61 protein-coding genes (1 of these 61 cut by a window edge) are annotated in these 57,040 nt (G+C 40.5%); 32 read left to right on the top strand and 29 right to left on the bottom strand.

The genetic code is table 11. From position 1 onward, the window contains the following. Window positions 1-564: the 5' portion of a flagellin gene (locus SAR02S_RS07850; protein ID WP_041958577.1), read on the bottom strand. It extends 156 nt beyond the left edge of the window; 564 of the gene's 720 nt are visible here — the first part of the coding sequence; the start codon lies at window positions 562-564; its stop codon lies off the left edge, out of view. A 117-nt stretch (window positions 565-681) separates the two neighbouring features. On the opposite strand from SAR02S_RS07850, the gene pseB reads away from it, so the two are divergent. Genes pseB through SAR02S_RS07775 form a run of 15 tightly spaced genes read left to right on the top strand, consistent with a single transcriptional unit; the run spans window position 682 to window position 15,127 of the window. After that, window positions 682-1,671 carry a UDP-N-acetylglucosamine 4,6-dehydratase (inverting) gene (gene pseB, locus SAR02S_RS07845; protein ID WP_041958575.1) on the top strand — a complete coding sequence of 330 codons (990 nt, stop codon included), beginning with the start codon at window positions 682-684 and terminating at the stop codon, window positions 1,669-1,671. Continuing rightward, entirely contained in the window at window positions 1,668-2,789 is a 1,122-nt protein-coding gene (pseC, locus tag SAR02S_RS07840; protein WP_041958573.1) for a UDP-4-amino-4,6-dideoxy-N-acetyl-beta-L-altrosamine transaminase, read from the top strand. The genes pseB and pseC overlap by 4 nt, the downstream gene beginning before the upstream one ends. Beyond that, the gene (gene pseF / locus SAR02S_RS07835; protein ID WP_041958571.1) at window positions 2,786-3,475 is read left to right on the top strand and encodes a pseudaminic acid cytidylyltransferase; all 690 of its coding nucleotides are present in this window, start codon (window positions 2,786-2,788) and stop codon (window positions 3,473-3,475) included. The genes pseC and pseF overlap by 4 nt, the downstream gene beginning before the upstream one ends. Further along, on the top strand, window positions 3,472-4,335 hold the full coding sequence (pseG, locus tag SAR02S_RS07830) for a UDP-2,4-diacetamido-2,4,6-trideoxy-beta-L-altropyranose hydrolase (protein ID WP_041958569.1): 864 nt from the start codon (window positions 3,472-3,474) through the stop codon (window positions 4,333-4,335). Before pseF ends, pseG begins: the two co-directional genes overlap by 4 nt. Further along, on the top strand, window positions 4,298-4,780 hold the full coding sequence (pseH, locus tag SAR02S_RS07825) for a UDP-4-amino-4,6-dideoxy-N-acetyl-beta-L-altrosamine N-acetyltransferase (protein ID WP_041958566.1): 483 nt from the start codon (window positions 4,298-4,300) through the stop codon (window positions 4,778-4,780). Before pseG ends, pseH begins: the two co-directional genes overlap by 38 nt. Further along, window positions 4,767-5,804 (top strand): pseudaminic acid synthase, encoded by a 1,038-nt coding sequence (pseI, locus tag SAR02S_RS07820; protein WP_041958563.1) that lies wholly within the window; start codon window positions 4,767-4,769, stop codon window positions 5,802-5,804. The genes pseH and pseI overlap by 14 nt, the downstream gene beginning before the upstream one ends. Then, window positions 5,801-6,790 carry a hypothetical protein gene (locus tag SAR02S_RS07815; RefSeq protein ID WP_041958561.1) on the top strand — a complete coding sequence of 330 codons (990 nt, stop codon included), beginning with the start codon at window positions 5,801-5,803 and terminating at the stop codon, window positions 6,788-6,790. The genes pseI and SAR02S_RS07815 overlap by 4 nt, the downstream gene beginning before the upstream one ends. A 13-nt stretch (window positions 6,791-6,803) precedes the next feature. Continuing rightward, window positions 6,804-7,766, top strand: coding sequence for a Gfo/Idh/MocA family protein (locus tag SAR02S_RS07810; protein ID WP_041958559.1), 963 nt, complete (start codon window positions 6,804-6,806; stop codon window positions 7,764-7,766). Further along, window positions 7,763-9,064, top strand: coding sequence for a DegT/DnrJ/EryC1/StrS family aminotransferase (locus SAR02S_RS07805; RefSeq protein WP_041958557.1), 1,302 nt, complete (start codon window positions 7,763-7,765; stop codon window positions 9,062-9,064). Before SAR02S_RS07810 ends, SAR02S_RS07805 begins: the two co-directional genes overlap by 4 nt. Before the next feature lie 32 nt (window positions 9,065-9,096). After that, window positions 9,097-9,666: a GNAT family N-acetyltransferase gene (locus SAR02S_RS07800; protein WP_052433569.1), complete on the top strand. Its 570-nt coding sequence runs from the start codon at window positions 9,097-9,099 to the stop codon at window positions 9,664-9,666. Further along, window positions 9,663-10,622 (top strand): class I SAM-dependent methyltransferase, encoded by a 960-nt coding sequence (locus SAR02S_RS07795; RefSeq protein WP_041958553.1) that lies wholly within the window; start codon window positions 9,663-9,665, stop codon window positions 10,620-10,622. The genes SAR02S_RS07800 and SAR02S_RS07795 overlap by 4 nt, the downstream gene beginning before the upstream one ends. Further along, window positions 10,619-11,755, top strand: coding sequence for a pseudaminic acid biosynthesis protein PseA (pseA, locus tag SAR02S_RS07790; RefSeq protein ID WP_041958551.1), 1,137 nt, complete (start codon window positions 10,619-10,621; stop codon window positions 11,753-11,755). The genes SAR02S_RS07795 and pseA overlap by 4 nt, the downstream gene beginning before the upstream one ends. Next, window positions 11,745-12,377: an imidazole glycerol phosphate synthase subunit HisH gene (hisH, locus tag SAR02S_RS07785; protein WP_269746294.1), complete on the top strand. Its 633-nt coding sequence runs from the start codon at window positions 11,745-11,747 to the stop codon at window positions 12,375-12,377. Before pseA ends, hisH begins: the two co-directional genes overlap by 11 nt. Beyond that, complete coding sequence (locus SAR02S_RS07780; protein ID WP_041958549.1) at window positions 12,371-13,123, top strand: imidazole glycerol phosphate synthase cyclase subunit; 753 nt, start codon at window positions 12,371-12,373, stop codon at window positions 13,121-13,123. The genes hisH and SAR02S_RS07780 overlap by 7 nt, the downstream gene beginning before the upstream one ends. Before the next feature lie 9 nt (window positions 13,124-13,132). Continuing rightward, window positions 13,133-15,127: a motility associated factor glycosyltransferase family protein gene (locus SAR02S_RS07775; protein WP_041958547.1), complete on the top strand. Its 1,995-nt coding sequence runs from the start codon at window positions 13,133-13,135 to the stop codon at window positions 15,125-15,127. 111 nt (window positions 15,128-15,238) lie between these two features. Here SAR02S_RS07775 and SAR02S_RS07770 read toward each other — a convergent pair whose 3' ends face one another. Next, the gene (locus SAR02S_RS07770; RefSeq protein WP_041958545.1) at window positions 15,239-17,665 is read right to left on the bottom strand and encodes a flagellin N-terminal helical domain-containing protein; all 2,427 of its coding nucleotides are present in this window, start codon (window positions 17,663-17,665) and stop codon (window positions 15,239-15,241) included. 159 nt (window positions 17,666-17,824) lie between these two features. Between SAR02S_RS07770 and topA the strand changes: the two genes are divergently transcribed. The 3 genes from topA to SAR02S_RS07755 all read left to right on the top strand — a co-directional run bounded on the left by topA (window position 17,825) and on the right by SAR02S_RS07755 (window position 22,272). Next, the gene (gene topA / locus SAR02S_RS07765) at window positions 17,825-19,897 is read left to right on the top strand and encodes a type I DNA topoisomerase (RefSeq protein WP_041958543.1); all 2,073 of its coding nucleotides are present in this window, start codon (window positions 17,825-17,827) and stop codon (window positions 19,895-19,897) included. A 104-nt stretch (window positions 19,898-20,001) separates the two neighbouring features. Next, on the top strand, window positions 20,002-20,847 hold the full coding sequence (locus SAR02S_RS07760) for a biotin synthase (protein WP_041958541.1): 846 nt from the start codon (window positions 20,002-20,004) through the stop codon (window positions 20,845-20,847). A gap of 141 nt (window positions 20,848-20,988) precedes the next feature. After that, window positions 20,989-22,272 (top strand): citrate synthase, encoded by a 1,284-nt coding sequence (locus SAR02S_RS07755; RefSeq protein WP_041958539.1) that lies wholly within the window; start codon window positions 20,989-20,991, stop codon window positions 22,270-22,272. A gap of 45 nt (window positions 22,273-22,317) precedes the next feature. Here SAR02S_RS07755 and SAR02S_RS13230 read toward each other — a convergent pair whose 3' ends face one another. The 4 genes from SAR02S_RS13230 to recA are packed head-to-tail and all read right to left on the bottom strand — an operon-like array spanning window position 22,318 to window position 25,621. Then, window positions 22,318-23,034, bottom strand: a complete 717-nt coding sequence (locus SAR02S_RS13230; protein WP_052433568.1) for an AMIN domain-containing protein — start codon at window positions 23,032-23,034, stop codon at window positions 22,318-22,320. 12 nt (window positions 23,035-23,046) lie between these two features. Beyond that, entirely contained in the window at window positions 23,047-23,319 is a 273-nt protein-coding gene (locus tag SAR02S_RS07745; RefSeq protein ID WP_041958537.1) for a septum formation initiator, read from the bottom strand. Next, entirely contained in the window at window positions 23,316-24,587 is a 1,272-nt protein-coding gene (eno, locus tag SAR02S_RS07740) for a phosphopyruvate hydratase (protein ID WP_041958535.1), read from the bottom strand. The genes SAR02S_RS07745 and eno overlap by 4 nt, the downstream gene beginning before the upstream one ends. After that, on the bottom strand, window positions 24,584-25,621 hold the full coding sequence (gene recA / locus SAR02S_RS07735) for a recombinase RecA (RefSeq protein WP_198133102.1): 1,038 nt from the start codon (window positions 25,619-25,621) through the stop codon (window positions 24,584-24,586). The genes eno and recA overlap by 4 nt, the downstream gene beginning before the upstream one ends. A 157-nt stretch (window positions 25,622-25,778) precedes the next feature. Here recA and SAR02S_RS07730 point away from each other — a divergent pair, with 157 nt between their 5' ends. From SAR02S_RS07730 to SAR02S_RS07720, 3 genes are read left to right on the top strand one after another with little or no spacing between them, the layout of a single operon-like run. Then, window positions 25,779-26,642 (top strand): menaquinone biosynthesis family protein, encoded by an 864-nt coding sequence (locus tag SAR02S_RS07730; protein ID WP_041958531.1) that lies wholly within the window; start codon window positions 25,779-25,781, stop codon window positions 26,640-26,642. Further along, window positions 26,642-26,908: a flagellar biosynthesis protein FliQ gene (gene fliQ / locus SAR02S_RS07725; RefSeq protein ID WP_041958529.1), complete on the top strand. Its 267-nt coding sequence runs from the start codon at window positions 26,642-26,644 to the stop codon at window positions 26,906-26,908. The genes SAR02S_RS07730 and fliQ overlap by 1 nt, the downstream gene beginning before the upstream one ends. Continuing rightward, window positions 26,909-27,682, top strand: a complete 774-nt coding sequence (locus SAR02S_RS07720) for a UDP-N-acetylmuramate dehydrogenase (RefSeq protein ID WP_041958527.1) — start codon at window positions 26,909-26,911, stop codon at window positions 27,680-27,682. A gap of 24 nt (window positions 27,683-27,706) precedes the next feature. Here SAR02S_RS07720 and tsaD read toward each other — a convergent pair whose 3' ends face one another. From tsaD to SAR02S_RS07700, 4 genes are read right to left on the bottom strand one after another with little or no spacing between them, the layout of a single operon-like run. Further along, complete coding sequence (tsaD, locus tag SAR02S_RS07715) at window positions 27,707-28,708, bottom strand: tRNA (adenosine(37)-N6)-threonylcarbamoyltransferase complex transferase subunit TsaD (protein WP_041958525.1); 1,002 nt, start codon at window positions 28,706-28,708, stop codon at window positions 27,707-27,709. Beyond that, entirely contained in the window at window positions 28,709-29,455 is a 747-nt protein-coding gene (locus SAR02S_RS07710; protein WP_041958523.1) for a M15 family metallopeptidase, read from the bottom strand. Window positions 29,456-29,486: 31 nt separating this feature from the next. Continuing rightward, the gene (locus SAR02S_RS07705) at window positions 29,487-32,372 is read right to left on the bottom strand and encodes a bifunctional diguanylate cyclase/phosphodiesterase (protein ID WP_041958521.1); all 2,886 of its coding nucleotides are present in this window, start codon (window positions 32,370-32,372) and stop codon (window positions 29,487-29,489) included. Window positions 32,373-32,395: 23 nt separating this feature from the next. After that, window positions 32,396-32,989, bottom strand: coding sequence for a hypothetical protein (locus SAR02S_RS07700; RefSeq protein ID WP_041958519.1), 594 nt, complete (start codon window positions 32,987-32,989; stop codon window positions 32,396-32,398). Between the two features lie 104 nt (window positions 32,990-33,093). On the opposite strand from SAR02S_RS07700, the gene SAR02S_RS07695 reads away from it, so the two are divergent. Then, a complete protein-coding gene (locus tag SAR02S_RS07695; protein ID WP_041958517.1) occupies window positions 33,094-33,708 on the top strand; it encodes a class I SAM-dependent methyltransferase in 615 nt (204 codons plus the stop codon). 28 nt (window positions 33,709-33,736) lie between these two features. On the opposite strand, the gene SAR02S_RS07690 is transcribed toward SAR02S_RS07695, so the two are convergent. Genes SAR02S_RS07690 through SAR02S_RS07640 form a run of 11 tightly spaced genes read right to left on the bottom strand, consistent with a single transcriptional unit; the run spans window position 33,737 to window position 43,727 of the window. Continuing rightward, entirely contained in the window at window positions 33,737-34,279 is a 543-nt protein-coding gene (locus SAR02S_RS07690; protein ID WP_041958515.1) for a hypothetical protein, read from the bottom strand. After that, window positions 34,276-35,403, bottom strand: a complete 1,128-nt coding sequence (locus SAR02S_RS07685; RefSeq protein WP_041958513.1) for a metallophosphoesterase — start codon at window positions 35,401-35,403, stop codon at window positions 34,276-34,278. Before SAR02S_RS07685 ends, SAR02S_RS07690 begins: the two co-directional genes overlap by 4 nt. A 14-nt stretch (window positions 35,404-35,417) precedes the next feature. Continuing rightward, window positions 35,418-36,749: an alanine/glycine:cation symporter family protein gene (locus SAR02S_RS07680; RefSeq protein WP_041958511.1), complete on the bottom strand. Its 1,332-nt coding sequence runs from the start codon at window positions 36,747-36,749 to the stop codon at window positions 35,418-35,420. 13 nt (window positions 36,750-36,762) lie between these two features. After that, entirely contained in the window at window positions 36,763-38,013 is a 1,251-nt protein-coding gene (locus tag SAR02S_RS07675; protein WP_041958509.1) for a uracil-xanthine permease family protein, read from the bottom strand. Window positions 38,014-38,062: 49 nt separating this feature from the next. Next, on the bottom strand, window positions 38,063-39,133 hold the full coding sequence (dxr, locus tag SAR02S_RS07670; RefSeq protein WP_041958507.1) for a 1-deoxy-D-xylulose-5-phosphate reductoisomerase: 1,071 nt from the start codon (window positions 39,131-39,133) through the stop codon (window positions 38,063-38,065). After that, window positions 39,134-39,898 carry a phosphatidate cytidylyltransferase gene (locus SAR02S_RS07665; RefSeq protein WP_041958505.1) on the bottom strand — a complete coding sequence of 255 codons (765 nt, stop codon included), beginning with the start codon at window positions 39,896-39,898 and terminating at the stop codon, window positions 39,134-39,136. A 59-nt stretch (window positions 39,899-39,957) separates the two neighbouring features. Then, a complete protein-coding gene (locus tag SAR02S_RS07660) occupies window positions 39,958-40,296 on the bottom strand; it encodes a hypothetical protein (protein WP_041958503.1) in 339 nt (112 codons plus the stop codon). A gap of 51 nt (window positions 40,297-40,347) precedes the next feature. Next, a complete protein-coding gene (locus SAR02S_RS07655; protein WP_041958501.1) occupies window positions 40,348-41,682 on the bottom strand; it encodes an NFACT RNA binding domain-containing protein in 1,335 nt (444 codons plus the stop codon). Then, window positions 41,679-42,821 (bottom strand): glycerate kinase family protein, encoded by a 1,143-nt coding sequence (locus SAR02S_RS07650; protein ID WP_041958499.1) that lies wholly within the window; start codon window positions 42,819-42,821, stop codon window positions 41,679-41,681. The genes SAR02S_RS07655 and SAR02S_RS07650 overlap by 4 nt, the downstream gene beginning before the upstream one ends. After that, window positions 42,818-43,273 carry a methylated-DNA--[protein]-cysteine S-methyltransferase gene (locus SAR02S_RS07645; RefSeq protein ID WP_041958497.1) on the bottom strand — a complete coding sequence of 152 codons (456 nt, stop codon included), beginning with the start codon at window positions 43,271-43,273 and terminating at the stop codon, window positions 42,818-42,820. Before SAR02S_RS07645 ends, SAR02S_RS07650 begins: the two co-directional genes overlap by 4 nt. 1 nt (window position 43,274) lies before the next feature. Continuing rightward, window positions 43,275-43,727 (bottom strand): GNAT family N-acetyltransferase, encoded by a 453-nt coding sequence (locus tag SAR02S_RS07640; protein WP_041958495.1) that lies wholly within the window; start codon window positions 43,725-43,727, stop codon window positions 43,275-43,277. A 104-nt stretch (window positions 43,728-43,831) separates the two neighbouring features. Between SAR02S_RS07640 and SAR02S_RS07635 the strand changes: the two genes are divergently transcribed. The 5 genes from SAR02S_RS07635 to mobA all read left to right on the top strand — a co-directional run bounded on the left by SAR02S_RS07635 (window position 43,832) and on the right by mobA (window position 47,221). Continuing rightward, the gene (locus tag SAR02S_RS07635; RefSeq protein ID WP_041958493.1) at window positions 43,832-44,233 is read left to right on the top strand and encodes a gamma-glutamylcyclotransferase family protein; all 402 of its coding nucleotides are present in this window, start codon (window positions 43,832-43,834) and stop codon (window positions 44,231-44,233) included. A gap of 90 nt (window positions 44,234-44,323) precedes the next feature. Then, a complete protein-coding gene (locus SAR02S_RS07630) occupies window positions 44,324-44,938 on the top strand; it encodes a Crp/Fnr family transcriptional regulator (RefSeq protein WP_041958491.1) in 615 nt (204 codons plus the stop codon). 76 nt (window positions 44,939-45,014) lie between these two features. After that, a complete protein-coding gene (locus SAR02S_RS07625; protein ID WP_041958489.1) occupies window positions 45,015-45,242 on the top strand; it encodes a YgaP family membrane protein in 228 nt (75 codons plus the stop codon). 126 nt (window positions 45,243-45,368) lie between these two features. Then, window positions 45,369-46,634 carry a 3-isopropylmalate dehydratase large subunit gene (gene leuC, locus SAR02S_RS07620; protein ID WP_041958488.1) on the top strand — a complete coding sequence of 422 codons (1,266 nt, stop codon included), beginning with the start codon at window positions 45,369-45,371 and terminating at the stop codon, window positions 46,632-46,634. After that, window positions 46,634-47,221: a molybdenum cofactor guanylyltransferase gene (mobA, locus tag SAR02S_RS07615; RefSeq protein ID WP_041958486.1), complete on the top strand. Its 588-nt coding sequence runs from the start codon at window positions 46,634-46,636 to the stop codon at window positions 47,219-47,221. Before leuC ends, mobA begins: the two co-directional genes overlap by 1 nt. A 71-nt stretch (window positions 47,222-47,292) precedes the next feature. Here the strand turns inward: mobA and SAR02S_RS07610 are convergent, their stop codons facing one another. Next, window positions 47,293-48,426 (bottom strand): nitrous oxide reductase accessory protein NosL, encoded by a 1,134-nt coding sequence (locus SAR02S_RS07610; RefSeq protein ID WP_041958484.1) that lies wholly within the window; start codon window positions 48,424-48,426, stop codon window positions 47,293-47,295. Window positions 48,427-48,559: 133 nt separating this feature from the next. On the opposite strand from SAR02S_RS07610, the gene SAR02S_RS07605 reads away from it, so the two are divergent. Then, window positions 48,560-48,847, top strand: a complete 288-nt coding sequence (locus SAR02S_RS07605) for a Dabb family protein (RefSeq protein WP_041958482.1) — start codon at window positions 48,560-48,562, stop codon at window positions 48,845-48,847. On the opposite strand, the gene yddG is transcribed toward SAR02S_RS07605, so the two are convergent. Further along, complete coding sequence (yddG, locus tag SAR02S_RS07600) at window positions 48,822-49,727, bottom strand: aromatic amino acid exporter YddG (protein WP_041958481.1); 906 nt, start codon at window positions 49,725-49,727, stop codon at window positions 48,822-48,824. The two genes, SAR02S_RS07605 and yddG, sit on opposite strands and share 26 nt — an antisense overlap. A 51-nt stretch (window positions 49,728-49,778) precedes the next feature. Between yddG and SAR02S_RS07595 the strand changes: the two genes are divergently transcribed. Continuing rightward, entirely contained in the window at window positions 49,779-50,825 is a 1,047-nt protein-coding gene (locus tag SAR02S_RS07595) for a phospholipase A (protein WP_052433567.1), read from the top strand. Window positions 50,826-50,877: 52 nt separating this feature from the next. On the opposite strand, the gene rbp is transcribed toward SAR02S_RS07595, so the two are convergent. Further along, window positions 50,878-51,156 (bottom strand): RNA-binding regulator, encoded by a 279-nt coding sequence (rbp, locus tag SAR02S_RS07590; RefSeq protein WP_041958479.1) that lies wholly within the window; start codon window positions 51,154-51,156, stop codon window positions 50,878-50,880. Window positions 51,157-51,384: 228 nt separating this feature from the next. Here rbp and moaC point away from each other — a divergent pair, with 228 nt between their 5' ends. Genes moaC through SAR02S_RS07575 form a run of 3 tightly spaced genes read left to right on the top strand, consistent with a single transcriptional unit; the run spans window position 51,385 to window position 53,359 of the window. Next, a complete protein-coding gene (gene moaC, locus SAR02S_RS07585) occupies window positions 51,385-51,864 on the top strand; it encodes a cyclic pyranopterin monophosphate synthase MoaC (protein ID WP_041958477.1) in 480 nt (159 codons plus the stop codon). Continuing rightward, complete coding sequence (locus SAR02S_RS07580; protein ID WP_052433566.1) at window positions 51,836-52,093, top strand: HP0495 family protein; 258 nt, start codon at window positions 51,836-51,838, stop codon at window positions 52,091-52,093. Before moaC ends, SAR02S_RS07580 begins: the two co-directional genes overlap by 29 nt. Window positions 52,094-52,105: 12 nt before the next feature. After that, entirely contained in the window at window positions 52,106-53,359 is a 1,254-nt protein-coding gene (locus SAR02S_RS07575) for a DUF6781 family protein (protein WP_041958473.1), read from the top strand. Window positions 53,360-53,412: 53 nt separating this feature from the next. Here SAR02S_RS07575 and SAR02S_RS07570 read toward each other — a convergent pair whose 3' ends face one another. The 5 genes from SAR02S_RS07570 to SAR02S_RS07550 form a co-directional block, all read right to left on the bottom strand. Further along, the gene (locus SAR02S_RS07570; protein WP_041958471.1) at window positions 53,413-53,922 is read right to left on the bottom strand and encodes a DUF4405 domain-containing protein; all 510 of its coding nucleotides are present in this window, start codon (window positions 53,920-53,922) and stop codon (window positions 53,413-53,415) included. Between the two features lie 58 nt (window positions 53,923-53,980). Then, window positions 53,981-54,229 (bottom strand): lipoprotein, encoded by a 249-nt coding sequence (locus tag SAR02S_RS07565; protein WP_041958469.1) that lies wholly within the window; start codon window positions 54,227-54,229, stop codon window positions 53,981-53,983. A gap of 184 nt (window positions 54,230-54,413) precedes the next feature. Then, on the bottom strand, window positions 54,414-55,931 hold the full coding sequence (locus SAR02S_RS07560; protein ID WP_041958467.1) for a DUF3373 family protein: 1,518 nt from the start codon (window positions 55,929-55,931) through the stop codon (window positions 54,414-54,416). Between the two features lie 40 nt (window positions 55,932-55,971). Further along, entirely contained in the window at window positions 55,972-56,310 is a 339-nt protein-coding gene (locus SAR02S_RS07555; protein WP_052433565.1) for a hypothetical protein, read from the bottom strand. 246 nt (window positions 56,311-56,556) lie between these two features. Continuing rightward, window positions 56,557-56,895, bottom strand: coding sequence for a hypothetical protein (locus SAR02S_RS07550; RefSeq protein ID WP_041958463.1), 339 nt, complete (start codon window positions 56,893-56,895; stop codon window positions 56,557-56,559). Window positions 56,896-57,040: the final 145 nt, after the last annotated feature.

Here is a 57,040-nt window from a genome sequence, read left to right as displayed (position 1 = left end):
TGTCATAGCCGTCAATGAACTGGTAATGCTACTGCTAGCACTGTTCATTTGTGAGCTAATAGTCGAAGAGAGTGAGCTGAGATTTTCTCTAAAATTGGCGATGCCTTCTTGATCGTTAATGCTCAAATCGCTGAGCCCTGAAACATCAAGCCCAGTGTTGCCACTGAGAAGATTTTGACCGTTGTAGGTGGTTTGTGCAACGATATCTTGCATCGAATTACTAATGTCTTCGAACTGTTTTTGTAACATCGCTTTTTGATCCGTTCCTAAAGCCGCATTATTGAAACGAACGGAAAGGTCATTGAGCTTATCGGCTCCTGATTGGATGGCTTGCACGGAAGCGTCTGCAATTTGGTACATACCAATGCTCTCATTGGCGTTTTGCACACCTTGACTAAGCGTTGCAATTTGAGAAGCTAAAGAGTCTGAAACAACTAAGTTAGCGCCATCTTTACCACTGAGCTCTCTGGTAGCATTGATTTTTTCTAACATAACATCTGTTTGGGATTTATTTTGAGTAATTAAATTGAGTACTTGCGTATTGGAACTACTGGAAACTTTCATCAGATGCTCCTCGTTTAAAGATACATTCATTATACTACTCCTATCATACGAATGTCAAATAGTATAAGCGGAATTAAAATTGCTTTATACAGGCAAATTCTACTACAAAGGTCTATTGTGTTTAATGGAAAAAATATTTTTATTACCGGTGGCACAGGCAGTTTTGGCAAAAAATATACTGAAATTCTTTTAAAAAATTACAAACCCAATAAAATCATTATTTACTCCAGAGATGAGCTCAAACAGTATGAAATGGCACAGCAATTCACCGACCCAGCTATGCGTTTTTTTATCGGTGATGTCAGAGACGTCGATCGTCTTAAAAATGCGATGTATGGTGTGGACTATGTTATTCACGCCGCAGCACTCAAACACGTCCCCATAGCAGAATACAACCCGATGGAGTGCATTAAAACCAACATTTACGGTGCGCAAAATGTCATCGATGCAGCCCTTGAATGCGGTGTTAGCAAAGTCATTGCGCTTTCTACCGACAAAGCAGCTAATCCTATCAATCTTTACGGTGCAACCAAACTCGCGAGCGATAAACTTTTTGTCGCCGCCAATAACATCAGAGGTGCGCGTAGAACAGAGTTTGCCGTCGTGCGTTATGGCAATGTTGTAGGAAGTCGTGGTTCTGTCGTACCTTTGTTTAAAAAACTCATTGCGGAAGGTGTTAAAGAACTGCCTATTACCGAAGCGGAGATGACACGTTTTTGGATTACGCTTGAGCAAGGGGTCAATTTTGTCCTTAAAAACTTTGAACGTATGAAGGGTGGAGAGATATTCATCCCTAAAATTGCTTCGATGAAAATGGTCGATTTAGCTAAAAGTATGGCACCGCATTTGGGAGTGAAAATCATCGGTATTCGCCCTGGTGAGAAGATGCACGAAGTGATGGTTCCAAAAGATGACAGCCACTTAACACTTGAATTTCATGACCATTATGTCATCCAACCGAGCATTCTGTTTACGCAACAAAACGACTTTACATGTAATGCACTTGGAGAGAAGGGAACGCCTGTTCAATACGGCTTTGAGTACAGCTCCGAAACCAATACCCAATGGCTTGATGCCAAAGGCTTGATGGAGATGATAAACGCATGATTCCCTATAGCAGACAAAGTATCGATCAAAGCGATATAGACGCGGTTGTTGAGACGCTTAAAGGCGATTTTCTCACGGGTGGTAAAAAAGTGAGCGACTTTGAAGAAGCACTCGCACACTACTTGGGCGTCAAACACGTTTGTGTGATGAACTCCGCCACTTCGGCTTTACATGTAGCCTATCAGATCATTGGACTTCAAGAGGGTGATGAAGTCATCACAACACCTCTGACATTTGCTGCAACCTCGAACACTGCCATCCAATGCGGGGCGACCCCTGTATTTTGCGATATTCGTTATGATGGCAATATTGACGAACGCAAACTAGAGGCGTTAATCACCCCTCAAACGAAAGCAATAGCGCCTGTGGATTTTGGCGGAAATCCACTGCCTATTGATACCATTAAAGCGCTGTGCGACAAACATAAACTTTTTCTCATTGAAGATGCAAGCCATGCGCTTGGCAGTGAAACAGATGGCATAAAAGTAGGCAATATTGCCGATATGACCATCTTTAGTTTTCACGCCATCAAGCCTATCACGACCTTTGAAGGTGGGGCAATAGCGACCAATAACAGCGCATTTTATGAACAAGCAAAACTGTTACGCTCTCATGGCATCGTCAAAAAAGAGCTGTGGAATTCTGACATGGTCACCCTTGGCGAAAACTACCGTCTGAGTGATGTAGCGTGTGCTCTTGGGCTTTCACAGCTAAAACGATTGGAAAGTTTTATTGCCAAGCGCAACGAGATCGCTCACTACTATGATGAACGCTTTGCGAACAATCCATATTTTACAACCATTACGATTGATAAACCAAAAAGAAGCACCTACCATCTCTACCCTATTTTGCTTGATCGTTCTTTGTGGTGTTCCAAAGAAGAGATCTTCCAAGCTTTACATGTAAAAGGTTTTGGGGTGCAAGTTCACTACAAACCTGTGTACCAATTTAGCTATTACAAAGAGCGTTTTGGCGAACAACGCTTGGAAACGACGGAAGATTTTTACAGAGCTGAGCTTTCCATTCCTTGTCATCAAGGTATGAGCATGGAAGATGCACGCATGGTAGCAGACGCCCTACTTGAGACACTCGCTTCAATCAAAGGATGCCACCTATGAGACTCGCCATCATCCCAGCACGCGGAGGCAGTAAACGCATTCCTCGTAAAAATATCAAAGCATTTTGTGGCAAACCGATGATCGCTTATAGTATTGAAGCCGCTCAAAAAAGTGGCTGTTTTGACAAAATTGTTGTCAGTACAGACGATGAAGAGATTGCGGCATTGGCACGCACATTGGGTGCGGAAGTTCCTTTTATGCGACCCAAAGAGCTGAGTGATGACCACACGGCAACAATCCCCGTCATCGCCCATGCAATTACCGCTTCGGTTCGTGATCTGAGCGAGGTTGAAGCAGTGTGTTGCATCTATGCTACAGCCCCTTTTGTGCAAGCCCAGTACATCCAAGAAGCGTATGAAAAACTCTCTTCCACAAAAGCTTCTTACGCTTTTAGTGCGACCAGTTTTGCTTACCCTATTCAGCGTGCGATTCGCCTCACGAAAGAAGATCGTGTCGAGATGTTTTCACCTGAAAATTTTGCAGTGCGTAGCCAAGATTTAGAGGAAGCGTACCACGATGCAGGGCAATTTTACTGGGGAACGCCTGAAGCATGGTTAGAAGGTCAAGTGATTTTTGCACCTCACTCCACAGCCGTTCTTTTACCTCGCCATTTGGTGCAAGACATTGACACGCCAGAAGACTGGATACGCGCAGAATTTATGTATAAAGCTCTTTTGCTTTCATGAGAACTTTGATTCGGAGTGATAGTTCAAGCAACATTGGGCTTGGACATGTCATGCGAGATCTTGTCTTTGCCAAAAGCTTAGAAGGCGAAGTCATTTTTGCGTGTCAAAACCTACAGGGGAACATCATTTCCTCCATTCCTTACGAGGTCAAAATCTTAAAATCAAACGATGTGGATGAGCTGGAAGAGCTGATTAAAGCTTTACATGTAAAGCTTTTAGTGATCGATCACTACGGTATTGATGCGCAGTTTGAGCAAAAAATCAAAGAAGCCACCAAAGTAAAAATCCTAAGCTTCGATGATACGTATGAACCTCATCACTGCGATATTCTTTTAAACCACAATCTCTGTGCCGATGTTTCGCGATATAAAAACCTTGTACCCAAAAAGTGCAAACTGCGTTGCGGTAGTCTTTATACACTCATTCGCAATGAATTTAAAGAAGAAAAGAAACAGACGTGTGAGAAAATATATGACGTGTTTATCGCAATGGGTGGGACAGATGCGACCAACATCACGCTCGACATTTTGAAAACACTTCCAAAAGAGTTACAGATAAGCGTTCTTACAACCACGGCAAACGCTCATCTTCACGAGCTTCAAAACTACGTTCAGGGCAAACCTAACATTGTTTTACATGTAAACTCCAACGAAGTCGCCAAACTGCTACACCAAAGTCGCTTAGCCATCGTAACACCGAGTGTTATGGTGCATGAGGTACTGTTTATGGAAGTACCCTTCATCGCGATTAAAGTGGCAAGCAATCAAGACGATATGTTTGCATATCTTCAAAAACAGGAGTACCCTGTTTTAAAGGAGTGGGATGCGTCTTTATTTATGCAACTTTACAACGCTCAGTGAGTCTCAAAAAAAGATGATTTTAATGTGGCGAAATCACGAAAATGTCAAAGCTTACATGTACAATGCAAATGAGATCAGCGAAGCAGAGCATTTTGATTTTATCGAGGCTTTGAAAACACGCGAAGATAGACGCTACTTTTTAGTACAACATGAAGGTATTGATATAGGCGTTATTGACTTTAATGACATTTCAACCTCTTCTGCAACACTGGGACTTTACGCAAATCCAAAGCTCGATCAAAAAGGGATTGGTTCACTTTTGATGCAAAGCATTGTAGAGTATGCGTTTAAAAGATTAAAGGTGAACATACTCAAAGCGGAAGTTTTTGAGGACAACGCAAAAGCCAAAGCATTGTATGAAAAATTTGGATTTTGCGAAAAAGAGCGTATAAGCGTCAATGAAAAAGAGGTTATTTGCATGGAGCTAACCAATGAACATCGGTAATTTTGACTTAGATGGCACACGTACACTTATCATAGCGGAGCTTTCCGCAAACCATGGGAACAGCATCGAAACTGCTAAAGAGACCATAAGAGCGGCTAAAAAAGCGGGTGCAGATGCCATTAAGCTTCAAACCTATACCGCTGACACGTTAACACTCAACTGTGACAAAGAGGACTTCGTCGTCAAAGGTGGCACATTGTGGGATAATAAAACGCTTTATGAACTCTATAAAGAGGCGTTCACCCCTTGGGAGTGGCACGCAGAGCTTTTTGCATGTGCTAAAGAAGAAGGACTCCTCTGTTTCTCAACCCCGTTTGACAAAAGCGCGGTGGATTTTTTAGAGCAATTTGACCCTCCAGCTTATAAAGTAGCGAGTTTTGAAATCACAGACTATGAACTCGTGCGCTACATGGCTTCCAAACAAAGGCCTATGATTATCTCCACGGGTATTGCTACGCTGAATGAAATTGAAGATGTGGTGCGCATTTGTCAAAGGGAAGATAATTCTGAGATTATTTTATTGCAATGTACCTCATCTTACCCTGCCCCGCTTGAGGGCGCAAACCTTCTTACCATACCCGATCTTGCCAAACGTTTTGGTGTCATTGCAGGTTTTTCAGACCACACATTAGGCATCACCGCACCGATTACTGCGGTCGCACTGGGTGCTAAAGTCATCGAAAAGCATTTCATTTTAGACAAAGCCATTGGCGGTGCAGATGCGAGTTTTTCACTCGATGTTGAAGCCTTTACGTTGATGGTTCAAGCGGTACGTGAGGCTGAAAAATTACTGGGTCAACCAACCTATAACAGTGATACGAAAACGATAAAAGGCAGACAATTCTCACGTAGCCTTTATATCGCCAAAGATATTGCAAAAGGTGAAGTATTAAGCGAAGAAAATATCCGCTCCATTCGCCCAGGATACGGGCTCCATCCTCGCTACATCAAAGATGTTTTAGGCAAATGTGCCAAAGAGAATTTAAGCTTTGGAGAGAGACTTCACAAAGAAGATTTCGAGTGAGAAAAATCGCTCTCTTTGCCCACGATGCAGGAGGGGCTGAAATACTTTTAGAGCTTTTGAAAGCCTCTTTACCTGTAGGAAAATTTTGCATCTTTGCTTTAGCAGATTCACCGTGTTACACGCTTATCAAAGCGAAAAAATTAGAGCATTTTTGGTGCAAAATAGCACCAGAAAAAAGCGATATTGAAGCTAAACTTTCTTTGTTTCAACCCTCCATCGTCCTCTATGGCACAGGCTGGCAAAACCATTTGGAGTACCACTTTTTAAACTATGCAAAAATGCACAACCTTCCAAGCATCGCTTTTTTAGACCACTGGACAAACTACCGCGAACGCTTTGGATACCCCGAAAAAAATTGGGAGAACAACCTGCCCTCTTTCATCGCAGCACACGATCAAACAAGCTTCGATAAAGCTAAAGACTTGGGGCTTCCCAACGTTATCGCCATCAAAAACTATACCTTGATAGCTCAACTCAAAGAAGCGCAAAGTGTTTTGGCAAATACGCAAGAGATCAACACCCTGCTCTTTTTAAGTGAACCTACCGCCAAAGTGGCAGAACGCTCTTTTGGAAATGCCTACGGCTGGGGTTTTACCGAAAAAGAGGTCTTTGAAGATATTCTTGTCAACCAAGAAAAATTTGGCTGTAAAAACATTTTGATTCGTCTACACCCTTCCGATACGCCTGAATACTACCAAGCGATTGACCCAAGTGCTACGTTTAGCCACGCCACACTTTTAGAAGATATCGCCCATGCCAAAGTGGTCATTGGCATCGACACTATAGCACTTTACACCGCTTATCTGCTCGGAAAATACGCCATCTCTTACATCCCCTCAACCCAAAGGGAGTGCTGTGTTCCTCTGCCTAAAGCAAACCAACTCACCACTTTTGAGCATTTTCATCTCAATCAGTTGGAAAAAATTTCTCAAAACCCCGAAGATTTCGGTATGGATTTTGCTTTATTCTTAGAAAAACAGTTATAAGAAGGCATGTTTAATGCAAAAAACTCTCTCATGTGCCATTGTTGGAGCAGGCAGTATTGGCGGGCTTATCGACTCGCCTAACAGTGCCAATATCGCTTCACATGCTCACGCCATAAGTAAACATCCCCATTGTAAATTAACGGCTATTTGTGAGCCTGACAGTACAAACCAAGGTGCGTTTATCGGACGTTGGGGCGAGATGGGCGTTTACCATTCGCTCGACTCTCTTTTGCAGTATGAAACTATCGACTTGCTCGCCATTGCGTCACCGACACAGTTTCATGCAGCAACACTGGAAGAGGCTTTACATGTAAAAAGTTTGAGCGCCATTATCTGCGAAAAACCTTTGGTTGCAACCGCTCAAGAATTAGCCCACTTAAAGCCTTTACTACTTTCTAGCGAGAAAAAAATCCTTATTCACCTGATGCGTAGGTATGACCCCTCTTTTATCAAACTTGCCAATGCTATTGCCGCACAAAAATGGGGCAAAGCCGTGCGTTTTCAAGGTGCTTTCACCAAAGGTTTGCTTCACAATGGCGTACACATGCTAGCCGTTTTGAGCCATTTTTTTGGTGAAATAGAAAGTATCAAAGGTTTACATGTAAAACGTTTAAACGAAGATATCGGTGGTGATTTTGACGTTACATGTAAAAATGCACAGGGCTTGCTCAGTTGTATGGAAGAGCTTCCTTACTCGGCATTTGAGCTTAGTATCTGGTTTGAAAATGGCAAAATAGAGATCAAAGAGGGAGGCTCTCGTATTGATACATTTGTCAAAAAACCCTCACCTTTATATGAGGGCTATTTTAGTTTGGAACACGAAGAAACCCTCCCCAATACATTGAAAGACTATGCCCTGCATTCCCTTGAATTTTTACTCCAAAACGACGATATAACCTGCAAGCAGATCTTGCAAGAACAGTTGAATGTTCACGCAAAAATTTTTGAAACCATTGCAAAAGAGAAACAAAAATGAAAAAATTAGCCATCAACGGCGGAGAAAAAGTAAGATCCAACCCTTTTCCAGCTTACAACACCATAGGAGCAGAGGAAGAAGAAGCCGTCCTACGTGTGCTTCGTAGTGGAAAGCTTTCCACGTATCTTGGGGCTTGGCATGATGATTTTTACGGTGGAAGTGAAGTGCGTGCCTTTGAGAAAGAGTGGGCGCAGTTTTTTGGCGTCAAACATGCTATCAGTGTTAACTCTGCTACTTCTGGACTTATTTGCGCCGTAGGAGCGGCTGGGATCGAAGCGGGCGATGAAGTTATCGTCAGTCCCTACACCATGTCAGCCTCAGCCGTTGCACCGCTTTTTTACGGTGGTATTCCTGTATTTGCCGATGTTGAGAAAGACACTTACTGTTTAGACCCTAAAAGCGTTGAGCAAAAGATTACTCCCAAAACGAAAGCCATCATCGTGGTGGACATCTTTGGACAACCGTACAATGTTGAAGCCATCAATGCAATCGCGAAAAAGCACAACCTCATCGTCATCGAAGATGCAGCGCAAGCTCCCGGGGCAAAGTATAAAGAAATTTTTGCGGGAACTTTGGGCGATATGGGTGTTTTTTCACTTAACTACCACAAGCATATCCATTCAGGCGAAGGCGGAGTCATCGTTACCAATGATGACGCGCTTGCCAATAAACTGCAACTCATCCGCAACCATGCCGAGTCGGTCATCGCCAATAAAGGCTTTAAAGCTCCAAATGAGCTTATCAACATGGTCGGATTTAACTTTCGTATGACAGAGATGGAGTGTGCGGTGGCGCGTGAACAGCTCAAAAAACTTCCCTCTTTGCTTAAAACACGTCAAGACAATGTCGCCTACATCAACGAAGCACTTAAAAGCATTCCTTGCCTTAAAACAACCACCATTCGCGAACATGTCAAACACGCTTTTTACGTGCATCCCTTAGAGTTTGACGCAAGCCTTGCAGGTGTCCACCGTGACGTTTTCATCAAAGCAGTGAAAGCAGAACTACCTCGAACCATCATGCGCGATGATTCCGATGTTTTGATGGGATGCGGTTATGTGAAACCCATTTACCTGCAACCCATGTTTGTCCATAAAATTGCGTTTGGAAGCAAAGGCTATCCGTTTAATCTCTCAACTGTAACCTACCAAAAAGGCGACTGCCCCGTATGTGAGAGTCTGCATTTTGAACGTCTTTTCACCCATGAACTCATGCGCCCAGGAATGAGCAGAGAAGATATGGACGATGTGGTTAAAGCATTTGCGAAAGTATGGGAAAACAAAGAGGAATTAAAGTAAAATGAAAAAAGTAAATTTTGCGGAGGTTGCGTGTGAATAATCCTTTTTTAATTGGTAAAAACATCTATCTTCGTGGTTTGAATGTTGAAGATGCACAAGGTGATTATCCGAGTTGGTTAAACGATGAAAAAGTGTGCCAATACAGTGAACATCATGTATTCCCTTATACTCAAGCCCAAGCCATTCAATACATCGAACAACTCCCTTCTCAAAAAGACCGCATTATGCTTGCGATTGTGGACAAGCAAAGTAACACACATATCGGGAACATTACCCTGCTCGCCATCTCATCGTTGCACCGAAGTGCAGAGTTTTCCATTCTTATCGGCAATAAAAATTTCCACGGCAAAGGCATTTCCAAAGAAGCATCTATGCTACTTCTCGACCACGGGTTCAATACAATGAACTTGCACCGCATCTGTTGTGGAACGATGGTTTCCAACACAGCCATGCAACGCCTTGCACTCTCCGTGGGTATGCAACAAGAGGGCATTTTTAGAGATGAAGTTTACAAAGAGGGAAGCTACCATAACACAATTCGTTTTAGTATCCTCAAAGATGAATTTAACGCAAAAAAACACCAATCGGAGAAACACTCATGAGTTCAAGAGCACCTAAAGAAATACACGAAGAACGCCTCAAAATGCACAATGCCAATGTCGCAAACCGTGTGCAATACTTTGACCCAAAAACAGGCTCTTTTTATGAAAACCTTTTGGAAGAACGACCCTGCCCTACATGTAAAACCAACCATGAGCAATTTTTATTTTTTAAAGACGGTGGGCGCTATGTGAAATGTACGCAGTGCGATATCGTCTATCTCAACCCCGTATTTAAAGATGAAAATTTAGAGAAGTACTACCGCACCAACCACGACTTACAAAGTGAAATTGTTGCCAATGATGGGGATTTTTATACCAACATCTACAGCAAAGGGCTACGCGCCATAGAGCGTGTTGCACCTAAAGGGAATATCCTTGATATTGGCTGTTCCGCTGGTATCTTTTTAGACCTAGCCAAGAGTGCGGGTTGGAAAACATTTGGCGTGGAACTGAACGAGCGAGAAGCGTCGTATGCAACCGCTAAAGGTCATACCATTTACAATAAATTCCTTAATGAAGTCACTTTTGAAGCACCCTTAGAAGCTATTTGCCTATGGGATGTCTTTGAGCATCTTAAAGATGGCGAAGTCTATCTCAAAGACATGAAAGCACTTTTAAGTGAAAAGGGTGTTGTCTTTTTACAAATCCCAAGTGCGGATTCACTGGCTGCGAAAATGCTTCGAGAAAAATGCAACATGTACGATGGAATAGAACATGTCAACTTGTACTCTTACAAATCCATTGAAAAATTGGCGCTTAAGTGTGGTTTTGAAATTGAAAGTTGTGAGACAGTCATCGGAGAAATTGGCGTCATGAATAACTATCTAAATTACGATGACCCTTATTTTGGCAATAGCACCAACACTAAAACGTTCCTTGGTGGCCTTGATGAAAAATGGCTACATGACCAAAAAATGGGCTATAAAATGCAACTGGTTCTAAGGAAAAAAGGATGAGATTTTGTACCAAATGTGTGATGCCTGACACAAAACCTGATTTGCATTTTGATGAGCATGGTGTCTGTGATGCGTGTCGGTCACAAAAGGCTAAAGATTTTGATATTGACTGGGAAGCACGCAAGCAAGAGTTTTTAGAGGTTGTCAAAAAACATAAAAAAAACAAATACTACGACTGCATCATCGGCGTCAGCGGTGGCAAAGACTCTACGTATCAAGTGATGAGTGTCCTTGAGATGGGACTTAACCCGCTGTGTGTCTGTTTTGAGCCGACCATTCCTACCGAAGTGGGTCGTCAAAATCTTGCAAACCTCAACCAATTAGGCGTCGATTTGATTCATATCAAACGCAATCCTAAAGTCTATAAATCGATGATCAAAGAGGCGGTTAAACGTGTAGGGGATTGTGAATGGCCAAACCATTTGGGCATTTTTACAACACCTGCGCACATTGCGGTTAACTTCAACATTCCTCTTCTCATCTGGGGCGAAAACTCCGAACTCGAATACGGCGGACCTGCGGCGAGTAAAGACAATGCCTGCTTAGATAGAAAATGGCTTGAAGAGTTTGGTGGACTTTTGGGGAACCGTGCGACGGATATGCTTGGCGTGGACGGTATTAGCGAGAAAGATTTGGCACTCTACTTCTACCCAGAAGATAAAGATGTTCAAAGAGTGGGCGTTACAGGACTCTTCTTGGGCTACTACATCAAGTGGGATTTACGAAAGATTTTAAGTGCTGCCCAAAAAAGCGGTTTTAGTACCTCTGATAGACGCGTTGAGACTACCTATGAAAATTTTGAAAACCTAGACTGCTACAGTAACCATGTCCATGACTACCTCAAATACGTCAAATACGGTTTTGGTAGAGCCAGCGACAATGCTTGTTTAGATGTGCGTTTGGGTTATATTTCTCGCGCGGAAGCCGTACGTTTAGTTACTAAATACGATGGTATTCCTCCAATGAAAGCGATTGGTGAATTTTTAAAATACACAGGCTTTACACGCGAGGAGTTTGATGCTATCGTTGACTCGTTTACCAATAAAAAAATCTTCCAAAGAGATGCCAATGGCAAATTTATCAAAGATATAGACGGTTCATTGGTACGAAAAGAGGAATACATTGTCCGCTAACATCGTCATTATTGATTATGGTATGGGAAATCTTCGCTCGGTGCAAAAAGCCTTTGAAAAAGTAGGCTTCTCTGCCACCATTACTCGTGACCATGCCCTCATTAAAGAAGCTTCTCACATCGTTTTACCCGGTGTCGGAGCTTTTGGCGATGCGATGAAAAATCTCAATAGTTTGGGACTCAGTGAGCTTTTACATGTAGAAGTTTTGGAGCATAAAAAACTCTTTTTAGGTATCTGTCTTGGAATGCAACTTATCGCAGAAAAAAGCTATGAATTTGGAGAACACCAAGGACTAGGCTGGATAGAAGATGCGAAAGTTGTGCGCTTTGAAGAAGGCTCTTTAAAAATTCCTCATGTGGGCTGGAACGAGATGAACTTTCGTCATCCTAGCATTTTATTTCAAGATATTCCCGACCATAGCAACTTTTACTTTGTACACTCTTACTATTTTGAAGCACCTTCAACGTATGCCATAGGCTATTGTGACTATGGTAAATCTTTTGTCTGTGCCATCCAAAAAGACAATATCTTTGCAACGCAATTTCACCCTGAAAAAAGTCAAACACACGGACTTCAAATTATCAAAAACTTTGCACAGTTAACGAAGGAATCGCTATGCTAAAACATCGCCTTATTCCTTGTGTGCTTCTAAAAGATTGGCAACTCGTTAAAAGCATTCAGTTTGGCTCTTTTCGTACCATCGGTCATCCTACTGCAACCGTTCGTGTTTACAATGCCCGCAATGTCGATGAACTCATCGTTTTAGACATTGATGCGAGTTTAAATAACGAACCCATCAATACCGAAATCATTACCGATATGGCAAATGAGTGTTTTATGCCTCTTACCATCGGCGGTGGCATCAAAACGATCGAAGATGTCTATACTGTTTTAGGTGCGGGAGCTGATAAAGTTTCGATCAACTCAGAAGCCATTAAGCGACCCTCTTTTATCAAAGAGATCGCTACCATTTTTGGCTCGCAATGTGTTGTTTGTTCTATCGACATTAAAAAAGTGGATGGTACCTACAGAGTTTTCAATAAGAAAAATGGTCTGCTTGACATCGACCCGATTGAACTTGCCAAAGAGTATGAAGCTCAGGGGGCTGGAGAGATTTTACTCACGTCCATTGACCAAGAAGGAACAACACAAGGTTACGATACTGAGCTTTTAAAACTCTTTGCCAATACCCTTCATATCCCTATTATTATCAACGGTGGTATGGGCAAACCACAAGATGGTGTAGAAGCCTTGCAAAATGGTGCAGATGCACTCGCAGCAGCCTTTATTTTCCACTTTACACAATACACACCCCAAATGATCAAAGAAGAACTTTCTCGCCATCACTACCCTGTTAGACTACTCTAAGGAACACGCATGAATGATATTACAACCAACGCACTCAATACATTTACTAAAAACTTGAAATTTCTCGAAGAAAATCATAAACCTATTTTTGAAAAAATTTCTCTGCTTAACCAACTCATTGATGAGGGGCACTATAGCGAACACTACGCTTTGGAATATAAAGAAGAGGGTTATTTTGATATTTTAGAACTCTCTAGCAATGAGTTTTTGTATAAAAGCAACAGCCTTGAAGCGGCTGAGCGTATGGTTGATGCTATTGATTTCAAGCGTACAGGCGCTGTCTTTAAAGCGCAAAAATATGTTTTCGCATCTGAAGAACAAGCAGAACGCATTGATAAAAGTGAGCTCTCTTTTCACAATTCACTGTGGGCAACAATTAAAATTATTAATTATGTCAGTCAATATGCCACCCCTGAGACTTTTATGAATCGTGTTCATAAAATTATCTTTTTAGGCATTGGATTAGGACTGCATCTTTTAAAAATAGCCGAAAAACTGAACCCTCAAGTTATTTTTATCAAAGAAAAAAACCTTGAAACCTTTCGCCTCTCTTTGTTTGTGACCGATTATGCAGAGCTTGCACAAGGTCGTTTCCTCCACTTTTCACTCACCGATGATGACAATGAAGAGAGAGAAAACTTTTTAGCATTTTTAAACAGAGGCAATAATTATAATCTCCATCTGAAACACATCCCTTTTACCATGGATTATCAACTAGACCTTCAACGTCTCCAGTCGCATGTTCTTTCTCAAAGTTACATAAACTATGGCTACAGTGCTATGTTGTTTCGTTTTGTCAGCTCACCTCGCTATTTAGCGCGTGGCTACTCTTTTTTAAATGTGAATAAAGTCTATACCGACAATATTTTTACAAACAAACCGGTACTGCTTTTATTTTCAGGGCCATCAACGTCTAAAAATATCGATTGGATTGTAGAAAATCGCGATCGTTTCATCATTGTCTCAGCACTTTCAACGTGCCGATTACTAAAACGTTTTGGCATCACACCCGATATTATTATCCATATCGATCCAGGCGAAAATACCTCCTTACTTTTTGAAGAATTAGACTCTGACTATTTCAAAAACTCAACCATCCTTCTCGCCTCCAATGTGGATGAAGCAACACTTCAAAGATTTGATAGAGCTCATGTTCATTTTATAGAGCAAGGTACGTTTTATAAAAAAGGGTTTGGAAGATTCTCAGCACCCAGTGTAGGCGAATATACGTATGGTCTATTCCTTATTATGGGAGCAACCGAAATCTTTATGCTAGGTGTGGATCTAGCTCTTAATCCTGATACAATGCAATCACACGGTGACTTTCACCCATTCCAAGTAACAGGTGAACATAACGAGCACAGCGCATCACTAGACCCAAATGCCTCTATCACGTATGTGAAAGGTAATCTATGCGAAACGATTCCTACACTCTCTGCGTATAAGATATCTATTGAACAAGTTGCTATTTTTACGGAAATGCTTAAGCGTGAATACCATCATGTTCATAATCTCAGTAATGGTGCTTATTTGGAAGGATGTGATCCTCTTCGCTTTAGTGATTATGATTGGAAAGGGCTCCCTGTTCTTGATAGAGATTACCTACGCGAAGGCATAGAGAAGTTTTTCATAAGTATAGGCTCAGATGATTTCAACGAGGGGGATAAAGGTCAAATCTCTTACCAAATCAAAGAAGCGAAAAAACTCGAAAAGATTATTAAACAGCACCAAAAGAAAAAATTTGCGCATGCGGATGCTTATCTTCAAACACTTGCAAAACTTTCATGGGATTTAAGTGATATGGAGTATAAGACTCGCTCAGACTTAGCACAAGTCTATTATGAGTATTTTTCTATTGTGATGAGTTATATCTTCGATCTTTTCAATACAAAAGATCTTCCGAATTTTAATAAGCATGTTACTAATATTGATGCTCTTTTGGTAAAACAACTCTTGAAAATGTCGCAGGTGTATATTTCGAAGCTTGAGGCGTATTTGAAGTAAATGTCCGAGCCAAAAGGCTCGGTCAATCAATAAAAAAAAGCTAATGCAAACCGCTTGGGCAGCTTACATTAGCTTAGAACTAAGGCCGCTAAGCAGCCTTAGGCATTGTTACTATTGTAACAATTTTAGTACGTTTTGTTGTACAGAGTTCGCTTGACTCATTGCATAACTTCCTGACTGTGCAAGAATGTTATATTTAGAGAAGTTCGCTGATTCTGCAGCAAAGTCAACGTCACGAATACCAGACTCAGCACTCTTAACGTTTACTTGAGTTACAGAGATGTTATTGATAGTTGAAGTGATTTGATTTTGAACAGAACCTAAATCTGAACGAATAGTATCAAGGTTTGTCATCGCAGCACTAACGGTATCAATAGCTTTCATCGCACCTTCAAGAGTTGTAACGTCGATGCTAGATAGATTTGTAAACTCTGTTGTTCCCAATTCAACACTATTTTGACCGCCACCATTTACAGCAAGTTTAGATCCAATAGCGATAGATGCATTAGTACCAGAAGTACCTTTGATCATATTGAAATCTTTACTGATAGATACGTCAGCTGTTAAAGTAACGTCTGTTCCAAGAATAGTACCTGCTTTCAATCCAGCACCTGCACCACCACCTACTTGAGCATTTGTCAAGTCTTGGTTAATAACAGTTCCGGCTTTAAGAACAGTATCTGAAACAAGTGTTGAACCTGCTTTGATAACGGTATCTTGGTTAAGCGTAACGGCTGCACGAAGTTGAATTGCACCACCGATAGTTGAATTCTCTTTAAGAATTGAACCACTACCAAGAGTTGAACCTACTTTCAAGAGAGTTTCTTGTTTTGTTGTTCTGTCACCACTTACAGTGACGCTATCACCCATAACACTACCAGCAGCAATAGTTGAGCCTGAAACAAGTGATGTACCCGCTTTAATAGTCATTTCTGTTGAAACAATTGCAGAACCTGTTGTAACAAGGTCTTCACCAAGAGTACTACCCGCAACAAGTGTACTAGAAGCACCGATTGCAGCTTGTTGGTTGTTTTTGTCAATGGTAATGACCATATCTTTTGATAAGGTAGTTGCTGTCGCCAATGTAACGTCAACAGTTAATGTTGTTCCCGCTTTGTATTTTACGCCAGAAACAGAGATATCTTCATTAAGGACAGTACCTGCATCAAATACAGTACCAACACCCAATGTTGAACCTGCTTTAACAAGCATATCAGCAGTAAGCGTAGTGGTTGTTCTTGTTGTGATAGTTGTTCCAAGAGTTGTACCATGCTCTAATTTAGCACCTGAACCAATAACAGAACCAACAGTTAATGTACCATCTTTTGTTGAAGATGCAGACTCCATCGCAACTGTTGCAGTAATTGCCATACCAAGTACAGTACCAGCAGCTAATACACTGTCAGAAATAATAGTACTACCAACAACAATTGTTGAATCTTGTACTGCGGTCATAGTGCCAGTGATAGTCATATCTTCACCAACCGCTGTACCCATAGGTGAGCCAGTGATTTGGAAAGTTGAAGAACCTGCTTGAACGACTTCAAGATGTCCAACTGTACTCATCTCATCTGCAGTACTACCCATAACACCTGAAACAGCACCAGTAACACTGATAGCACGACCATCACTTGTTGCCAATGTAATTTTACCATCAGCAGTTTTAGTTGCAGTGACGCCTGTTTCAGTTGATTTGTTGTTAATTGCTGTTAATAATGTTGATTCACTGTCATTTGCTGAAACATTGATCGCGCCAATATTTACACCATTGATAGCAAAATCAGCACCTGTTGTTCCAGCAACGATTGCAGCCTTAGTTGTTGTTGTAACAACTGCTTTTGCAGTAATACCTGTTTCAGCACTATTTTTGTTAATAAGATCTGCAAGTTTTCCCATACCATTAGCAGGGTCATTGTTCATTTGCAAATTAACAGACTCTAGTGAAATTGAAGCACCACTAAGAGCACTTTTAAGTGTTAATTGGTTCGTACCAAGCTGTGCAATACTTAATGTACTACGGCTTGTTTGACCAATTTGACTTGTTTCAGCTGAAGCAATAGAAGTTTTAACAGTCTCATTCGCGTTTGCACCAACTTGGAACTCTTTATTGGTAAATGTACCAGAAAGTAGTTTTTGTCCGTTGAACGATGTTGTTTTAGCAATACTGTTCAAGTTCTCAAGTAAACGGCTGATGTCTTTTTGAATTGCCAAACGAGAAGAAGCGTTTTGACCATCAGATGCTGCTTGTACAGATTTAGTCTTGATAGTATCAAGAATGTTTGAGTACTCGCTAAGCGCACCATCGGCAGTTTGGATCAAACCGATCGCATCATTACCATTGTTAACAGCTTGACCAAGTGAACTTGCTTGCGCTCTAAGGGAGTTAGCAATAGCAAGACCAGAAGCATCATCTGCAGCTTTGTTGATACGAAGACCTGAGGACAATTTAGAAAGCGCATTGTCCATGTTTCTGTTGTTGATTGCAGCACTTGTTTGTGCAGTAAGTGACGCAACGTTTGTGTTAATACGGAAACCCATGATAAATCCTTTTATCTTTTGTATTTCGCAGGCATCCTTGCCTTTGATGAAAACAAGATCGTCACCTCAAAAAAAAACTTTAACATCCAAGACTATTTTTAAAAAGATTTTTTTTTAGATAGAATACACAAAAATGTTTACATGTAAAATGGAAAAGAATTGAAAAATCTCATTATTGTCGAATCCCCGACTAAAGCAAAAACGATTAAGAATTTTTTAGGTAAAGACTATACAGTTGTCGCTTCTAAAGGACATATCCGTGATCTTCCCAAAAGTAGTTTTGGTATCAAGATCGACAACCAAACCTTCATACCAGAGTATCGTATCCCTAAAGATCATGCAGCGGTGGTTAAAGAGATCAAAGATCTCGCCAAAACGGCTGATCAAGTCTATATCGCGACCGATGAGGACCGTGAGGGTGAAGCTATTGGTTTTCATATCGCTACGGCCATTGGTAAAGACCCACAGTCACTTCCTCGTATCGTCTTTCATGAGATTACCAAAAATGCGATTACCCATGCACTTGAAAATCCTAGGGTTTTAGATGCGAGTAGTATTAACGCTCAACAAGCACGACGTCTGCTAGATCGAATCGTTGGTTATAAGCTCTCGCCACTCCTCTCTTCAAAAATCCAAAAAGGGTTAAGTGCAGGACGTGTTCAATCGTCCACTCTTAAAATCGTTGTAGATCGCGAAAAAGAGATTAAAGCCTTTAAAGAAGAAGAGTTCTGGAGCATTGACGCACTGTTTAACAAAACCATTGAATCCTCTTTGGTAGAGTTTGAAGGCGGTAAAATCGAAAAGATGACGATAACCAATGGAGAACGTGCGCATGCGATCAAAGAAAAACTCCTTCAAGAAACATTTAAAGTAGCCCTTTTAGAGAAAAAAGAGCGTGAGAGTTCACCTTCACCTTCCTTCATGACCTCAACGCTTCAACAAAGTGCGTCTAGCGCGCTGGGATACTCTCCTAAAAAAACGATGATGATTGCACAAACCCTCTATGAAGGTGTTAAAACGCATCAAGGCGTCATGGGTGTTATTACATACATGAGAACGGACTCTTTAAATATCTCCAAAGAAGCGATTGAAGCGGCACGTGATCAAATCAAAAAAAACTATGGCGATGCTTATTTGCCTGAAAAACCACGTTTTTATGCCAACAAATCTAAAAGTGCCCAAGAAGCACACGAAGCGATTCGTCCGACAATTTTAGAGTTTACACCACACATTGCCAAAGAGTTCCTTAAACCTGATGAGCTCAAACTCTATACACTTATCTATAACCGCTTTTTAGCATCTCAAATGAACAATGCACGTTTTGAATCCCAAACGCTTATGTTTGAAAGCAACAGTGGGAAATTCAAAGCCAGCGGTCGCAAACTCCTTTTTGATGGCTTCTATAAAGTGTATGGCGACAATGACAAAGATAAGCTTTTACCAGACCTTGCATTAGGGCAAGAAGTCAAACTGACCAAAATTGATGCGAATCAGCACTTTACCGAACCACCATCACGTTACTCAGAAGCGAGCCTCATTAAAAAACTTGAAGGTCTTGGCATTGGTCGTCCATCAACCTATGCGCCAACTATTTCTGTTTTAACAGCGCGTGAGTACATTACAATTGAGAAAAAACAGATCATCCCCACTGAAATTGCCTTTCAAGTAACCGAGCTTTTAGAAAAGCATTTTCCCCAAATCGTAGACTCCTCTTTTACCTCTAATATGGAAGAGAGACTCGATCTCATTGCAGAAGACAAAGAGGATTGGCAGGCGATTTTATGGGAATTTTACGAACCTTTTGAAGCACAGGTCGCCAAAGGTAAAACGGACATCGAAAGCCAAAAAGTGGTTGTTTTTACAGGCGAAATATGCCCAGACTGTGGTAAAGAGCTTGTCAGACGAAAGGGTCGTTTTGGCGAGTTTATTGCATGCAGTACCTATCCTACCTGTAAATACACTCAAAACCTTAAAAAAGTAAGTGAAAGCGCACCCAAAGAGAAAATAACCCTTGCGGTTCCTTGTCCTGAATGTGGCGGACCTATCTTAGAGCGTAGTTCTCGCAGAGGTAAATTTTTTGGTTGTGGTAACTACCCAAAATGTAAATTTATCTCTAACCACGAACCAACCGATAAAAAATGTCCTGAATGTGACTACATTATGGCAAAACGTGAACTTCGTAAAAAAGAGATCTACGAATGCATTAAATGTAAACACAAAGAGGATGCTTAATACGTTTCCCCTCGATAGAAAACTCGCGCACCTTTTGGTGCTTCTCTTCTTGCAAATCTTGATTTGCAAGAAGTCTAAACTTTACATGTAAGGAATCTTCATTTATGAAAAAATCAATTTTTTTATGTGCCATTTCAAATATCTCCAGCGGAAGCTGTCCTGAAGATTGTGGATTTTGTACCCAAAGTGCTCGTCATCATGCTGATATAGAACGTTACAAATATAAACCTATTGAGCAAATTGTTTTTGAAGCTAAAAATGCTGTTAACAATGGGGCTATTGGTTTTTGTCTCGTCACATCAGGGCTAGGACTTGATGATAAGAAATTGGCTTTTGTCTGCGAAGTGGCACGTGCCATTAGAGCAGAACTTCCTGATTTGAATTTGATTGCATGCAATGGTATCGCTAGTGTCGAACAACTTCGTACACTTAAAGAGGCTGGGGTCAATTCTTATAACCATAACTTAGAGAGCTCTCAAAATTTTTATGACAAAATCTGTACTACCCATTCATGGGAAAGTCGTTACCAAACTTGCCTCAATGCCAAAGAAGCTGGATTGTCTTTATGCAGTGGAGGCATCTTCGGACTAGGAGAAAGCAAAGAAGAGAGAACCGCCTTTATACAAAGTGTTAAATCCCTCAGTCCAGATACAATGCCTCTAAATTTTTACATTCACAATCCTGCATTGCCCCTGAAGGCTGCGCCTTTAAGTGAAGAAGAAGCGCTTGCAATTATTACTGAAGTAAGAGCAGCTCTACCCAATACGCGACTAATGGTCGCAGGTGGACGGGAAACGACTTTTACAAGTCAAGAGTGCGATATTTTTGCGGCAGGTGCCGATGCTATCGTTATTGGTGACTATCTAACAACCAAAGGTGAGCTTCCTACAAAGGATCGCGAAATGATCCAACGGTTAGGTTACGAAATCGCCACAACCTGTCATGCGTAGCAGATTTACTGCTACGCCCTACCTAAAACTTTCAAACTAACTTTTTTAATATTCTTCTCTCTAATATAATAATGCTTACAATTTATTAAGCGTGCAAAACAAAATTTGATATAATATTTTATTATTTAATAAAGGATGCGTATGAGTAAAGAGTCTGTTACCCTTATCGACAATCGTACGGGCAAAGAGTATGAATTTCCAGTCCTCAAGTCAACATTAGGACCAGATGTTGTAGATATTTCTACCTTCTACGGCAGTACAGGAATGTTTACGTTAGATAGAGGATTTACGTCTACTGCAAGTTGTCGTTCTCGTATTACCTATATTGATGGTGACATCGGTAAATTAATGTACCGTGGTTACGACATTGCTTACCTGGCAACTAAAAAATCATTTTTAGATACAGCTTTTTTACTGTTACATAAAGAGCTTCCCAATAAAGATGAATATAAAAACTTTTTATTAGAGCTAAAAAAGCGCTCTTTTATCCATGAAAGTATGCGCAAACTCTTTGATGCTTTTCCTGATAATGCTCACCCAATGGCGATCCTATCATCTGCCGTTTCAGCACTTTCAGCATTTTATTTTGATCACCTTGATATGGATTCACCTGAAGAAGCTAAAGAGATGGCTCATCGTATTATTGCGAAAATTCCAACTATTGCAGCGTTTTCATACCGTTATTCTCAAGGGTTACCTATTATCTATCCTGATTTAGATAAGGGCTTTACAGAGAACTTTCTATATATGATACGAGGTTATCCTCATCACCATATCGATCTTAAACCAATCGAAGTTAAAGCACTTGATACTATCTTTACCCTTCATGCAGATCATGAGCAAAATGCTTCTACAACAGCCGTTCGTGTTGTAGCATCAACCCATGCTCACCCCTATGCCGCGATAAGTGCAGGTATTGGAGCACTTTGGGGTAGAGCTCATGGTGGGGCAAACGAGTCGGTTATTCGTCAACTTGAGCTTATTGGAAGTGTTGAGAATGTTGATAAATTTATCGCTAAAGCAAAAGATCCAAATGATCCATTTAGGTTAATGGGATTTGGTCACAGAGTGTATAAAAACTTTGACCCACGTGCAACGATTTTGAAAAATCTTCAAAAACAATTGGTAAGTGAGCTCTCTATTGACACCGAGTTAATGGCTGTTGCACATCGTATTGAAGAGATTGCACTCAATGATGAGTATTTCATCAAACGTAAACTCTATCCAAATATCGACTTCTATTCAGGTTTAATTTTACAAGCATTGAAAATCCCAAAAGAGATGTTTGCGGTTATTTTTGTTATCGGAAGAACGCCTGGTTGGATTGCACAATGGATTGAGCTGAAAGAACAGCCAGATATGAAAATTGCACGCCCTCGCCAACACTATCTTGGACCACTTGAACGCACACCTAAATTTGACTAATAACTTCTTTACATGTAAGGATTTTCCTTACATGTAAATTCTCTTTTACTTCAATTTAATAATATACCCACCATTAAACGCTTGCAAATCATAACGATACTGTCCATCAAGCAAAATTGCTATACGGTAAAATCCATCATGCGTGCCTAATGTTGCAGAGGTAAAAGGAGCTTTTTGAAACTCTAATGTTTTGGTAGGATACGTGCTCTCTTTTTTAAAATCAATGACAACTTTATAAGGGTCCGTAATGAGAAAATCTCTCATTTTACTGTCTTTGGTAAAAATAGTAATCTCATTTTGGTTGATAAAGAAAGAGATCGCATCATTAAGTTTAAACGTACTATCTGCATTCAGATTAGGTGTAGTTACTGTTGGTGTAACTTTTTCCTCTTTAATAGGAGCTGGTGTAACTATGACTTTCTTCTCAATGGAGGGTTTTGTTTCAGGCGTGACAATCACCGTAGGTGTAGCTACTTTCGTATCTATTTTCTGGCTACTTAAGATAAGAGGCAAATGCCAGTCAACATCTTGCTCAATTGCAACAATCTCTTCACTGATAGAACCATCTAAATTTTGAAACGTTACAGAAGCACTTTTTAAAATACGTGCACTACTTGGAAGGGTGAGCGTTGCACTTTTAAAATTAGTTCGTTCATCTTTAATTTGAGTGGTTGATTGAGGAGACATACCTGTCTCAAAGGGATTTTCTCTTGCATCTACAAGCACGGCAAGAGATAGAAAAAGCCAAAGAATCTTCTGCATCTGTTCTCCTTATTATCTATCGGGGTCCAATTGTCGCAATTCAAAATACTCTTTTTGTAACACAGCATTCTCATCTTTGAGACTTTTGATTTTTGCAGTTAAGGTATCTTTATCGGCTTGAAGATTTAAAAGCACATCGAGTGAGCTTTTTCCAAATAAAACATCACCTATATACAAGCCAAATCCAACTACGACAGCCACTAACGATAAAATTTTGAGATAAAAGAGAGCAGATCTTCCACTCTCTTCGGCTTCATCGTCAAATTCGTCTAAAACGTCACTCATTTAGTAAAGAGTTGTTTTCCTATGTACTCGCCAAACTCAAGCTCTTTATCAATCTCAAGTAAGCGATTGTATTTAGCTGTTCGTTCTCCTCTAGCGGTTGCACCTGTTTTTATCTCACCTGTATTGATAGCTACTGCAAAATCAGCAATAAACGCATCTTCACTCTCGCCACTTCTATGACTCATCACACATTTGTAGTTATTGCGTTGTGCAAGGCGTACGGTTCTCATAGTTTCTGTGACGGTTCCAATTTGATTTGGTTTAATCAAAATCGCATTGCCAATACCTTTAGCAATACCCTCCGCTAAGATTTTTTCATTGGTAACAAAAAGATCATCACCAACCAGTTGAACTTTTTTACCTAATTTTTCAGTCAAAAGTTTCCAACCAGCCCAATCATCTTCACTCAAGCCATCTTCAATAGATACAATGGGGTATTTTGCACAGAGGTTCTCATAATAAGCAACAAGTTCTGCACTGCTAAGTGTTCTCTTCTCTGATTCAAGTTTATAACCACCCTCACAAACAAGTTCACTACTTGCGACATCAAGAGCAATTGCGATATCAATACCTGGTTTATAACCCGCTTTTTCAATTGCTTGCATAATGACTTTGATTGGTTCTTCATTGTCCTTAAGGTTTGGTGCAAAGCCGCCTTCATCACCAAGCGCTGTACTCTCACCCATGCCTGCAATGATTTTTTTCAACTGATGATAGACTTCAACACATGATCTGAGCGCTTCAGAGAAATTCTCAAAATTAAGAGGCATAATCATATATTCTTGAAAATCGACACTGTTATTAGCATGACTTCCACCATTGATAATGTTAAACATTGGTGTTGGAAGTGTCATAGCATTTGCACCACCGAGGTAGCGGTAAAGAGGAATTCCAAGACTAAGAGCAGAGACACGTGCAACGGCCATGGAAACACCAAGAACCGCATTTGCACCCAAACGTCCATAGTTTTCTGTACCATCAAGTTTACGCATCGCTTCGTCGATGGCTGCTTGATTAAACGGACTTAAACCAATTAACTCATCAGAAATCTCAGTGTTAACATTTTCACATGCTTTCAATACACCTTTACCCATATAGCGACTATCCACATCTCTTAACTCTAATGCTTCACGTTTACCAGTACTTGCACCACTTGGTACGATAGCACTGGCACTTGTGCCATCACTCAAGGTTACTTTTGCACGAACGGTTGGGTTACCACGGCTATCGAGTACTTCGTCTGCTGCAATATCTTCAATATAGATCATTCATCTTCCTTTATCTCATCGGCGCCACATGTCATGACCATCGCATTGCCACCGATCGCTTGTTTTATTTTATCTTCAATTTCTAACGCTAACTCTTTATTTTCTTTCAAAAATGCTTTTACATTCTCGCGACCTTGACCCAGTTTTGTCTCGTTATAGCTAAACCAAGCGCCACTTTTATCGATGATGTCAAGTTTAACACCATAATCAACCATCTCGCCCTCTTTTGAAATTCCTTCGCCGAACATAATATCAAACTCTGCTTGACGAAACGGAGGTGCCACTTTATTTTTAATGACTTTTGCTTTAACTCTGTTACCAATCTGCTCTTCACCTTGCTTGAGTGTTGCAATTTTGCGAACATCAATACGTACAGAAGCATAAAATTTAAGCGCATTTCCACCTGTTGTTGTTTCAGGTGAGCCATAACCCATCGTACCAATTTTCATACGAATTTGGTTAATAAAAATAACCGTCGTATTCATTTTGTGTACCACAGCAGTTAGTTTACGGAGTGCTTGACTCATGAGTCTTGCTTGAACACCCATGTGCGAATCGCCCATATCGCCTTCAATCTCACTCTTTGGCGTCAAAGCTGCTACGGAGTCAATAACGATGACATCTACAGCACCACTACGTGCCAGTGTCTCAACAATGTCAAGGGCTTGTTCACCAAAATCGGGTTGAGAAACCAAAAGATTTTCGATGTCAACGCCTAAATTGCCTGCATATTTAACATCAAGTGCATGTTCAGCATCGACAAATGCGCAGATACTTCCTTTTGCTTGTGATTCTGCAATGATTTGAAGAGACAATGTGGTCTTTCCTGAACTCTCAGGTCCATAAATTTCAATAATACGACCTTGTGGAATACCACCGATTCCAAGTGCAAGATCCAGTCCAATAGAACCTGTACTGATTGATGCAATAGGTTCTACCACTTTATCGCCAAGTCTTACCAGTGCGCCTTTTCCAAATGCTTTGTCGATCTGCTTGATCGCAAGGTCAAGTGCTTTTCTCTTATTTTCGTCGATTTGCATTTTACTACCTCTTTTATGGTGTTATTATTTTATCATTTCGAGCTTGAAAAAGCCCTTTGGAACAATTGTAGTGAATTTATTTGGAAGCGGTTCAAAATATTTCAATATGTAATATGTTAGAATAATCCTAACATTTTTGTAAGGATACTTTTTGAAAACGATTAGCGTAGCGCATTCACCCGATGCCGATGATATTTTTATGTATTATGCCATCAAATTTGGCTGGGTTAGCACGCAGGGCCTTAGTTTTGAAAACCTAGCTCTTGACATAGAAACACTGAACCTTGAAGCCCTTAAAAACAGCTATGACATTACCGCCATCAGCTTTGCACTCTACCCTAAAATTCGTAGTGAATATGCCCTTTTACGTACCGCTGTAAGCTTTGGTGAAGGCTATGGCCCGAAGCTTGTGAAGAAAAAAGAGACCAAACTCAAAAAGAATTTTAAAGTGGCACTCAGTGGTACACACACCACCAATGCACTGCTTTTTAAAATCGCCTACCCAGAAGCTCGCATTATCTATAAAAACTTCTTGGAGATTGAGCAAGCCGTGTTGGATGGTGAAGTCGATGCGGGTGTTTTGATTCATGAAAGTATTCTCAATTTTAGCGATGAACTCGTGGTTGAAAGGGAGCTTTGGGATATATGGAGAGAACTGTGCAAAGAGGAACTTCCTTTGCCACTAGGTGGTATGGCGCTTCGTCGTTCTATGCCAATTTTACGTGCTATTGCGTGTGAAGATGCACTCATTCAAGCGGTTGATGTAGCACACACCCATCAAGGACTTCTTTCCAAAATGCTTTTAGAGCGAAATCTCGTTCGCGTCGATCAAGCAACCCTTAAAAAATATCTAGGTCTTTATGCCAATGAGCATTCCATCGAGATGAACGACATTCAATACCAAGCGATTGATAAGCTCTTTGAAATCGGCTACAAACACGGTTTTTACGACCAACAGATTAAAGCAAATGACTATCTTATTCCCAAAGAGTACGCAGCCTTGAGGAACAGTTAATGGAAGCCAAACTCATCGGGCTAGGTGTTGAAACGTTTAAAATAGCGCTCTTGCTCTCGATGCCTATGCTCATGGCAGGCCTCATCGCAGGTCTTGCCATTAGTATTTTCCAAGCCGTCACTCAGATCAATGAATCAACCCTCAGTTTTGTTCCTAAAATCCTCATTACGATCGTCGTGGCAATTTTCACAATGCCGTGGATGATGAACATGATGATTGAGTTTACCACCCGCATGATCGAGATGATCCCTTCGTTTGTTTTCTAGATGACTAAAACTATCAATTTTTCCACTTTTTCTAGCATTAAAATCGGTCCAACGCTGGATGTTTTACTGCTGGATTCTATCATTCCACTTCCAGAGGGGTATAACCTCATTGGTGGTGCAAACAATCTTTTAGTGAGCCCTACTCCGCCACCGCTTGCGATGCTGGATAAATGTTTTGATTTTATCCGTTTAGAGGAAAATGTTTTACATGTAGGAGGGGCAACGCCTAGCGGGAAAATCCTCTCGTTTGCTAAAAAACATAATCTTGCAGGTTTTGAACTGATGCAAAAACTCCCCGGTACACTTGGTGGCATGGTTGCTATGAATGCGGGACTTAAAGAGTGGGAAATTTTTAATGACCTCATCGCTATTCGAACCGAGCATGGCTGGAGCGAAAAATCGAAGATAGAATATGGCTACCGCTTCGCTAAAATCGAAGGTGTCGTTTACGAAGCAACTTTTACATGTAAACGTGGTTTTGATGAAAATTTACTCGCAATGTTCAAAAGAATGCGTGACAATCAACCCAAAGAACCCAGTGCAGGAAGCTGTTTTAAAAACCCTGTGGGACACTTTGCTGGTAAGCTCATTGAAGAGGTGGGATTTAAAGGTAAGCAGGTTGGCGCTATGATGTTCAGCACTTTTCATGCTAACTTCTTGGTTAACCTTGGAGGGGGAACGTACGAAGAAGCCATCACACTTATCACGGCGGTCAAAGAAGAAGTTTTAAAGCGTTTTGGCGTGAAACTTGAAGAAGAGATTATTATTCTCTAACTTTACATGTAACGCTAGTGTGTATTAATAAAAAATATCTTTAGATGAACTGCGTACTTTCAAATCTGCTAAATTAACAAAAGCGCCTTTGGCGTAAGCTTCAATCGCACATCGCCCTATCATCGCCGCATTATCGGAGCAAAATTCCATTTTAGCGGTATAGAGTTTTGCTTTTTTAGTAGCGCAAAAAGCTTCAAGCTCACCTCGCAAGTAGAGGTTCGCACTAGCCCCACCCACCACGCCAAAATGCTCAACAAAACGCTCTTTATAGGCTTTCTTGATTTTCTGCATCAGATGGGCAACCGCTACACGCTGAAACGAGGCACAGATATCGCAAAGGGTTTGTTCATCCAAATTTTCTTGAGCTTCAATGCAGAGTCTGACTTGATTTTTAAGACCTGAATAACTAAAAGCTAGCATGGATGAAGAAGTACCTTGCAAAGGAATCGTAAAATCAAACCGTTTGGCATTGCCTCTTTTGGCATAGCTTTCGATGATAGCCCCCGCAGGATAAGGAAGTCCTAGCATTTTTCCTACTTTATCGAAACTCTCGCCAAAGCTGTCATCCATCGTCGTTGCAAGAAGTTTTATCTCTTCTAAACTCTTTACATGTAAAAGCTGTGTGTGCCCACCAGAGACGAGTAGAACATCCATAGGGAAGCGTGTTTCATTTTCGATAAACAAAGAGCAGATATGCCCTTTGAGGTGGTTGATGCCTAAAAGTGGAAGATTCAGCGCAACACTCAGCGCTTTTGCCATACTAACACCCTCGACGAGTGTAACGGAAAGTCCTGGCTCGTTGGTAACAGCGATAGCTTTAAGCTCCGTAAAATAAGACTTTGTCTCTTCGAGTATTTTAGGAAGCGTCACCGCATGTAGGCGGGCGGCAAGTTCAGGCACAACGCCACCATACTGAGCGTGTTCTGCATCTTGAGAAATTTTTTTATGGAAAAGAAGTTTTTTATCGTCTATTCTTGTGATAGCGATAGAGCTATCATCGCAACTACTTTCAATGCTTAAAATCATTTAGACAATCTTCACATGCCAAGGCTCAAACCTAACGCCATCGCCATTACCGATCGTATAACGCATAGAGACATAAGAGAGTTTTTGCAAATTCCAAAATTCTTCTGTACGCGCAAAATTGGCGGTAAAGTTTTGGTGTCCCCATCCACGTTTACCCACATCAAAATCACCGACTGAATGGTACGAATACGCAGGTGGCACTAAAGAGCGTGAAGCAACGGTGATGTTGCCATTTTCACTTTTAATTTTATCCATATGCAGAATCATCTGTTTCATAACCCCGCGAACACCTGACGTTAAAATCAATGTTTTACCAATGTCTTTCATCAGACGACTGAGCAGTTCTTGTGAATGACCACGATACACATAATGACCAGATCCTTCGATCTTAATCACATCTTTTTCAGGAATCACATTACTCAAAGTTTCAACGGTACGTTTGCCATAAAAACCATAAATAACAGGGTCTGTGTAAAAAACCTCTTCAATATACGCAATTTCGGCAGGTGTAAAAGCACCAATTTTAGGAAAATTGTTAGCAATTTTAAGTGTTTCATCAAAAGAGATTAGATTGAACTTAGCATATCCAACGGTATGTTCAACCATGTCGAGCCTTTTCATTACAGAATTGAACACTGGTTTTTGCTCATCAGTAAGCCAAATATCAGGATGTTTTAACTCATCCGCTTGTGCAATGCTTCCAGCAAATGTAGCACCTATCAACCCTAAAAAGTCTCTTCGTCTCATCTTCCGCCCTGTTTGAACATTTTCATTGTGATTATAACATGTGTGCTTGGTTTTTCAATAAGAGTTCCACATCTTCTGCACGCACCGGTTTACTAAAGAGATAACCCTGCATCAATTCACATCCGCTGCTGTAAATAAACTCTTTTTGCCCCGCAGTTTCAACGCCCTCCGCAAGGACTTTAAGTCCCAATCCACGTCCGAGTTCAATAATCGTTCGAGCAATCGCACGATCTTCTTGACTATCTTCGAGATTTTGTACGAAACTTTGGTCAATTTTGAGTTTTGTAATAGGAAGCTGTTTGAGATACGCCAAAGAAGAGTGTCCCGTTCCAAAGTCATCAATGGAGATATCCACACCAAGTTCTCGAAAACGCTTCAGAAGCGCTATGGATTTGGAGGTGTCTTTCATAATAAATCTCTCCACAATTTCCATCTCAATCCATTCAGGTTTACAGCCACTCTCACGTAAACTTTGGATCATAAAAGCAACTAAATTGGCTGATTCAAGCTGTTTCCCTGCAATATTGATCGCAGTTTTACCAGGATCAAGTCCCATGTCATACCATGCTTTAATTTGGCGCATGACCTCTTTGATGACCCAATTACCAATTTCAACGATCAATTCACTCTCTTCTGCAATGTGAATAAAATACCCAGGAGCAGTAAGCCCACGTGTCGGATGGTTCCACCTTATCAGCGCCTCAAATCCTACAATTTTGTCTGTCTGGAGATTAATCTGTGGCTGATAAAAAATAACAAACTCATCATTTTCAAGTGCTTTATTTAAGCTTTTTTCCACTTCAAGATGTTCATTGGTCTCTTGGTTCATCTCTTGATCAAAAAAGACGTAGCGATTACGCCCTTTTGATTTTGCTTTATACATGGCGATATCAGCATTCTTAAGCAATTTACTGGCTGTTTCACCATCATTGGGATAAACACTCACACCAATACTCATCGTAATTTTAAAACTCTCATTGCCAAGTAAAAAAGGCTCTTGAAACGCTGCTACCAATTTTTTAATCGCAATAAAAATGTCACTCACATCTTTGCAACCATCGAGCAAGACAATAAACTCATCTCCGCTTAGACGTGCTACGGTATCCGTTTCGCGAACACTGCCACGCATACGTCCTGCAATGGTCTTTAAGAGCATATCCCCCGCATCATGCCCTAGTGAGTCATTGACACTTTTAAACTTATCCACATCAATAAACATAACACCCAGTACTTTACCATCGCGGCTCGCTTTTTTGATCGACTGTGTAAGCCTGTCTTGTAAAAGGTTACGGTTAGGAAGTCCTGTGAGCGTGTCATGTTCAATCTGGTGCATGAGCAGTTTTTTCTGTTTTTTATTCTCTTCTTCCAACTCTTTACGAATAGTGATATCTCGAACAGAACAGTGCTGGATGATGCCTTTATCCATACGAATCGTTGTCATCATAATGCTGATCCAAAACAGTGTTCCATCACAGGCACGTGCTTGCCATTCAAATTTATGCACACCTTGTTGTGAAGCTAAGGCATTCATCCAAAGTGCTTTTTCATATGAGCTTTGCTCATCTGGTTGTAGTTCAGGAGAAAGATCCGCTAACGTTACATTGATGAGCGCTTGTTTGTCTTCAGCTTTAAACATTTTTACAATGGCTTCATTACAATCAACAAAAATACCCTCTTTAAGTAACCAAATACCATCAGCAGACTTTTGGTACAGGGTTTCAAAGACCAGTTTTTGTTCACGAATTTGTTTATTACTGAGGAGGAGATGGTTCTCATAGCGTGATAAAACGGAACGTAATTTAGTCGAGATAAAAAACATTATGCCCATCACCAAGAGCATAATAATCAAAGATACCGCAAGCATGTTTATAATGGTTGATTGCATTTTATTTTTGAGCATCTGCTCTTGCTCTAAGAGTGCCGTGTTCTCTTCAAAAAGATACGCTCCTGTACCAATCACCCACTCAAATTGCGGGATGGGACGAATAAAAGAGATTTTACTACGATCTTGTGCTGTAGGATGGTACGATGCGATATAGCTCATAAAGAAGCCCTCATCGTTACGTTTACCACCTTCAACAATGTCTTTAATGATAAATTGACCATTCGTAACGACATCAAGTCTGTTTTTCCCGACTAAGGCATTATCGCCATGCGAGATGGTATTTCCCGCATAATCATAGGCAAAGATGTAACCGTACTCACCATATTTGGTATTAAGGAGTAGCTTTTGTGTCTCTTTTTTAACGCGTTCTCTTATCTCATCTTCATAGCGACCGCTACCAATGAAAATACCGAGTGGTTCAAAACGCTTTTGATAGCCTATTTTTTTACGATACGTATCATCCTTAGGGTTTTTCCAACGCCATGTGGATGCAAAAGCCTCTTCTGTTTGAAAACGGTTAATCGCATTTTGAATAAAATATCGCTCATCACCGTCTTGTGCATTGAAAAAATTTTGCCCTTCCAACTCTTTGTTGACACCATGCATCACACAGGTTCCATGCATGTCGAAAATATAATAATACCCACTTAAATCATTGAAAAAACGGGTATCTCTAAGCTTACTTTTGATTTTTTCTAAAATCTTTTCACGAGGCAGATTAGGATTTTCGATGTAAATATCGTTGACAATTTGATAGGCAAGATTGACAATATTTTTGATCTCGTCTTTTGCTTCATTCAACACAAATTTTTCATTTTCATTGATATAATCAATGAGCTTATCAACACGTTCTTGTGCCTGTGCTTTAGAGCGTTTGACATACGCAATGCGTGTATTTTCAAGGGATTTTTGATACTCTGCACGCTCTGCTGTGATGACAATAGCTAGGGTAATTGAGAAGGTAAGTAAAATAGCAAATGCCGGCAAAAAAACAATCCATCTGGTAATATTTTGTTTTTTTAAGCTCAGCAATGAACACTCCAGCAAAATTGAGTTTATTTGATAACTATAACTTTATCAAAATTTTCTAAAATTTGGGCTACCCTCACCTGCCACATGCCCGAAAATGTCGCTTTTTCTTCCGCATTGAGTACTCCTGTAAATAACTTTTGCATCAAAGGCTGCATGGAAGGGTCCATTGCAATACTATTGGGATTATAAGCAACGTCCACAAACGCTTTTGTATCAAGACGCATTATTCTTACATGTAAAGGAATATCGGCACTAAAATGCATTAAACTTTTACGCACATAGTGTCCTGCTAACCCCTTAAATCCCCAAGTATCAGTAGCACCTGTGATGAGTGAAAAGGCATTGGCAATAACCCCTGTTGTACCTTCCGTTTGCGCCTCTTTGAAAAAAACTTCAACAGCTCCTCGTTCTGGTATGCCTTGAGGATAAAGTGCCTTAAGTCCTTCTCTTGCCATCAGATAAGCGCCTGCCATTGTAGGGCAACTGTGTCCTGCACTTTTGACCACATCTTGGTAGCTAAAGATTATCAGGCCATCCTCAAATGCGCCCAAAACTTCAGAAAGAGGATCATAGAGCGTAATGGTTTCAGTTGTATCAAAAAAAGTAGGATATTTCATTTTTACTCCTTGGCTTAAATGAGAAGATTTTAACGCAATTTAAAAAGGATGTCATTGATTTAAATTGTGTTACAATAAAAATTGAGAAAAAATGAAGGTAGCAGATGCAAGCATTTTGGAATGAAAAATTTCAAACAAAAAATTTCATCTATGGGGAAGCACCGAACAATTTTATCAAAGACAATACCGAACTGCTTTTAACCGCTAAAAAGGTGTTGTGTTTAGCAGAAGGCGAAGGGCGCAACGCAATCTATCTTGCAGATAAAGGCCTTGAAGTCGAAGCCCTTGATATCTCAGATGTGGCACTACAAAAGCTTCGAAGACGCGCGAAAGAGCGTTACGTTTTTATTAAAACACGCCACACACTCTTTGAGTATTGGGAACCTGAACAGCTCTACGATGCTGTTATTTGCACGTACTTGCATCTGCCTAAACAAAACCAAAAAATGCTTTTTAAAAAAGCACTTGAAGCACTCAATCCCAATGGGTATTTTATTGCAGAGCTTTTTAGTGAAAGTCAAATCCACTTTAGTAGTGGTGGACCCAAAAACAGTGCTTTACTCTATGATTTAAATGACATTCTTGACATCGTCAAGCTCCTGCCTTGCAAGATACACAAACTAGCGCAAGAGGTTGTTGTTCTGAATGAAGGGGATAAGCACGTAGGGCGAGCAAGCGTCATTCGCATTATTTTACAAAAAATAGCGCAAGACGCATAAACTTTGCTCATAGTCCATTGAAAAAAGTCTAACGTTCAACTGTCCCATAGTAGCGACTTCTCTCAACATTTTCCACCCATTTATACTCAGGATCATCTCCCAATTTTGCCCAATAAAGCGTGCCCGAATTACGCCATGGATCGATCAAAACACCTGTACGAAACGGTGCTCCTTTGGCAACAACCACGACAGAGTTGTGTTCATCAAATTCGCCCTTGTTCGCCACCCCCCAACGTAGATCAAAACTTTGGTATTTAAGCCCTTTGAGGTGTGTGATCATATCTTCGCTCCACTGGTAACAAAGCCCTCGCTCTTTCAACCCCGTATTAATCAAAAAGTTATGAAATGTGGGTGGATAAACCAACCCGTAACGCTCTACTAAGATTTGCGGATACAACAGTGCTTCATAAGCAAGCATACGCGCTTCTTGATAGTCTATATCGTGTCCTAAATTGGTTAGCTCAGATGTAAGTTGTTGAACTTTATCGGGTGTGACCTGCAAAGTATCTTGCTTGACACTGCACCCACCTAAAAAAAGGGCTAAACAGAGAAGTGCTGCAAACGATTTCATGCTTTGACTTTAGGTTTGAGATGTATTTTGACAATTTCGCTTGGTGCCATAATGCGCACTGCTGGCCCCCAATAACCTGCTCCATTGCTGACAAATACTTGCGTTTGCGCTGAGTGCTGATACAGTCCACTAAGATAAGGCTGATCGAGCAACACCAAAAGACCAAAAGGAAAAATCTGTCCACCATGCGTGTGACCGCTTAGGATGAGATCAATCTTTTCATCTTTCACCTCATTAACAAATTTTGGTTGATGGGAAAGCAAAATCGTCGGCAATTCTGGCTTTACATGTAAAAGCGCTTTGGCAAGATCGGGTGGCTCAAAATCGAAACGTTTACCCATCATATCCATCACACCTACAAGGTTGATCGTATGGTTGATGACCATAGAACGATTGTCAAGCACGTGTACGCCCAAAGAGCGAACATGCTCCATAATCGTGTTGACCCCGTAAAAATACTCATGATTCCCTGGTACATAGTACACGCCTAAACGGCTTTCTATGGCTCTCAAAGCATCTAGTTTATCGCCAATTTGATTCACAGGCATATCGACCAAATCGCCTGTAATCACGACTATGTCGGCATCCAGCGCATTGATCTGCTGCACCACAGCGTCCATAAAGTCTTTCCCAAGGGTTTTACCGATGTGCAAATCGGTAATCTGAACCACACTCAACTCCGATGCTAACCCGCCAATAAAAATATCGACCTCTTTGATACGAGGCGCTTTCATCCCATTGAGGAAGCCTTTAGCAATGTACGAAAACGCCAAAATCAGCATCGTGACATCAAAAACCATTTTGATAAACAGACGCCTGGAGTAGTCATGGGGAATTTTGGCATAAGGAATATGAAACAGATCGTACACAAGCGCTACACAAAAAAGCATAAACGAAACACCGATCATCGCAGAAAAGAGCAGGTATAAAATCGGATCAAGATTGTCCAAACGCAAGACAGCAAAGTAAAATATTTCGCAAAGGTTCATGAGAATCATCAGCCATTTGATCACGCCTTGAATCTTGCAAAAAATGTCCAAGCGCTTTAAAAAGCGCTTGTAACTGTAAAAATTAATGAGTGATAACACCGCTATAGCGGCAAATGCAAAGGAGAGGCGAAACATACTCTTTTTTTTCCTTACTTGAGGCTCTCAAAGTAGCGCTTACTTTCAGATGAAATGACGCGGGAGAGAAGCAGAAGCGCTATCAGGTTTGGAATCGCCATCAAACCATTGGTGAGGTCTGAAAAATTCCATACAAATTCGAGCTTCAACATCGAACCGACCATCACACCTGCAATAAATAAAACGCGATACAAGCGAATAAATCGCTCACCAAAAATATATTCAAACGCTTTTTCACCGTAATAACTCCATCCCAAAATTGTTGAATAAGCAAACAATACGGTTGAAATAATCACAACAACCCCACCAAAAGAGCCTAGATACAATTGAAAACTCTGCATGGTCAAGGCACTTGGACTTATCCCCTGTTGCCAAAAGGGAGAGATCAATATAATCAATGCTGTCATCGTACAGACAACTAAAGTATCAATAAATGTTTGGGTCATACTCACCAATGCTTGACGCACAGGATCATTTGTTTTAGCGGCGGCGGCGGCAATAGGAGCAGAACCTAGACCTGATTCGTTGGAGAAAACACCACGTGCCACACCATAGCGAATGGCAGCTGCCATCGTAGCGCCTACAAATCCACCACCTGCGGCGATAGGATTGAACGCATGGTAGAAGATGAGACTAAATGCGTCCCCTAATTTATCAAGATTCATTGCTAAAATAACCAAAGAAACAGAGACATATGCCACAATCATAAAAGGTACTAGAAATGAGGTAAAGTTACCAATAGATTTAATGCCTCCTAAAATAACCACTGCCGTTAAGGTCAAAAGTACAACACCTGTAACCCATGTTGGAATAGCCATTTCACTGCTTAAAATCTGCGCGACTGCATTTGCTTGGGTCATATTGCCAATACCAAACGCTGCAATGGCGGTAAAAATAGCAAATGCCATACCCAATTTTGGCATATTAAGCCCGTAAGTGAGGTAGTACATCGGCCCACCTTTAAAACCATGGTGGTGCCCACGTTGACGGTATTTTACGGCTAAAACAGCCTCAGAGTATTTCGTTGCCATACCCACAAGGCCTGTCATCCACATCCAAAAAACAGCGCCAGGTCCACCAAGGGTAATCGCAGTAGCCACGCCTACAATGTTACCAATGCCCACCGTTGCCGCAAGTGCTGTCATAAGTGCCGCAAAGTGACTGATTTCACCTTCGCCATCATGCTCTTTGTGAAAAATGAGCTTCATCGCATGAGGCAATGCCCAAAATTGCATTCCTTTTAAAATAATTGTCAAATAAAGACCTGTACCTACCAATAAAACCAGCATGGGAGCACCCCAAACAATACCTGAAAGGGTTGCTACCAACTTTTCAATCATTTCCATCTAACTTCCTTACTTACTGCTCACTGATATGATGCCCTTTAGGCAATACTAAATTGAGCACAATACCTACAATCGCACCTAAACCAATACCACTAAACGCAACGCCACCCATATCAACCACCATACCACCAATGGCTAAAACAAGAACCATTGAGACGATGATCATATTGCGAGGATCGTTCATATCGACTTTTTCTCTTACCATTGTGCCTAAACCAATCGAAGCGATAATGCCAAAAAGAAGCAGTAAAATTCCGCCCATAACAGGAACGGGAATGGTTGCCAAAAGACCGCCCAGTTTACCAACAAACGCTAACACAATGGCAAAAATAGCCGCCCATGTCATAATGGCAGGGTTATACGCTTTGGTAATCGTAACGGCACCTGTCACTTCAGAATAGGTTGTATTTGGAGGACCGCCTAGCATCGATGCCGCAGTCGTAGCAATCGCATCACCTAGAAGTGTGGTTTTCAAACCTGGCTTTTTAAGATAATCGGTTTTCGTTACATTGCTGATGGTTAAAATGCCACCCACATGCTCCACCGCTGGTGCAATGGCAATCGGTAAAATATAGATGATCGCTTCAAGATTCCACTCAGGTGTCACAAAATTTGGTATCGCAAACCATGCCGCTTTCGCGACTGAGTCAAAACTGACAATCCCTAACACTAAAGAGACGCTATACCCTGCGATAATACCACATAAAATCGGCAATAATTTAAGAACACCTTTACCTAAAAGTGCGACTAAAAGCGTGACAATCAGTGCTGACATCGAAACCATCATGGCTTGATTTAAAGGCACTAAAACAATCGCACCATCGCCTGTTTTTCCCATCGCCATATTGACCGCTACAGGTGAGAGAATCAAGCCAATCGTCATAATGACAGGGCCTACGACCACTGCTGGAAAAATCTTGTGAAGGAAGTCTGAACCTTTGATACGTACGAGAACACTGAGAAAAAAGTAAAAAAGTCCTGCTGCTGCAAGACCGCACATGGTGCCTGCAAGTCCCCACGTTTTAAGTCCGTAAATAATCGGTGCAATGAACGAAAACGAAGACGCCAAGAAAATTGGAGGAATCTGCTCACGCGTAGTAAGTTGAAACAGAAGCGTTCCAAACCCTGCTGTAAAAAGCGCAACGTTAGGATCAAGCCCTGTTAAAATGGGTACTAAGACCAATGCGCCAAAGGCAACAAATAAAAACTGCAACCCAATAATGCTATCTCTTAGCCTAAAATTGTAGTCCGTTTTATGTAACATTTATACCTCTTTATGGAAAATTTTTGTGTTTTTAGCTTTACATGTAAAACTAAAACGATAAGCAGTAACGCCTTACTTCGAGGTCGATCTCAAAAACCTCATCCAAACTCTTTGGAATTGCATCTTCAAAGTGTCGATACGCTTTTATGGTACGTTTTGCTAACTCTAAAATATTAATCTCTTGGTTGAAAAATTTAGTGATACCCACTTCATTGGCAGCATTGATGACGACACCGCGTGTTGGATGAGCGAGTACGTCATCTTTAATCTCCCAAATCGGGTACCGCGCTGCATCAATCTTTTGGAACGAAAAAGAGCCAATAGAAGCTAAATCAATGGAAGGGAGTATCGGTTCTTTTACCTCACCTAAAAGTGCAAAAGCGATAGGAAGTTTCATATCGGCAACGGCTAAATGTGCGGTGGTACTGCCATCTTGAAAATCGACAAAGGCGTGAATAATCGACTTTGGCTCGATAATAGCATCCAGTATATCAGCTCCAAAAAGCCATTTGGCTTCTAAAAGCTCAAAAAGTTTATTGGTCATCGTTGCACTATCGATGGTAATCTTAGCGCCCATACTCCAGTTAGGATGTTTAAGTGCATCTTGAAAGGACTTTTGAGCAAGCTCATTTAACGGTGTATCGCGAAAGGCTCCACCACTTGCCGTAATCGTCATACCGCGCACAGGGCGATTGCCCAAAAGATACCAGAGCCCAAAATGCTCACTGTCAATCGGTGTAATATGAGAAGTATCAAGCAGATGTCCTGCAACGACAAGGGATTCTTTATTGGCAAGGGCAAGGCGTTTGCCAAGACGTAAAGCTTCAATGCTAGGAGCGAGTCCTACAAAACCTACCAAAGCGTTCACCACTAAAAAGCTTTGTGTTTTTTGAAGTAGCTCTAAAATGCCCTCTTTACCAACAAAAACATTGGTATGGTTCACTAAAGCGCGATCTTTTGCATCACTGATTGCTACATATTTGGGATGATGCTCTTTAATTTGCTCATTTAAAAGTGCAATATTTTTACCTGCAACAAGGGCTTCAACCATAATGCCAAAACGCTTGGCGATAATAAGTGCATTAACTCCAATGGAGCCTGTTGAGCCAAGGAGTACCACTTACGCGAGCCCCCGCAGTAAAATGACCATAACGACAGCACCAAAAAGGTAGCCATCCAGGCGATCTAACATACCGCCGTGCCCTGGGAAAAGGTTGCCACTGTCTTTTACGCCTGCTTCACGCTTGAGATAACTCTCAAAAAGATCGCCAAATACCGAGGCAACCGATGTCAAAAGTGCAATTAAAGCAGAAAGCCACAGCGAGATAAAAAACGTTCCATAAAGTGCACCCGCTACCGTAGCGATCAGCACACCTCCGACAACGCCTTCGAGTGTTTTGTTGGGTGATGTTGGTGAAAAAGGTGTTTTACCAATGCTTTTACCCACAAAGTAAGCGCCTGTATCGGTGAGTGCCACAATGACAACAAGCCAAATAAGAACAGACATACCAAAGTCGTGGTAAAGCGCATAGATAAAAAACATCGAAATAGAAGGGTAGAAAAATGGTGCTAAAAGTTTATAATCTACTTTTTTAAGATACGACATCACAGCCAAAGAGCCGATGAGCGCAAGGTAAATAAGATCATCAGGATTTGGGTAAATAAACGCGGCAAGCCACAATACAACAGCATAAACGTACAGTTTGTTATCTTTGATTTCAAAGAGGTTCATCGCTTCATAAAAAGCAAACAAATACATAGCACCCATTATGAGCCATGTAATCAAATTGTTGTTCAAAAATGCGACAATGGCGGCAAATGCCATCATCACCAGACCTGTAAAAACGCGCTGTTTGTTCGACTCGTAGAGTGCTTTAAAGTTCATGAGAAACTCTTTTATGATGTTAATGTGTAAGAAGCAATCATAGCAAAGTCAAGGTGAGGCTAAGCTTTAACGTCTAAATGACCATCGTGAACGGCTGGCACTTCCTCTTCAGAGGGCGCATCATGGTGCTCAGCAAGCTCTTCTTTTTGCTTCATCTGCTCCTCTGTCGCGCCATTTTCTTCTTCACGTCTTTGGTGCTCATGTTCATGCTCAGGATCGATTTTATAAGTCTCTTCCGCAGGCCTGACATCTTCAACGACCTCTTCTTTTTCATTTTGCATAGCTTCAGCTATGGCACTTTGCATTTGAACGCTATTGAGATAATCCATCTGTTTCCCCGCTTGCACAGGTATCATCTGGTTGGCATAAATAACATTTCCAATCGGTCCTACAGGCATTTTTACCTCCTTTTTGAACTATTGGGACGGCTGCAAAAAGCAGCAAACTCTCTACTCCTTATATATTTTGAGCGTTTGATACTCTTCATAAGCAACATTCGCTCCATCAAAAGGTTTAACGTTTTTGCGTTTGGTATAATCGACCAAATAGCCACCTTTTTGAGAAAGACTAAACTCGACACAGAGTTTTGCGGCAAAAATGAGAACCGACTCAGGGACATTCTGTTTTTCAGTGCAAATAATCACATGAGAGGATGGCATATCTTTTACATGTAACCATATATCGTTCTTTTTCGCCTCTTGCAAGAGGGCGATGTTGCCTTTTTCATTTTTACCCAATAAAATTCGGTATCCCTCTAACAAAAAGGTCTCATAGAGATTGCTCTCATCGCCTTTTTGCTTTGATTTGCGCTGTTTTGGCACTAAAATCTGGATCTCTTCAGGATCATGTGCCGCGTTAATGACACCCACCATGCGCTCTAAAAAGAGTCGTTTCTCGTCTAAATTCTCTTTTTGGCGATGCACCGAGAGCGCTTTTTGGCGCAGTTTCTTCGACTTTTTAAACAGTATATTGGCTGCCATTTGAGGCGTTTGAGCTTGAGGTAACACAATCGTCACTTCGTTACCTTCAAAATCTACTAACGTCACGCTCTCTTGATAACCCTTGATCGCATTGGTGTGCAAATGCGCCAAAACCAATGACGCCTCTTTTTGTGCTTCTTCGCTTTTGAGCATCAACTCTTCTTCATTTTCGAGTGCATCAATCGCTTGGGTAAGCTTCGTGATCTTTTTTTCCACCTGAGCGATTTTCTGTTTTTTGATCTCTTCAAGCTTTACATGTAAACGTTTTTCATACGAGGCTTTCAGGTATTCTTCAATGCTTCCGCCCAGCCCAAAAGGCTTCTCTTTAAGCTCTTTGGGTGGTAATTTTTCCAAGACTTCATTAACCTTGACACTACGAAACGAGACACTGGAGTCAATATGTCGCATCGCCTCTAACACCACTTCGTTTTCATCTAAGATAATGGCGTTGGTGTTGCGTCCCGTAAATTCCAACTGCAACATTGTGCGCATCGCTTTGTAACTCGAACTCGCAAGCACCCCAATGCGCCAAATACGGTTGCCCTCTTCCACTTCCATTGACTCAATCTTAGCATTAGAAAATCGCTTAGCAAGAAGAACATCAAATGGAGCAGTATAACGCTTGGCTTGTTTAAAGTCTTCTTTAAAAAACATATACGAATCCCCACGCCCAAGGTCAACAAACAACGGCTCTCCCGCTTCAAAAATAATGCGCAAAACACTGTCATCCACACGGTAAATGGAGGAAATTTTACGGTATTGCTTTAAATAGTCATTAATACAAACAAGTTCACTATGTTTCATTTATCTCTTTTTACCAATTTTATAAGCCGAAAAATCTCTTTCGTGCTCTGTTTGACAAGTTTTTCAGCTCTTGTTTTTTCCATCGCCTCTTCCAAACTCATGGGGTAGCGCATAATCGAAAAAAGTGCGTCCACACCTTCGTGTTCTTCCAGCTCATCGGCAATGCCGCCACCTAAAGCGATGAGAGGCACACCTGCTTTTTGAGCGCGTTTGGAGACGCCACTGAGCACTTTACCCATTAAAGATTGCTTATCGATGCGCCCTTCTCCTGTGATGACGAGTGTTGCATCTTTGAGGTGTGCATCAAACCCGATCTGATCTAAAATAATATCAATGCCTGAACGAAGTTTAGCATCTAAAAAGGCTTGCATACCACCACCCATGCCACCCGCCGCACCGGAGCCTGCGTTCATCGCGACATCTTTTCCAAGCGTGTTTTTAAGCACGTGTGTAAAATGCTTCATCCCCGCATCAAGGCGTTCGATCATGGCCGCATCTGCACCCTTTTGCCCTGCATAGATATGCGCTGAACCATGTAATCCATACATAACGTTATCCACATCGCACGCAACAATAAATTCGCATGTTTTAAGCTCTGGCAATACCTGCACGTCATCCACATGATGCACTTTTTCCAAAATCGTTCCACCCAAACCAAGTTCATTGTCCGATGTATCCAAAAATCGATACCCAAGTGCTTGCATCATGCCAAGTGCGGCATCATTGGTCGCACTCCCACCAATGCCTACGATAAATTTACGACACCCCTTAGCAATCGCATCTTTAACCATCTCTCCCACGCCAAAGGTTGTGGTCAAAAGAGGATTACGCTTCTCTTTAGGAACAAGCGGAAGTCCGCCCGCTTGTGCCATTTCAATGACAGCGGTTGTGCCATCTCTCAAAATGCCATACTGAGCGCTGATGGGATTCATCAATGGGTCATGCACGTTACATGTAACGATTTTTCCTTGGACATTTTGCATAAGAGCTTCAAGCATTCCCTCGCCACCATCGGCGATATAACACGAAGTGACACTTGCTTCTTGGTAAACCTCTTTAATGCCCTCTTCTATCCACGCGGAGAGTTCTTGCGAACTTGCACATCCTTTGAAAGAGTCAATTGCTAAAACTACTTTCATCGGTATTTTTGCTCCAATGCCAACAGATACTCTTTACGCCATAATCCTCCACTGTACCCACCGATCCCGCCATCTTTGGCAATCACACGATGACATGGGATGATAATAGCGATCTTATTTTTACCATTAGCATTCGCAACCGCCCGCGTAGCTTTGGGGTGTTTGAGCAGTTCTGCCTCACGGCTGTAGGAGATGGTTTCACCATAAGGAATACTTTGAAGCACATTCCACACACCCTGTTGAAAGAAGGTACCTTTGGGATGCAATGGCACGCTAAAGGTTTTGAGTTTGCCTGCAAAATAGGCTTCGAGCTCTTTTTTGAGCAGCTCAATATGTTGGTTTGAATCTTTAAAGATTTCACCATTATCGTCAAAATCCAAAGCGCAAATGCCACGATCATCTGCTGAGATCAATAACAATCCAACAGGCGATGAAAAGGAACAATACACCATGCTAACTCCTTAGTGCTTTATGCATACAAACACTGTTTTCCATCCCTACATACGGTGCATAGTTTGGAATGACCTCGTAACCTATTTTGGTATAAAGCGCAATCGCTTCGGGTTGAGCTTTGCCTGTTTCTAATTGAGCATGTGAAAAACCACACGCCACTGCCCACGCTTCTAATTCACCTAATATCTGTGACGAAAAGCCACGTCTGCGATAGACGGGCAGGACAAACATTCGCTTGATTTCAACTGTTATGTCATCAATTTTTTTAAAACATCCACATACCACAGGCAGTCCATCTTCATATCCCACCAACGCTGTTTCGATAGGATCGATCACATTGTGTTTATCATACAATGATTGCTCTTTTCCATAGCGAGCATTGAGCTCTGCATCCAACGCTTGGGTGAGAGCACAAAAATCCGCATGCGTGTTGGATAGTTTACATGTAAACATTAAAAACCTTCGATGATTTTCTTATTATTATACCCTCTTTGCATAGTTTTTGAGCAGTCAAATGGTTACAAAGCATGGTATGATTTTCATCAAGGAGCAGGCACATGACACACCTCTTTACGTATGGATCATTAATGTTTGAAGACGTCTGGAACAGACTGGTCAAAGGAAATTATCTCTCGCAAAAAGCAACCTTGCAAGGTTACGCCAGACGTTCTGTCAAAGAAGATGAATACCCTGTCATCTTCCAAGCCGATGAGCTTGTCGAAGGGGTCGTTTATTACGATATAAGCGAGGAAGACATGGTCATTCTTGATACTTTTGAAGGCGAGTATTACGAACGTAAAGAGGTGGAGCTTCTGGTGAAAGACGAACCGATCAAAGCATCTGTTTATGTTTTAAAAGAGAAGCACTTTGATATTATCGACCCCAAGCCGTGGAGCGAAGCCCTTTTCGCAACCGAGGGTATCAAACGCTTTTTAGCCAATTACAAAGGGTTCGCATAAACCTTCAAATCGCACATTAAACACTTTTGATTGAGCGTTTTTGGGTCAAAATCGTGTACAATATGACATTCTTACATGTAAAGGCAATGGATGTTGAGTTTACACGATTTTAAATTTGTACAAGCCTTGAATGATGAGGAGTTGAGCTACCTTGAAAAACATGCAAAACGCGTTTCAATCCCGAAAAATACCATTCTTTTTTATCAAGAAGATATCTGCAAAGATATTTTACTGCTTGGTAAAGGCGAGATAGAACTTTACATGTACGGCGAAAGTGATAAAAAAATTCCACTGTATGCGCTCAAAGAAGGTGAGCAATGCGTCATCAACACTTCAAGTACCATTTCCCAAACACCTGCCATTGGCACAGCACAAAGTTTAAGTGATGTGGAAGGCTGGCTTATAAATGAAGAGGTCGTAAAACATCTCATGCACCGTTCCCCTACTTACCTCAACTATGTTTTTTCACTTTTTACGATCAAGCTAGATGCCCTAGCAACGCTTATCCAAGACATCAAATTCAAAAAACTCGACAGCCGTATTTTAGAGTGGTTGAACTCCCATCATACACATATCGTTCAAGCTACCCATGAAGAGATCGCAGAAGCACTTGGAACATCACGTGTGGTGATCAGTCGCGTGCTCAAAGACCTTGAAAAACAAAATTTAGTGAAGCTGCATCGTAAAGAGATTGAAGTTTTGTAACACTTTTGTAACGTATGTTACTGACAATTAAAGGTTTTTTGTTTTATAATAACCAAAATCAAAATAGGAGCTTGAGATGAAATGCAATGTAGGAAAAACAGATAAATCACTTCGTGCTATCGCGGGTATTGCCATAATTATTGTAGGCGTTATTTTTAACAGTTGGTTGGGACTTATCGGCATCGTACTTTTAGCAACAGCACTTTTTCGTTTCTGCCCAGCATACCTTCCTTTTAACATCGACACTTCTAAAAATGATGAGTCAGGCTCATGCGGTGGCGGTGGTTGTGGCTGCGGTAAATAACCGTTATTCTCACACCAAAACTACATCCAAGAGTTACCTTTTGAGGTAGCTCTTTTCCCTCTTTTTTTTTCTTAAACCTTTTTTCGCTAAAATACGCATATTTTACATGTAAACAAAAGGCAGACCATGGGACAAACCATCACTGAAAAGATTTTTAGCGACCACGTGGGTCACGCTGTAAAAGCGGGCGAGATTATTAAAAGTAAGATCGATATGGTTATCGGCAATGACATTACCACACCTATCTCGATCAGAGCATTTGAGCAAAGCGGTGCGACAAAACTTGCAAACCCTGATGGCTTTAGCATCGTGATGGACCACTACATTCCTGCCAAAGATATCGCCAGTGCAAACCAAGCGAAGATCAGCCGTGAATTTGCCTATAAACATGACCTTAAACACTATTTTGATGAAAAAGACATGGGCATTGAACATGCACTTTTACCTGAAAAAGGTCTTATTGTTCCAGGGGATGTTATTATCGGTGCGGATTCACACACCTGTACACATGGCGCTCTTGGTGCATTTGCTACTGGTATGGGTTCAACGGACTTAGCGTTTGCAATGATTACAGGCGAGAACTGGTTTAAAGTACCTGAGTCCATCAAAGTCGTCTTTAGTGGAAAACCTAAAAAACATGTTTACGGAAAAGATTTGATCCTTGAAGTCATTCGTATTTTAGGTGTGGATGGCGCATTGTACCGCACGCTTGAATTTACAGGTGACACCATTGGTTATTTGAGCATGGACGATCGTTTCTCACTGTGCAATATGGCGATTGAAGCGGGTGCAAAAAGCGGTATCGTTGCAGTTGATGACACAACAAAAGCATTTTTAAGCGACAAAAAGCTTGCGCGCGAGCCAAAATTCTTCTACTCCGATGCGGATGCTTCGTATGTTCAAGTCTTGAATATCGATGTCGCCAATCTTGAACCCGTGGTTGCTTATCCGTTTTTACCATCCAATGGTAAATCGATCAATGAAGCCGTCAAAGATGATTTGAGCATCGATCAAGTCTTTATCGGCAGTTGTACCAATGGACGCTTGGAAGATCTTCGTATTGCGGCAAGCATCTTAAAAGGTCGTAAAGTGGCACGTAAAACACGCCTTATCATCACTCCAGCAACACAAAAAATTTCATTGCAAGCGCAAAAAGAGGGCTTGGTTGATATCTTTGTTGAAGCAGGTGCGGTCTTTAGTAATCCAACCTGTGGTGCTTGTTTAGGCGGTTATATGGGAATTTTGGGCGAAGGTGAGCGTTGTGTTTCCACAACCAATCGTAACTTTGTAGGACGCATGGGAGCACGTACAAGCGAAATCTACCTTGCCAACTCAGCCGTAGCCGCTGCGAGTGCTGTTATGGGCAAAATCACTGATCCTAGATCTCTCTAATGCCTTTTATCCCGCTACCTTTAGTCATCATTGCTGGCGGGAAAAGTTCGCGCATGGGAAGCGACAAAGCATTGCTTCCCTTTGGCGATTTTAAAACTTTGACCGAGTTCCAACTACACAGACTCAAACCCTATTTTTCCAGTTTACATGTAAGCGCAAAAAATAGCGCAAAATTTGGTTTTGAGTCCTCTTTTATCGAAGATACAACTAGCTACAAAGAGCACTCACCGCTGGTTGCCCTACTTTCTATTTTAGAACATTTGAAAACACCTGTGTGTGTCCTCAGTGTCGATACACCTTTTGTCACACCAGAAATTTTTCAAAAACTTTATGAAAATTTTGAAGAGGGAGATGATGCGATTATTGCAACATCGCCTTGTTCCTCACATCAACTCTGCGCACTTTATGCGCCCTCTATTGCCGAAAAAATTCGCGAACAACTTTCTCACAATGAACATAAAATCCGCTTACTCCTCGACCAAAGCCATACAAAATATATTGCGTTTGAAGACGACGAACCCTTCTTAAACCTCAACCACCCTCACGAATACGCAGAAGCTTTATTGCACGCTACCAACACTAAATAATCTTAACGTGGTAGCGTAGGTAGCCTTAGAATATATTTTTTAAAGGCGCAAGCCACCAAGAACAAGAGTCGTTATTTATCCTGCGCATACACCAAAGGTTCATCAATTTTAGAAAATTCTACAATCTGTAAACCCTTATGGTCTTTCATAAATGTTTGTGCACTTTTAAGGGTTGAAAATGGAATGAACTCTTTGCCCATCGGGCCATTCGCATCACTGCCAATCACATAAAATGCTTTTTTACCATCAATGACCGCACCTGTGTAATAATCACTGACTAACACCGTAATCTCGGTATCATTGTGTTTTGTGTAGTTTCCCCATTTTGCAGGATTGAGATAAAACTTCAACATATCTTTTGGACCATCAAATGCATGATTGACGGTTTTGCCATTTTCGTTATAACTTATACGTGCAGCCCATTTTGGATATTTATACGCAAACATACCACATACAGGACATTTTTCATCTTTTTGAACATTCATGGTTGTTTTATGTTCAGGATGTTCTTCAGCGCGTAAAACTTCCCATACATACAATGAAACCGATTGAAGCTCTTTATCCCCAAGCTCGCCACAAACAGCCGTTTTTTTAATATTCGCTTTTAGTTCGCCAATGGTTTTAAAAGCATGGAGATTAATTTTCTCTTTTTGACATCCAGCATGGTAAATTTTCTCACCCATTGGGTACATACCCTTTTGCTTTCTTTTCGTAAATTCATCCGCATCATCCGCTAAAGAAGCTTTTGCTTTAGCAAATGCCACATCAAATGTACTCACTTCACCACCATTTTCAACGGCAAATGCCTTAGCATCTGCCTCTTTTTCAAATGCAAGTTTACTGACCATGCTCATCGTACCAGGTACTTTTGAACCTACGACATAAAACGCACTCTTTGCATCAATCAATTTTTCACTTTTTGCATCGGTGACCACAATTTTAGAAATATGTGATTCAATGAGAGGAAAATCTGCTGCAAGACAACGAATAGAACAGTACTGTTTTGCCGTACCATCTTTAAGATAGACACCATGTGAAGTTTTATAGTTATGGTTTATATTCATACCACACATAGGACAATACGCTTTAGCCTCTCCTTTTTGAATCAACTCTGGCTCACCCGTTGCCATCTTATTAAATTCTTCTGCGTGTAATCCCAATGCTAAAACGATTGTGAAGAAGAGCGCCCATAGACTTTTTTGCATACCTAACTCCTTTTTGGAAAATAGTATTGAGTTTATTCTCAAAGTGTTAAATTAGTGTTAAATGTCACACTCAAGAACATCATCTTTTTAGCATACAGATTTGCTATAATGTATCAAACATTAAGGAGAAAAGATGGTTAAACATATTGTATTTTTTAAACTACCTGATAATTCTGAAGCCAATAAGCAAGCTGTGAAAGATCGCATTATGAGTATGCAAGGTAAGCTAGATTTTGTGAAACATCTTGAAGTAGGTATCAATTTTTGTACGGAAGAGAGAGCATTTGATGTTGCGCTTGTGAGTGATTTTGAAACGAAAGAAGACTTACAAACGTATGCAACGCATCCCATCCATGTTGAAGTGGTTACTTTCATCAAATCGCTGAATGCCGTCTCTAAAGTGGTCGATTATGAGTACTAATTTTTTGCCATAGCCCTTTAAAAAAAGGGAGCGATGAGATAATGGATCCTAGGACGATCAGAGAACATGCCAACCAAATGGCACTGTTTGGAGACGATCGTCCAAACAAAACAAGCATCAAGGTTGAAAGAAGTGGCGTTGCATACGAGAGCGAGCCGATAAATTTAATATCGCCTTGTTTCATCCCATAATCCCAAACAAAAAATGCCACGCCTACAGGGCCAAGTCCAAGCCCAATGGCAGCAAGTAACTCCTCTAAATCAGGGATGTAAGTCTGCTCAAACAGTAGATGCGCAACGAGTGAAAACAGTGCGCTTGCTCCACAAAATCCACCAACAGAGAGTGTAGGCACAGAGCCAAAATAGCGTGAGAGAACAGAGTAACTGCTCCAAATAAACGCACACACCAGTGCATACATATAACCTTGTGTATACTGAGAAGAAAAAGCAATTTCTTTGCCAAAGCCTATTAAGACTAATGCTCCGAAAAAACCTAAAAGTGCCCCTACGATATGAAACCATCGTAATTTTTCATTAGGTAACCAAGCACTTAAGAGTACGATAAGCAGAGGCCAAAGATAATTAATAAGATTGGCTTCCAACGCAGGTGCGCTTTTAAGCGCTAAAAAGTAGAAAAAATGGTAGCCAAAAAGACCATAAATCCCTACGAACCAGACTTTCCACGGTAGCTGAAGATGGACTAAAATACCTCGACCCTCTTTGATCCACAAAAAAAGTCCAATGCTAAAAGCAATACTAAAGGCAATAAATGTCAATTCAAAGGGAGGAATGCGATTGGTAAACACGGTAAAAAGTGCTAATGTTGCCCAGAGTAAGATGGCAACAATACCTGCAATGTTTCCTTTTTGTACACGATTCATTTTTATATCCACCGAGATTTCGTTATAATTTGATCTTTTGAAAGGTAACCCGTGAAAAAATTACTTTTGTGCGCTATTCTAGCACAAATTCCTCTCACACTTTGTGCTATAGATACAAGTGATCTTGAGAAAAGAGCAACGCAGGGTGATGCTAAGGCAGCCTATGAATTAGCAAAACACTATGATGCGCAACACGATGATGACCGCGCATTAATATGGTACAAACAAGCCGCTATTTTAAGTTTTGAAGCGAAAGAGACACGTAATAAAACACTTGAGAGTAGCCTAGTACAACAACTACAAAAAGTTGAGCGCACAGAAGCTGTGTATAGTTCATTTTTGGATTCTTACAATGATGATGAAGAGACAAAAAGTTCCGTTCAACAAATGGTGACGCACACTTTTGATATTGCACCTTACAAGATGAACTATCTCTTGCCATATACCTATGATAATGTTACGCATGACAAGAGAGATCATCAAGAGACAAAATTTCAAGTAAGTTTCCAAAAAGCTCTTGTTGACAATCTTTTTGGCCTGCATGAAACCATTGTTGCCGCGTATACACAAACATCGTGGTGGCAGACAGCATCGGATTCAGCACCATTTCGTGAGACAAACTATCAGCCAGAACTTTTTGTGATTATGCCACATTTTGATAAAGATAGTTTTATTAAAGCGTATCAATTTGGTATTTTACATGAGTCTAATGGACAAGGTGAAGGTAAATCCCGCTCATGGAACCGCTTGTATGCAAAGACTTTTTTCCAAGCAGGTGGCTTAGTCATTGCTCCTCGTATTTGGTACCGTATTCCTGAAAGCAGTAATACCGATGACAATCCTAATATAGATGATTATCTTGGTTCTGCCGATCTTGAGCTGATTTATCCATGGAAAAAGCAGACGTTTAAAATGCTACTAAGAGACAATCTTCAGTCCGAAAATAACAGAGGTGCTGTGCAATTTGATTGGACATTTCCATTGTGGGAAGAGAATTTATTTGGATACATACAACTTTATAGCGGTTATGCAGAAAGCCTTATTGACTACGATAAACGAACCAATCGTATCGGTATAGGTTTTGCGCTTTCACGATAAAAAACGGTAAAGAAACCCACACTTTCATGTGGGGTTTCTTTACATGTAAGCGTTAGTTGAAATCTCTTGGAGATCTTCTTGGACGCTCTTCACGAGGTCTAGCTTCATTAACTTTTAAAGTTCTTCCACCGATCTCTTTTTCATTTGTTGCTTCGATAGCAGCTAATGCTTCTGAATCATTTGGCATTTCAACAAAACCGAAACCTTTTGATCTTCCAGTCTCTCTATCACTGATGATTCTTGCACTTGATACTTCACCATACGCTGAGAACATCTCTTGAAGTTGATCTCCCGTCATCTCATACTTTACATTGCCCACGTAAATATTCATTTACCGTACTCCTCATTTTTGGATCATTCACGTTAGCTTTTGCCCGTAACTTTCGCTAACCTTAAGATAACATTGAATGACTTTACAAAATCATTGTAGCATAAAATCAAGATTTCTAAGCAGAGAGACGCTTGTTTTTACCAAGAATGAGAAAAAATGACACACTCTTATCACGCACTCTCTTAAGAGAAATGGTGTTATAATAGTTACAAAAATAAAGAGGGGCGGATGAAACTAACCCATTTAGACGAAAAAGATCGACCAAAAATGGTTGATGTCAGTGATAAGAGCGAAAGTTTTAGAGTTGCCGTAGCAAGCGGTACTATCACAATGAGTCAAGTCGCATTTGATATGATTATTTCACAGCAAACTAAAAAAGGGCCTGTGCTTCAAACAGCAGTCATCGCGGCAATTCTTGGAACAAAACGTACGAGTGATCTCATTCCTATGTGTCACCCTTTGATGCTCACTTCTGTGAATTGTGATGTTGAAGAGCTTCCAAAACTTCCTGGATTTAAACTAACTGTTACCGCTAAACTCACCGGACAGACAGGGGTGGAGATGGAAGCGCTCACAGGTGTGAGTATTGGACTTTTAACAATTTACGATATGTCCAAAGCGATTGATAAATCAATGGTTATCAATAGCATACAATTAGAATCTAAAAGTGGAGGAAAAAGTGGAAACTACACCCGAACTTCAGCTTGATTACCCATGTCATTGGGAGTACAAACTCGTTTTAAGCACTGAGCACAATGTCACCACACTAGTGCAGGAAATTTTGGAAGAGCGCATCCATGAGGTTCGCAAATCTCAAAATAGTGCTAAAGGCAATTATGTAAGTTACACGCTGAGTGTGCTTGTCCATAATGCTGATGATCGTAAAATGCTTTTTCATATGCTCAAATCGCATCAACATATAAAATTTGTACTGTAAAAGAGGTCAACCATGGAATCAACATACACTATTTTTTTAGCCACACTCAAAGAGAACAAAGGTCATCCTGAACTCCTCAAACTGATCAGTGAACTCACCTTTGAACTCTCCCGTAAAAAAGTTCAACGCCTCAAAGATGAGACCAACATTCATAACCGCATTGGCGAGCTCTTCGAACTTTATTGCAAAGCACTACACGATGAAGGACTCAAATCTCCTCGAGCAATTAGCAGTGTCATTGATGGTCTTTTAAAAGCGACCAGTCATGAGAAAGAGGCATTTTTATACAAAACCATCTATGAAAAAGAGCAACTCGAAAAAAGTATTTTTGCACAGAAACAACATATTCGTAGCACTATTTCTGAGTCATTTAATGTCCTTGAAGCGCATATTTCACAAATGCAACCAGAGACAAAAGAGAGTGCGTTAAGTGCATTACATGATGCAAAGCTCCGTGGTATTGAAATGTTAGGGATTTTGAAAGAGACTACCCAAGAGGCACTACTCACTACCCTTGAAAATGGAACAGACGTCACAGATACCATTCATGAAATCACAAAAAATCTCAGTTTTCAAACCATTTCAGAGGGTGACTTAACAAAACAGCGTATCATCGATATTTCAAATACGATCATTTCGGCCAGTATTGATATTGCCGATGAAGACTTAGGACATGCAAAAGATATTTTAGATGGCTCTATTAACGGTGTTCGCGAAGGAATTACCAAAGCCATTGATAAATTTAAAAACGATCTCAAATACGCTCCAACGGAATCTATGGAAGGTCTTTTAGAGACTGACCTTTCTGAGCTTCGTAAAGAGCTTTTACGCATGGATGAGCAGTTTATCACTCTTTTAGAAGTGCTTGCTTCTCAGAGCGAAGGAATTTCTGCAAGTATCATTAAAGAGATGACCAAGGAGATGAACAGCTCTACCGCTAAAATCATGCGTGCCGCTAATGATGCCAAAGAGGTGATCAGTGAGCGCATTGAACAACTCAAAGCAGATGCTTCGGTTTTTGAAAAAACGTTTAAAGACAGAGCTGAGAAAAAATTTGAATCCCTCAGAAAAGATGTGAATAAATTTGAGAAGACAGCCTCTGCAAAAGTAGAATCTTTCAAACAATTTGAATTTGAAAGTGATACTGCAAAACAAGTGGCACAAGAGGCTAAAAAACTTGGATTTCGTGCATGGGAAGTAGCAAAACATATGATGGATGGCGCTGTTAAAGGGGCTAAAGACGCGATAAAAAAAGAGGATAAATAAACTTTCTCTTCTTTTACATGTAAGGATTTTTTCCTTACATGTAAAGACTGAAACTACTGCACTTTTGGTGCGGTAAAGACAATATTTAAAATCTCATCATTTGTTTTACCATTCGCTTTGGCAATCTCTGAAACGGATTGTTTACTTGAAGCTAAGATCTGCTTATCGGCCAAGACTTTGACCATCATTTCTTCATCTAAATCCACAAATACGGCTACTTTAGAAAGCGATGCGTTCATCATTGCTCCAATGACGGCCCCTTTTGGATTGAGACCTTTTTCTACAGGATTTACCAATGGAGGGATGATAAAAGCTAAAATCACAAGGAATCCCAACAAGATAGAAAGCAGTGTTGAGCGTTTTTTGAAGTATGAGCGAAAACCACTCCAATTTTTAAGTAAGTGCAAACAAGAAATTGTTACAAACGTAAAGCCTAACCAAATATGAAGTGTCTCACTGGAGAGGATACGAATTTTAAAAAACATCATCACTCCCGTAATGGAAACAACTGCAAACATAACCGTTAATAAAGCACTTAATATATTTCTAGGGATAACATTCATCTATAACTCCTTAATTTTCGTATGAAATTATAGATGCGTTATGTTAACCCTTTGTTAATTACTCAATGCCTGCAGAGTGCATAAACATTACTTTATCGGCAACTAACTTCACTTTGATGTAGTGTTTTTCATCACCCCATGTACAATCGCTCATTCCAGCAAGCGAGTCACATTTGGTTGCTTTCCCTAAAATATCACTTACTTGAACGTAGCTCATGCCCACTTGTATTTTGTCATAATTTTCTTTGCTTAGTTTTGAACACCCTGCAAATATAAGCACCACTAACGCTATTATGATATATCGCATGCCTACTCCTTGATTCGATCTTGCAATAGACTAACATATTTTTACTTTTTAGTGGCTTTTCGAAGCGAAGATAATTATTTCAGTATATTTTTTTATAGCTCACATAGTTTCTAGGACTTTAGGAGGTATAGCAATAAGAGAAGATAGAGAGGCCATAGGACCTCTCTAAAATTAAAGATAAAGATTAGTATCTGTATCTTAAAGAAGCACGGATATTTGAAGCTGATTCAACCGCATTTGGAGTTGTTTTAACATCATTCGCTCCACCTGTTGTTCCATCAAAGAACATATCACTACCAGTATAGTCATAGTTAATATATACATAACTCAATTGTGCTGTCAGATTTTTTCCAACAATTGGTAATGTATAGTAGACTTCATACGCATCGCCACGTGCTGCAAGTTTTGAGCCAATCAAACTGTCTTCACCATAGGTAAAGCTTCTCCAGTATTTACTACCATGGTTATATTCTAATCCTAGTCTTTGACCTTTCATAATACCAGGAACTTGTACACCAGTATAAAGAGAAGTACCTGTCTCTTTATTGGCTGAACCAAGCATCTCACTCATAGATACAATGCCTGTATTCGTTAAAACACCGTGTGTACCTTTTGGATCTGTTTTACTAAATGCATACGAAGCAAAGAATATAGTATCATCTAAGAAATCACTGATTCCATCACCAATACCATTAACTTGGAAAGATAATGCACCACCTGTCAGATCACCAACATCAACTAAGTTAGTATTAACTGTAGTAGCTGTTAGATTAGAGAAATTGGCTCCCATCATATTCCAGCCTTTAAAGTAATTGGTCATTACTTTATACTGGCCATTATCGAACAACTGCCAAATTAATCCTGCTAAATCCATATTAGGTGCATTCAAAGAAGTTTGAGCATAACCTAAATTACCAAAATTTTGTAATGGAACAGTACCATTGAAGTTATCAAAGGCAGCATATTTTGAATCTGCATTTGTATTTCCTCGACCTAAACAAAGTTTAAAGTACATACCTGCGATTCCTGTTACTTTATCCATGTCAAATTTGAAGCTTGCGCCATCAAATTCCATATTGATATTATGACCAATTGGTGAAGCAGGATTTTCATTATCGGCCCTAAGGTTAGTCAAGAAACCATCAACAGAAGGACGACGCCCAAATGAAGCAGTATATGGGACATCACCAATATCTCCAAAATAAAGGAAATATGCTTCTTTTAGCCTAATTGTTGAATCGTCCGGCGTTTCAGAAGAGTACCAATCCATATTCTGAAAAGGATTGGCCCCTGTTGCACTGTTATTACCAAACATTTTATAAGCACCCAAAGCACCTTTGAAAACCAAATTATCTGCAGGTTGTGCGCTCATTCCAAGAATAAGTTTATTCGCCCAAATACCATTTTTTTGATCTCCTGCAGTATAACCATTAGATGGATTTTTTACCCCATTAAGTTTGTACTCAAGAGCATCATAGGATGTTCTAAAATCAATATTAAACTTAACATTATCACCTGAATCGTGTGCTTTAATTTCATTAACTTGCGCTCTTAATGCATCTACATTAAGTTTTGATTGAGCACTTTTGAGCTCTGCCATTTGCACCTTGAGTGCTTCTATTTCCTGCTTTAAAGAATCATCAGCACCAAATGCTGACGATAATGCTGCTCCAAGGAGCAGCGGAGCGATGATTTTCTTCATCTTTTTTTTACCTTTTCTAAGTAATAATTATTTAACAATTCTAGCAAGACGGAACGTTGCCGCTATCGCTCGCAAACTCAATACAGAAATCTCTAATGTCTGGCATAAATTTCTCAAATTTATCGCCTTTCAAAAATGCATCTAACCCAGAATACTTTTTAGAGTACTCTGCAACAAATTTTTCTGCTTTGCCATCAAAAAGAGCTTTCCACTCCGCTTGTGTATGCTGTGCTGCGAATTTTGCGCCATTCAATCCTGAACCATCTTTCATGTATTTAAGATAGTACTTTTGTCCTTTTGCCGCATCTGCAAAAGCAGATGTACTCATAATGCCCACAACCAAGAAAGCTGAAACAAGTAAACCTAAGACTTTTTTCATCATTTCTCCTTTTCAAATTTTAGATATGGAGTCATCATAACAAAAGTAAAATAAATTTTAATTTAAAAAAAGAGGTTTGAGGCAAAATAAGTAAAATTTATTTTTACTTTTAAGGACTAATCTAAATTATAGAGGCTTTTAACTGAAGAATAGTGTTATATTTAGTAATTTTAATTTAACTTATAGAAAAGCTTTTCAGATAAAATTGACTTTACCTGAAAAGTATGCATTTATTTAGGAAGAAATTTAGCAGGATGGAACGTTGCCACTATCGCTTGCAAATTCAATACAAAAATCTTTAATATCTGGCATAAATTTCTCAAATTTATCGCCTTTTAGAAATGCATCTAGCCCTGGATACTTTTTAGAGTACTCAGCAACAAATTTTTCTGCTTTGCCATCAAAGAGAGCTTTCCACTCTGCTTGTGTGTGCTGTGAAGCAAATTTAGCACCATTCAAGCCAGAATCGTTCTTCATATATTTAAGATAGTATTTCTGACCCTTAGCAGCGTCTGCAAGCGCATTAGTACTCATAAGTCCTGCTATAAAAAACGCTGTAACAAGTATTCCAATGATTTTTTTCATTCTTGATCCTTTTAGTTAAGTTTACATCATACTAACGCAAAGAGACTAAAATAGAATTTAAGAAAAGAAATTGAGTAGCTAGTAAATAGCATGTATATTTATTGTGATAAGATAGAAATAGAGAGAATGGGTCTACTGAAAAAAA

This window comes from Sulfurospirillum arsenophilum NBRC 109478 (genome assembly GCF_000813345.1).
Taxonomy (GTDB): Bacteria; Campylobacterota; Campylobacteria; order Campylobacterales; family Sulfurospirillaceae; genus Sulfurospirillum; species Sulfurospirillum arsenophilum.
This window is presented reverse-complemented; position numbering and strand designations above follow the sequence as displayed.

What these genes read in the sequence shown, in the direction of transcription:
- SAR02S_RS07645 (WP_041958497.1), bottom strand. Translation starts at nt 43,273, where the DNA reads ATGGTGTATTGTTCCTTTTCATCGCCTGTTGGATTGTTATTGATCTCA.
- SAR02S_RS07680 (WP_041958511.1), bottom strand. Translation starts at nt 36,749, where the DNA reads ATGGAAATGATTGAAAAGTTGGTAGCAACCCTTTCAGGTATTGTTTGG.
- SAR02S_RS07625 (WP_041958489.1), top strand. Translation starts at nt 45,015, where the DNA reads ATGAAATGCAATGTAGGAAAAACAGATAAATCACTTCGTGCTATCGCG.
- pseF (WP_041958571.1), top strand. Translation starts at nt 2,786, where the DNA reads ATGAGACTCGCCATCATCCCAGCACGCGGAGGCAGTAAACGCATTCCT.
- moaC (WP_041958477.1), top strand. Translation starts at nt 51,385, where the DNA reads ATGAAACTAACCCATTTAGACGAAAAAGATCGACCAAAAATGGTTGAT.
- SAR02S_RS07805 (WP_041958557.1), top strand. Translation starts at nt 7,763, where the DNA reads ATGAAAAAATTAGCCATCAACGGCGGAGAAAAAGTAAGATCCAACCCT.
- SAR02S_RS07570 (WP_041958471.1), bottom strand. Translation starts at nt 53,922, where the DNA reads ATGAATGTTATCCCTAGAAATATATTAAGTGCTTTATTAACGGTTATG.
- mobA (WP_041958486.1), top strand. Translation starts at nt 46,634, where the DNA reads ATGCCTTTTATCCCGCTACCTTTAGTCATCATTGCTGGCGGGAAAAGT.
- SAR02S_RS07640 (WP_041958495.1), bottom strand. Translation starts at nt 43,727, where the DNA reads ATGTTTACATGTAAACTATCCAACACGCATGCGGATTTTTGTGCTCTC.
- pseH (WP_041958566.1), top strand. Translation starts at nt 4,298, where the DNA reads ATGCGTCTTTATTTATGCAACTTTACAACGCTCAGTGAGTCTCAAAAA.
- pseG (WP_041958569.1), top strand. Translation starts at nt 3,472, where the DNA reads ATGAGAACTTTGATTCGGAGTGATAGTTCAAGCAACATTGGGCTTGGA.
- tsaD (WP_041958525.1), bottom strand. Translation starts at nt 28,708, where the DNA reads ATGATTTTAAGCATTGAAAGTAGTTGCGATGATAGCTCTATCGCTATC.
- pseA (WP_041958551.1), top strand. Translation starts at nt 10,619, where the DNA reads ATGAGATTTTGTACCAAATGTGTGATGCCTGACACAAAACCTGATTTG.
- SAR02S_RS07655 (WP_041958501.1), bottom strand. Translation starts at nt 41,682, where the DNA reads ATGAAACATAGTGAACTTGTTTGTATTAATGACTATTTAAAGCAATAC.
- SAR02S_RS07710 (WP_041958523.1), bottom strand. Translation starts at nt 29,455, where the DNA reads ATGAGACGAAGAGACTTTTTAGGGTTGATAGGTGCTACATTTGCTGGA.
- SAR02S_RS07665 (WP_041958505.1), bottom strand. Translation starts at nt 39,898, where the DNA reads ATGAACTTTAAAGCACTCTACGAGTCGAACAAACAGCGCGTTTTTACA.
- yddG (WP_041958481.1), bottom strand. Translation starts at nt 49,727, where the DNA reads ATGAATCGTGTACAAAAAGGAAACATTGCAGGTATTGTTGCCATCTTA.
- SAR02S_RS07630 (WP_041958491.1), top strand. Translation starts at nt 44,324, where the DNA reads ATGTTGAGTTTACACGATTTTAAATTTGTACAAGCCTTGAATGATGAG.
- SAR02S_RS07685 (WP_041958513.1), bottom strand. Translation starts at nt 35,403, where the DNA reads ATGTTTCGCCTCTCCTTTGCATTTGCCGCTATAGCGGTGTTATCACTC.
- SAR02S_RS07560 (WP_041958467.1), bottom strand. Translation starts at nt 55,931, where the DNA reads ATGAAGAAAATCATCGCTCCGCTGCTCCTTGGAGCAGCATTATCGTCA.
- SAR02S_RS07810 (WP_041958559.1), top strand. Translation starts at nt 6,804, where the DNA reads ATGCAAAAAACTCTCTCATGTGCCATTGTTGGAGCAGGCAGTATTGGC.
- SAR02S_RS07605 (WP_041958482.1), top strand. Translation starts at nt 48,560, where the DNA reads ATGGTTAAACATATTGTATTTTTTAAACTACCTGATAATTCTGAAGCC.
- SAR02S_RS07755 (WP_041958539.1), top strand. Translation starts at nt 20,989, where the DNA reads ATGAGTAAAGAGTCTGTTACCCTTATCGACAATCGTACGGGCAAAGAG.
- SAR02S_RS07720 (WP_041958527.1), top strand. Translation starts at nt 26,909, where the DNA reads ATGACTAAAACTATCAATTTTTCCACTTTTTCTAGCATTAAAATCGGT.
- SAR02S_RS07650 (WP_041958499.1), bottom strand. Translation starts at nt 42,821, where the DNA reads ATGAAAGTAGTTTTAGCAATTGACTCTTTCAAAGGATGTGCAAGTTCG.
- SAR02S_RS07555 (WP_052433565.1), bottom strand. Translation starts at nt 56,310, where the DNA reads ATGAAAAAAGTCTTAGGTTTACTTGTTTCAGCTTTCTTGGTTGTGGGC.
- SAR02S_RS07675 (WP_041958509.1), bottom strand. Translation starts at nt 38,013, where the DNA reads ATGTTACATAAAACGGACTACAATTTTAGGCTAAGAGATAGCATTATT.
- SAR02S_RS07575 (WP_041958473.1), top strand. Translation starts at nt 52,106, where the DNA reads ATGGAATCAACATACACTATTTTTTTAGCCACACTCAAAGAGAACAAA.
- SAR02S_RS07700 (WP_041958519.1), bottom strand. Translation starts at nt 32,989, where the DNA reads ATGAAATATCCTACTTTTTTTGATACAACTGAAACCATTACGCTCTAT.
- SAR02S_RS07550 (WP_041958463.1), bottom strand. Translation starts at nt 56,895, where the DNA reads ATGAAAAAAATCATTGGAATACTTGTTACAGCGTTTTTTATAGCAGGA.
- SAR02S_RS07795 (WP_041958553.1), top strand. Translation starts at nt 9,663, where the DNA reads ATGAGTTCAAGAGCACCTAAAGAAATACACGAAGAACGCCTCAAAATG.
- eno (WP_041958535.1), bottom strand. Translation starts at nt 24,587, where the DNA reads ATGATCTATATTGAAGATATTGCAGCAGACGAAGTACTCGATAGCCGT.
- SAR02S_RS07770 (WP_041958545.1), bottom strand. Translation starts at nt 17,665, where the DNA reads ATGGGTTTCCGTATTAACACAAACGTTGCGTCACTTACTGCACAAACA.
- SAR02S_RS13230 (WP_052433568.1), bottom strand. Translation starts at nt 23,034, where the DNA reads ATGCAGAAGATTCTTTGGCTTTTTCTATCTCTTGCCGTGCTTGTAGAT.
- pseC (WP_041958573.1), top strand. Translation starts at nt 1,668, where the DNA reads ATGATTCCCTATAGCAGACAAAGTATCGATCAAAGCGATATAGACGCG.
- SAR02S_RS07660 (WP_041958503.1), bottom strand. Translation starts at nt 40,296, where the DNA reads ATGCCTGTAGGACCGATTGGAAATGTTATTTATGCCAACCAGATGATA.
- rbp (WP_041958479.1), bottom strand. Translation starts at nt 51,156, where the DNA reads ATGAATATTTACGTGGGCAATGTAAAGTATGAGATGACGGGAGATCAA.
- SAR02S_RS07635 (WP_041958493.1), top strand. Translation starts at nt 43,832, where the DNA reads ATGACACACCTCTTTACGTATGGATCATTAATGTTTGAAGACGTCTGG.
- SAR02S_RS07775 (WP_041958547.1), top strand. Translation starts at nt 13,133, where the DNA reads ATGAATGATATTACAACCAACGCACTCAATACATTTACTAAAAACTTG.
- SAR02S_RS07610 (WP_041958484.1), bottom strand. Translation starts at nt 48,426, where the DNA reads ATGCAAAAAAGTCTATGGGCGCTCTTCTTCACAATCGTTTTAGCATTG.
- pseI (WP_041958563.1), top strand. Translation starts at nt 4,767, where the DNA reads ATGAACATCGGTAATTTTGACTTAGATGGCACACGTACACTTATCATA.
- SAR02S_RS07695 (WP_041958517.1), top strand. Translation starts at nt 33,094, where the DNA reads ATGCAAGCATTTTGGAATGAAAAATTTCAAACAAAAAATTTCATCTAT.
- SAR02S_RS07760 (WP_041958541.1), top strand. Translation starts at nt 20,002, where the DNA reads ATGAAAAAATCAATTTTTTTATGTGCCATTTCAAATATCTCCAGCGGA.
- SAR02S_RS07780 (WP_041958549.1), top strand. Translation starts at nt 12,371, where the DNA reads ATGCTAAAACATCGCCTTATTCCTTGTGTGCTTCTAAAAGATTGGCAA.
- SAR02S_RS07745 (WP_041958537.1), bottom strand. Translation starts at nt 23,319, where the DNA reads ATGAGTGACGTTTTAGACGAATTTGACGATGAAGCCGAAGAGAGTGGA.
- fliQ (WP_041958529.1), top strand. Translation starts at nt 26,642, where the DNA reads ATGGAAGCCAAACTCATCGGGCTAGGTGTTGAAACGTTTAAAATAGCG.
- SAR02S_RS07565 (WP_041958469.1), bottom strand. Translation starts at nt 54,229, where the DNA reads ATGCGATATATCATAATAGCGTTAGTGGTGCTTATATTTGCAGGGTGT.
- SAR02S_RS07690 (WP_041958515.1), bottom strand. Translation starts at nt 34,279, where the DNA reads ATGAAATCGTTTGCAGCACTTCTCTGTTTAGCCCTTTTTTTAGGTGGG.
- leuC (WP_041958488.1), top strand. Translation starts at nt 45,369, where the DNA reads ATGGGACAAACCATCACTGAAAAGATTTTTAGCGACCACGTGGGTCAC.